55 protein-coding genes (2 of these 55 running past the window's edge) are annotated in these 57274 nt (G+C 60.0%); 25 read left to right on the forward strand and 30 right to left on the reverse strand.

The genetic code is table 11. The annotated features are described in order from the left end of the window. Positions 1-226 carry the beginning of a LysM peptidoglycan-binding domain-containing protein gene (locus GDA65_11210; GenBank protein MBA5863262.1) on the reverse strand. Its footprint begins 542 nt before the window's first position, so 226 of the gene's 768 nt are visible here — the first part of the coding sequence; it begins with the start codon at positions 224-226; its stop codon lies beyond the left edge, outside the window. Positions 227-391: 165 nt separating this feature from the next. Here GDA65_11210 and GDA65_11215 point away from each other — a divergent pair, with 165 nt between their 5' ends. Genes GDA65_11215 through ligA form a run of 3 tightly spaced genes read left to right on the forward strand, consistent with a single transcriptional unit; the run spans position 392 to position 5263 of the window. Beyond that, positions 392-1345 (forward strand): AAA domain-containing protein, encoded by a 954-nt coding sequence (locus tag GDA65_11215; GenBank protein MBA5863263.1) that lies wholly within the window; start codon positions 392-394, stop codon positions 1343-1345. Continuing rightward, positions 1345-3243, forward strand: a complete 1899-nt coding sequence (locus GDA65_11220) for a hypothetical protein (protein MBA5863264.1) — start codon at positions 1345-1347, stop codon at positions 3241-3243. The genes GDA65_11215 and GDA65_11220 overlap by 1 nt, the downstream gene beginning before the upstream one ends. Before the next feature lie 7 nt (positions 3244-3250). Further along, the gene (gene ligA, locus GDA65_11225) at positions 3251-5263 is read left to right on the forward strand and encodes an NAD-dependent DNA ligase LigA (protein MBA5863265.1); all 2013 of its coding nucleotides are present in this window, start codon (positions 3251-3253) and stop codon (positions 5261-5263) included. Here the strand turns inward: ligA and GDA65_11230 are convergent. From GDA65_11230 to GDA65_11245, 4 genes are all read right to left on the reverse strand, one after another. After that, positions 5238-6551: a DUF21 domain-containing protein gene (locus GDA65_11230; GenBank protein MBA5863266.1), complete on the reverse strand. Its 1314-nt coding sequence runs from the start codon at positions 6549-6551 to the stop codon at positions 5238-5240. The genes ligA and GDA65_11230 overlap by 26 nt on opposite strands. Positions 6552-6815: 264 nt before the next feature. Next, positions 6816-7523, reverse strand: a complete 708-nt coding sequence (locus GDA65_11235; GenBank protein ID MBA5863267.1) for a septal ring lytic transglycosylase RlpA family protein — start codon at positions 7521-7523, stop codon at positions 6816-6818. Positions 7524-7733: 210 nt separating this feature from the next. After that, the gene (locus GDA65_11240; protein MBA5863268.1) at positions 7734-8144 is read right to left on the reverse strand and encodes a hypothetical protein; all 411 of its coding nucleotides are present in this window, start codon (positions 8142-8144) and stop codon (positions 7734-7736) included. A gap of 30 nt (positions 8145-8174) precedes the next feature. After that, positions 8175-8462, reverse strand: coding sequence for a cupin domain-containing protein (locus tag GDA65_11245; protein ID MBA5863269.1), 288 nt, complete (start codon positions 8460-8462; stop codon positions 8175-8177). Positions 8463-8725: 263 nt separating this feature from the next. On the opposite strand from GDA65_11245, the gene GDA65_11250 reads away from it, so the two are divergent. Next, on the forward strand, positions 8726-8956 hold the full coding sequence (locus GDA65_11250; GenBank protein MBA5863270.1) for a hypothetical protein: 231 nt from the start codon (positions 8726-8728) through the stop codon (positions 8954-8956). A gap of 512 nt (positions 8957-9468) precedes the next feature. On the opposite strand, the gene GDA65_11255 is transcribed toward GDA65_11250, so the two are convergent. The 3 genes from GDA65_11255 to GDA65_11265 all read right to left on the reverse strand — a co-directional run bounded on the left by GDA65_11255 (position 9469) and on the right by GDA65_11265 (position 14325). Continuing rightward, on the reverse strand, positions 9469-9834 hold the full coding sequence (locus GDA65_11255; GenBank protein ID MBA5863271.1) for a hypothetical protein: 366 nt from the start codon (positions 9832-9834) through the stop codon (positions 9469-9471). Between the two features lie 236 nt (positions 9835-10070). After that, the gene (locus tag GDA65_11260) at positions 10071-13622 is read right to left on the reverse strand and encodes a vitamin B12-dependent ribonucleotide reductase (protein MBA5863272.1); all 3552 of its coding nucleotides are present in this window, start codon (positions 13620-13622) and stop codon (positions 10071-10073) included. A 328-nt stretch (positions 13623-13950) separates the two neighbouring features. Then, complete coding sequence (locus tag GDA65_11265) at positions 13951-14325, reverse strand: DUF4359 domain-containing protein (protein ID MBA5863273.1); 375 nt, start codon at positions 14323-14325, stop codon at positions 13951-13953. Positions 14326-14483: 158 nt separating this feature from the next. Here GDA65_11265 and GDA65_11270 point away from each other — a divergent pair, with 158 nt between their 5' ends. Next, entirely contained in the window at positions 14484-14774 is a 291-nt protein-coding gene (locus GDA65_11270) for a hypothetical protein (GenBank protein MBA5863274.1), read from the forward strand. Between the two features lie 102 nt (positions 14775-14876). Here GDA65_11270 and GDA65_11275 read toward each other — a convergent pair whose 3' ends face one another. The 3 genes from GDA65_11275 to GDA65_11285 all read right to left on the reverse strand — a co-directional run bounded on the left by GDA65_11275 (position 14877) and on the right by GDA65_11285 (position 16730). Beyond that, a complete protein-coding gene (locus GDA65_11275; protein ID MBA5863275.1) occupies positions 14877-15095 on the reverse strand; it encodes an antitoxin in 219 nt (72 codons plus the stop codon). Positions 15096-15098: 3 nt separating this feature from the next. Then, positions 15099-15380, reverse strand: a complete 282-nt coding sequence (locus GDA65_11280) for a BrnT family toxin (protein ID MBA5863276.1) — start codon at positions 15378-15380, stop codon at positions 15099-15101. An 84-nt stretch (positions 15381-15464) separates the two neighbouring features. After that, entirely contained in the window at positions 15465-16730 is a 1266-nt protein-coding gene (locus tag GDA65_11285) for an MFS transporter (protein MBA5863277.1), read from the reverse strand. A gap of 240 nt (positions 16731-16970) precedes the next feature. Between GDA65_11285 and GDA65_11290 the strand changes: the two genes are divergently transcribed. Further along, on the forward strand, positions 16971-17375 hold the full coding sequence (locus tag GDA65_11290; protein MBA5863278.1) for a hypothetical protein: 405 nt from the start codon (positions 16971-16973) through the stop codon (positions 17373-17375). Positions 17376-17423: 48 nt separating this feature from the next. Here GDA65_11290 and GDA65_11295 read toward each other — a convergent pair whose 3' ends face one another. From GDA65_11295 to GDA65_11335, 9 genes are read right to left on the reverse strand one after another with little or no spacing between them, the layout of a single operon-like run. Further along, complete coding sequence (locus GDA65_11295) at positions 17424-18269, reverse strand: formate transporter FocA (protein MBA5863279.1); 846 nt, start codon at positions 18267-18269, stop codon at positions 17424-17426. Continuing rightward, on the reverse strand, positions 18266-21058 hold the full coding sequence (locus GDA65_11300; GenBank protein ID MBA5863280.1) for a formate dehydrogenase subunit alpha: 2793 nt from the start codon (positions 21056-21058) through the stop codon (positions 18266-18268). Before GDA65_11300 ends, GDA65_11295 begins: the two co-directional genes overlap by 4 nt. Positions 21059-21075: 17 nt before the next feature. After that, positions 21076-22572: a formate dehydrogenase gene (locus tag GDA65_11305; protein ID MBA5863281.1), complete on the reverse strand. Its 1497-nt coding sequence runs from the start codon at positions 22570-22572 to the stop codon at positions 21076-21078. A gap of 1 nt (position 22573) precedes the next feature. Further along, the gene (locus GDA65_11310; protein MBA5863282.1) at positions 22574-23062 is read right to left on the reverse strand and encodes a formate dehydrogenase; all 489 of its coding nucleotides are present in this window, start codon (positions 23060-23062) and stop codon (positions 22574-22576) included. Positions 23063-23077: 15 nt separating this feature from the next. Beyond that, entirely contained in the window at positions 23078-24448 is a 1371-nt protein-coding gene (locus tag GDA65_11315; GenBank protein MBA5863283.1) for a hypothetical protein, read from the reverse strand. Further along, positions 24432-24656, reverse strand: coding sequence for a DUF2934 domain-containing protein (locus tag GDA65_11320; GenBank protein MBA5863284.1), 225 nt, complete (start codon positions 24654-24656; stop codon positions 24432-24434). Before GDA65_11320 ends, GDA65_11315 begins: the two co-directional genes overlap by 17 nt. Positions 24657-24686: 30 nt before the next feature. Next, positions 24687-25625: a hypothetical protein gene (locus tag GDA65_11325; protein ID MBA5863285.1), complete on the reverse strand. Its 939-nt coding sequence runs from the start codon at positions 25623-25625 to the stop codon at positions 24687-24689. A 3-nt stretch (positions 25626-25628) separates the two neighbouring features. Beyond that, positions 25629-26057 (reverse strand): hypothetical protein, encoded by a 429-nt coding sequence (locus GDA65_11330; protein MBA5863286.1) that lies wholly within the window; start codon positions 26055-26057, stop codon positions 25629-25631. Positions 26058-26081: 24 nt separating this feature from the next. Continuing rightward, positions 26082-26666, reverse strand: a complete 585-nt coding sequence (locus GDA65_11335) for a universal stress protein (protein MBA5863287.1) — start codon at positions 26664-26666, stop codon at positions 26082-26084. Positions 26667-27077: 411 nt separating this feature from the next. Here GDA65_11335 and GDA65_11340 point away from each other — a divergent pair, with 411 nt between their 5' ends. After that, a complete protein-coding gene (locus tag GDA65_11340; GenBank protein ID MBA5863288.1) occupies positions 27078-27743 on the forward strand; it encodes an alpha/beta hydrolase in 666 nt (221 codons plus the stop codon). After that, positions 27743-28606 (forward strand): hypothetical protein, encoded by an 864-nt coding sequence (locus GDA65_11345; protein ID MBA5863289.1) that lies wholly within the window; start codon positions 27743-27745, stop codon positions 28604-28606. The genes GDA65_11340 and GDA65_11345 overlap by 1 nt, the downstream gene beginning before the upstream one ends. A gap of 198 nt (positions 28607-28804) precedes the next feature. Here the strand turns inward: GDA65_11345 and GDA65_11350 are convergent, their stop codons facing one another. Beyond that, entirely contained in the window at positions 28805-29212 is a 408-nt protein-coding gene (locus GDA65_11350) for a hypothetical protein (GenBank protein MBA5863290.1), read from the reverse strand. A 147-nt stretch (positions 29213-29359) separates the two neighbouring features. Here GDA65_11350 and mtaB point away from each other — a divergent pair, with 147 nt between their 5' ends. The 3 genes from mtaB to GDA65_11365 all read left to right on the forward strand — a co-directional run bounded on the left by mtaB (position 29360) and on the right by GDA65_11365 (position 33793). Beyond that, entirely contained in the window at positions 29360-30703 is a 1344-nt protein-coding gene (mtaB, locus tag GDA65_11355; GenBank protein MBA5863291.1) for a tRNA (N(6)-L-threonylcarbamoyladenosine(37)-C(2))-methylthiotransferase MtaB, read from the forward strand. Continuing rightward, positions 30700-32058 (forward strand): tRNA (N6-isopentenyl adenosine(37)-C2)-methylthiotransferase MiaB, encoded by a 1359-nt coding sequence (miaB, locus tag GDA65_11360; protein MBA5863292.1) that lies wholly within the window; start codon positions 30700-30702, stop codon positions 32056-32058. The genes mtaB and miaB overlap by 4 nt, the downstream gene beginning before the upstream one ends. A gap of 694 nt (positions 32059-32752) precedes the next feature. Continuing rightward, positions 32753-33793, forward strand: a complete 1041-nt coding sequence (locus GDA65_11365; GenBank protein MBA5863293.1) for a hypothetical protein — start codon at positions 32753-32755, stop codon at positions 33791-33793. Positions 33794-33808: 15 nt separating this feature from the next. Here the strand turns inward: GDA65_11365 and GDA65_11370 are convergent, their stop codons facing one another. From GDA65_11370 to GDA65_11385, 4 genes are all read right to left on the reverse strand, one after another. After that, entirely contained in the window at positions 33809-34525 is a 717-nt protein-coding gene (locus GDA65_11370; GenBank protein ID MBA5863294.1) for a hypothetical protein, read from the reverse strand. A 6-nt stretch (positions 34526-34531) separates the two neighbouring features. Next, positions 34532-34924 (reverse strand): 8-oxo-dGTP diphosphatase MutT, encoded by a 393-nt coding sequence (mutT, locus tag GDA65_11375; protein MBA5863295.1) that lies wholly within the window; start codon positions 34922-34924, stop codon positions 34532-34534. Between the two features lie 85 nt (positions 34925-35009). Then, positions 35010-35729, reverse strand: coding sequence for an A/G-specific adenine glycosylase (locus GDA65_11380; GenBank protein MBA5863296.1), 720 nt, complete (start codon positions 35727-35729; stop codon positions 35010-35012). Between the two features lie 153 nt (positions 35730-35882). Further along, on the reverse strand, positions 35883-36248 hold the full coding sequence (locus tag GDA65_11385) for a hypothetical protein (protein ID MBA5863297.1): 366 nt from the start codon (positions 36246-36248) through the stop codon (positions 35883-35885). Positions 36249-36741: 493 nt separating this feature from the next. Here GDA65_11385 and GDA65_11390 point away from each other — a divergent pair, with 493 nt between their 5' ends. Beyond that, complete coding sequence (locus GDA65_11390) at positions 36742-37065, forward strand: hypothetical protein (GenBank protein MBA5863298.1); 324 nt, start codon at positions 36742-36744, stop codon at positions 37063-37065. Between the two features lie 136 nt (positions 37066-37201). Next, on the forward strand, positions 37202-37819 hold the full coding sequence (locus GDA65_11395; GenBank protein MBA5863299.1) for a hypothetical protein: 618 nt from the start codon (positions 37202-37204) through the stop codon (positions 37817-37819). Positions 37820-37826: 7 nt separating this feature from the next. Here GDA65_11395 and GDA65_11400 read toward each other — a convergent pair whose 3' ends face one another. The 3 genes from GDA65_11400 to GDA65_11410 form a co-directional block, all read right to left on the reverse strand. Continuing rightward, positions 37827-38546: an SDR family NAD(P)-dependent oxidoreductase gene (locus GDA65_11400; protein ID MBA5863300.1), complete on the reverse strand. Its 720-nt coding sequence runs from the start codon at positions 38544-38546 to the stop codon at positions 37827-37829. Positions 38547-38626: 80 nt separating this feature from the next. Next, entirely contained in the window at positions 38627-42157 is a 3531-nt protein-coding gene (locus GDA65_11405; GenBank protein ID MBA5863301.1) for an AAA family ATPase, read from the reverse strand. Next, on the reverse strand, positions 42154-43413 hold the full coding sequence (locus tag GDA65_11410; GenBank protein MBA5863302.1) for a DNA repair exonuclease: 1260 nt from the start codon (positions 43411-43413) through the stop codon (positions 42154-42156). Before GDA65_11410 ends, GDA65_11405 begins: the two co-directional genes overlap by 4 nt. 463 nt (positions 43414-43876) lie before the next feature. Between GDA65_11410 and GDA65_11415 the strand changes: the two genes are divergently transcribed. From GDA65_11415 to GDA65_11430, 4 genes are all read left to right on the forward strand, one after another. Next, positions 43877-44464 (forward strand): sigma-70 family RNA polymerase sigma factor, encoded by a 588-nt coding sequence (locus GDA65_11415; GenBank protein MBA5863303.1) that lies wholly within the window; start codon positions 43877-43879, stop codon positions 44462-44464. Between the two features lie 73 nt (positions 44465-44537). Continuing rightward, complete coding sequence (locus tag GDA65_11420) at positions 44538-44756, forward strand: hypothetical protein (protein MBA5863304.1); 219 nt, start codon at positions 44538-44540, stop codon at positions 44754-44756. A 1-nt stretch (position 44757) separates the two neighbouring features. Then, on the forward strand, positions 44758-45033 hold the full coding sequence (locus tag GDA65_11425; GenBank protein MBA5863305.1) for a hypothetical protein: 276 nt from the start codon (positions 44758-44760) through the stop codon (positions 45031-45033). 5 nt (positions 45034-45038) lie between these two features. Then, a complete protein-coding gene (locus GDA65_11430) occupies positions 45039-45344 on the forward strand; it encodes a hypothetical protein (protein MBA5863306.1) in 306 nt (101 codons plus the stop codon). 107 nt (positions 45345-45451) lie between these two features. Here GDA65_11430 and GDA65_11435 read toward each other — a convergent pair whose 3' ends face one another. Beyond that, positions 45452-45994 (reverse strand): NUDIX domain-containing protein, encoded by a 543-nt coding sequence (locus GDA65_11435; protein MBA5863307.1) that lies wholly within the window; start codon positions 45992-45994, stop codon positions 45452-45454. Between the two features lie 34 nt (positions 45995-46028). On the opposite strand from GDA65_11435, the gene GDA65_11440 reads away from it, so the two are divergent. The 8 genes from GDA65_11440 (at position 46029) to GDA65_11475 (ending at position 56595) form a co-directional block, all read left to right on the forward strand. After that, the gene (locus GDA65_11440) at positions 46029-47222 is read left to right on the forward strand and encodes a methyltransferase (protein MBA5863308.1); all 1194 of its coding nucleotides are present in this window, start codon (positions 46029-46031) and stop codon (positions 47220-47222) included. 114 nt (positions 47223-47336) lie between these two features. Beyond that, a complete protein-coding gene (locus tag GDA65_11445; protein ID MBA5863309.1) occupies positions 47337-48863 on the forward strand; it encodes a trehalose-6-phosphate synthase in 1527 nt (508 codons plus the stop codon). Further along, on the forward strand, positions 48856-50913 hold the full coding sequence (locus GDA65_11450) for a hypothetical protein (protein MBA5863310.1): 2058 nt from the start codon (positions 48856-48858) through the stop codon (positions 50911-50913). The genes GDA65_11445 and GDA65_11450 overlap by 8 nt, the downstream gene beginning before the upstream one ends. A 404-nt stretch (positions 50914-51317) precedes the next feature. Continuing rightward, complete coding sequence (lon, locus tag GDA65_11455; GenBank protein ID MBA5863311.1) at positions 51318-53714, forward strand: endopeptidase La; 2397 nt, start codon at positions 51318-51320, stop codon at positions 53712-53714. Between the two features lie 188 nt (positions 53715-53902). Next, positions 53903-54322 carry a peptide-methionine (R)-S-oxide reductase MsrB gene (gene msrB / locus GDA65_11460; protein ID MBA5863312.1) on the forward strand — a complete coding sequence of 140 codons (420 nt, stop codon included), beginning with the start codon at positions 53903-53905 and terminating at the stop codon, positions 54320-54322. 127 nt (positions 54323-54449) lie between these two features. Further along, complete coding sequence (locus GDA65_11465; protein MBA5863313.1) at positions 54450-55616, forward strand: hypothetical protein; 1167 nt, start codon at positions 54450-54452, stop codon at positions 55614-55616. An 82-nt stretch (positions 55617-55698) separates the two neighbouring features. Continuing rightward, positions 55699-56106: a hypothetical protein gene (locus GDA65_11470; protein ID MBA5863314.1), complete on the forward strand. Its 408-nt coding sequence runs from the start codon at positions 55699-55701 to the stop codon at positions 56104-56106. A 309-nt stretch (positions 56107-56415) separates the two neighbouring features. Further along, positions 56416-56595 (forward strand): hypothetical protein, encoded by a 180-nt coding sequence (locus GDA65_11475; protein MBA5863315.1) that lies wholly within the window; start codon positions 56416-56418, stop codon positions 56593-56595. A gap of 411 nt (positions 56596-57006) precedes the next feature. Here GDA65_11475 and clpX read toward each other — a convergent pair whose 3' ends face one another. Further along, positions 57007-57274, reverse strand: partial view of an ATP-dependent Clp protease ATP-binding subunit ClpX gene (gene clpX / locus GDA65_11480; GenBank protein MBA5863316.1) — the final stretch only. It continues 1016 nt past the right edge of the window; 268 of the gene's 1284 nt are visible here — the last part of the coding sequence; its start codon lies off the right edge, out of view; the stop codon is at positions 57007-57009.

The following is a 57274-nucleotide window of genomic DNA, read 5'->3' on the forward strand; positions in this document are numbered from 1 at the left end:
GTCGCTGGAAGTTCAGGCTGCGCGCCTTCTCCGCCTCATATTTCTCCGACATGACACAGCCGCTCAACCCCAGGCTGCCCAGTATCAGCAGACCGATGGGAACTATGATCCCGTGTCTCATCTGTCCCTGTCCTTCAGTCATCATATGACTCCTTCTCTGACTCTCTCGTTCAGCCCCCACAGTGGAAGGCAATCCGTGTCTCCCTGGGAGACTTCCATGGCGCATACGCTGCCCAATCACAACCTGAGAAAGTGGGTAGGATACGGTCCAAGGCAGCGAAAGTCAAAGTGAAATGGGCAGGCACGGCGTTTGACCCGTTCCCCGCGCCTATGCTACGGTTCGAAGAGTTTCCGTTCCGACCATTCTATCCAATCACCGGCACGAAAGACCATGGCATCAGGCACACAACCGGCCTCATCGCGTGTACTGACGATCGACGGCATCACGCTGCACCTGGCACAGCCCATGACCATGGGCCAGGAATGGATCGGGAACCGGGAAATTCTCAAACAGTTACTGGCCTGCTGGCTGGTCATCGACGAACGCGACCTGCCCCTGTCACCTCGCATCACCGGTCAGCCGGGGATCGGAAAGACCACCCTGGCGATGGCCGGGGCCCGTGAGCGCAAACAGGACCTCTACGTGTTCCAGTGCACGGCGGACACGCGCCCGGAAGATCTGTTGATTACGCCCGTGCTGGCGGAATCCGGCATGATCAGCTATCACGCCTCGCCGCTCGTCACCGCCGTGCTCACCGGCAGCATCTGCGTGCTCGACGAGGGCAACCGGATGAATGAAAAGAGCTGGGCCTCTTTGGCTCCGCTGCTGGACCACCGGCGCTGTGTGGAGTCGATCATCGCGGGCATTCTGATCAAGGCCCATGCGGACTTCCGCTGCTGCGTCACCATGAACGAGGACGCCTCGACCTATGAGGTCCCCGACTACATCCTATCCCGCTTGCAACCGACCCTGGGCATGGGCTTTCCGACTCGGGAAGACGAACTGGCAATCTTGCAATACCACCTCCCCTTTGCGCCGCCGGAGATGCTCGCCCTCACCGTCGAATTTCTCCAGGAAGCGCATCAGCTCAGTCTCGAATACTCCGTGCGCGACGGCATCCATCTCCTGCAGTATGCCCTGAAACGGCGCGCGCAGGATCCGACCCATCCGCTTTCGGTGGATGCGGCCTGGCGGGAATCCCTCATCAAGGTCCTCGGTGAGGAAGCGCTCGACCTGCCGATGCAATCACGGAAGCGAAAACGCGCGCTGGGCGATCAGTCCCTGCCGCAAGGACTCGGAGATTTTTTCTTCGGAAGTGATGACCCTCTACATCCCGGCCGATAATGGCAGCATCAACTTCCACCGCCGACGATGTCTTTCGCCTCTCGCCCCGCATCGAACTGTTTCCGGTCCTCCACGGCAGCGGTGATGTCGCCCAAGAAGTGCGCGATCGGCTGACCGGTCGTCGGTATGATTGCCTGGCCGTTCCATTGCCGCCCTCCTTCGAACATCCGCTCGAGGAAGCGGTCGTCGATCTGCCAATCATCAGCGTGGTCGTTCAGCAGGAGCGTGATTCCGAGACCGGCGCAACGGTCAACTATGTGCCCGTAGATCCCTGCCAAGCCGTGGTCATGGGAATTCGCGTCGCCATCGGAGAAGGAATCTATCGGGCCTATATCGATCGGGAAACGTCGGTGGTCGAACCGCTCTCGTTCGTGTCGCCCGACGCCTACGCGCTCAAGCGCCTGCCCTATGCGACTTTCTCGGCGGCTCTGGTGCCCACGCTCGCCCGGCCTGCGGAACAATCACAGCAGCAAGCCCGCATTGCCTGGATGGCCTTTCAGCTCCATCAGCTGGAACTCGAATATGAGCGCATCCTCTGTTTGTGCCACCTCGCCGACTGGCCCTGGATTCGCCAGGCCTATCAGCAGCGGGCCGACTATCAAGAACCGGACGCCGATATACGGCGGCCCGAGCAATACCTCGTCGATCCGGCGTCGCTGTATTTCGTCCTGGGCGAATTGCCGTTTCTGACGGAACTCTATGAACGTCGCCGCGCCACGGTTCATTCGGACCGGCACCTCTCCATCGACGGAATCAAAGAACTGCTGATCGAGACCCGCGCGCGCTGGCAGACTGCGCATGATGAGGATGGACGCAGCGTGCCGAATTGGGTCACGCCGCAGCTCCTGCAACTGTATCTACAATACGTGCGAAACCATGCGCTGCTCGACCGCCGCCTCACGCCTGATCTGTATACGCTGGTGCTCGCCGCCAAACAAATGGCCGGCGACGACTTCGCGATCCGCCTGCTCGAAACGGCCAAGAGTTACGTCTATCAGGACATTGAGGGAAAACATGTGCCGCAGCTCGCTGCAGGCCTTGGGCAATTCGCCTTGCCGGATGAGCAGATCGTACGCGCTACGAACCGCCTCCAGGGCGCGCCCGTCACCTGGCGTTCGCTGTCACTTCGTCCCCGTCCGCCGCGCAGGACGAGTCAGCGCTGGTCGTATCTCTGGAATCCCCATCGACAATGTTCCTGGCCGCCGGAAGATTCCAAGATCGAAAGTTTCCACACCCACGTCCGTGAGCAGGCGAAAGCCATCGTCGGCGCGGACCTGGCTAGGAGCGAAAAGTTTACGACCTCCATGAAAGACGGCATCGACATCCGGGAAAGTCTGCGCCACTGGCATCAACGCGCGAAACCAGGGCGCCCGAAACGGCTGGAGCTCTACGTCAAAGAAATTCCGCCGGCCCGCGGGAATGTCGATACGGTGATTTTTCTCTTCGATACGCCGGCCGATACCGAACAGTACAGTTGGCAGGCCACCTGGTACGCCGAACATGCGCAGGAATCCACGCTGTGTTTTTATGCCACCCCGTTCCTGAACAATATGATCGCCCCCGGCATCGGCCAATCGCTGTATGGTGGCGCGCTGTTCATCTTTCCGCCCCGCCCGATTCCCGACATTTGGACCGATGAGTCCCTAGGATATGCCAAGACGCTCGAAGAACGCTTGATTGCCGCCGGAGCCGCCCATTCCCGTGAAACGCACGTGGCCCTGGTGACACCGGTGCCTCCCAAGGCACGATGGCGGCAGATCGCCGCACATTCAGGCCGGCGGCTGGTGCCGATTCCGTTGAGTCGCTTTTCGGGCCAGTTGATCGACCGGTTACGGCGCTTCCATGTGCTGAACGGACAAGACATCCGGAGCTTCGCCGCGCAGTTCATTCGTGAGTAATCCACCCATGGCCGACCATAGCCTTGAACAACGGATCGCGGCGCTCCGCCGGGAAATCCGGCATCACGACCATCTCTACTACACGAAAGATTGTCCGGCGATTTCCGATGCCGAGTACGACCGGCTTTTTAGAGAACTGGTCGATCTCGAGACCGCGCATCCCGATCTGATCACCGGTGATTCGCCCACCCAGCGCGTCGGCGCGCCGCCGCTCGACGAGCTCACGAAGGTGTCTCACGAGAAACCGATGCTGAGCCTGGATTCGATTGTCGATCCGGAGGATGTCCGGGCGTTCGACCAGCGCATGAAACGCGAATTGGAAACCGAATACCCCGTCTACACGGCGGAACCCAAGTTCGACGGGCTGTCGGTTGAACTGGTCTACGATCATGGCCGCTTTGTACGCGGCGCGACCCGTGGAGACGGGATGATCGGCGAAGACGTCACGGTCAATCTCCGCACGATCCGCGCCCTGCCGTTGCAGCTCCATGCCGAGGCCTCCCCCCCGGTGCACCTGGTCGTCCGCGGTGAGGTCTACATGCGGTTGGATGAGTTTCAGGCGCTGAATCGACGGATGACGGAGCGGGGCGAAGAAGGCTTTGCCAATCCCCGCAACGCGGCGGCTGGATCATTGCGGCAATTGGACAGCCGCATTACCGCCTCCCGTCCCTTGACCCTGACCTGTTACGACATCATGGCCCTCGCCGGCCCGACTCCCGCCACACATTGGGACGAGTTGGACGCGCTCGCCGACTGGGGCTTGCCCGTCCCGGAACATCGGCAGCGTTGCCGGTCCATCGACGAGGTCCTCACATTCCACCGGACCACCGACGCGATGCGGAACGAGCTGCCGTTTGAGATCGACGGCGTCGTGGTCAAACTGGACCGGCGTGATTGGCAGGATCAACTCGGCAGCAAGTCGCGTAGTCCACGTTGGGCCATCGCCTATAAGTTTGCCCCGCGAAAGGAAATTACGGTCATCCAGGATATCGCCGTCTCCGTCGGCAGAACCGGCACCCTGACACCGCTCGCGCTGCTCAAACCAGTGGAGGTAGGCGGTGTCACGATCAGCCGCGCAACCTTGCACAATGCCGACGAGGTGGCGCGGAAAGACGTGCGCGTCGGGGATACGGTGAAGGTCGAGCGGGCGGGCGATGTAATTCCGGCGATCGCCGAACGGGTGCCTGTTCCCGGAGAGGACCGGCAGGCGCCGTTCGTGATGCCGGACCATTGCCCGGTCTGCGGGTCGGCCGTCGCGCGCGAAGGCGCCTACTTCTACTGCACCGGACAGACCGTCTGTGTGGCGCAGCTGAAAGGCGCCATCGAACACTTTGCGTCGAAGAGCGCGCTGAATATCGACGGCCTGGGGAAAAAGACGGTAGCCCAGTTGGTCGATGTGGGAATGGTGAAAGACCTGGCCAGTCTATACAGTCTGACAAAGGAGCAGCTGTTGACGCTGGAGGGTTTCGCCGATCGATCGGCCACCCTGCTCATGGAATCGATCGACCGGAGCAAGGCCGTCTCGCTGGAGCGGTTGTTGATGGGATTAGGAATCCGGCAGGTGGGACAGCATATTGCCCGCGTGCTGGCAAAACACTTCGGAACTCTGTCCCGTGTGATGGCGGCAACGCAGGAGGAGCTGCTGCAGGTTCGAGAAATCGGTCCGGAGATTTCCGCCAGCCTGGCTTCGTTCTTCAGCGAAGCGAGAAATCGCGGCGTGATCGAGCGCCTCGTCGAACGAGGCCTCACGGTTGCGCCGCCGCCGGCAGAAACCGGTCCAGGTGGCCGCGCACTGGCGGGCAAAACATTCGTCTTCACGGGTGGGCTGGCCGGTTACAGCCGCGATCGCGCCAAAGAGTTGGTGGAACGGCAGGGAGGACAGGTGTCGTCGAGTGTGAGCAAGAAAACAGCGTATGTCGTGGCAGGAGCCGATCCGGGATCGAAACTCGATCAGGCCCAGAAGCTCGGCGTGAAAATTCTCACGGAAGCAGAGTTTACCGATCTGGTGACGCCTGCGTGACCGGCACATGCTCCTCGACCGGTTGATCATGCTGGGCTGGGTGCTTGTCTTCCTTGTAGATTTGTACGCTTTTGATGACCCGCGGGTCCGCTTCATGAATCACCAGGCGGCAGTTGGCGATATGAATTTCTTCGCCGACCTTTGGAATCCGGCCCAGTTCGTGCTGAATCAGGCCGCTGATGGTCACCGCATCGTCGCCCAAATCCACCTTCAAGAAATCGTTGACCTTCCGGACTTCGGTGCGTCCATGCACGAGGATCTGGTTCTTGCCGATACGTTTGATGAGCTCTTCGGTGATATCCGTCTCATCGACGATTTCTCCGACCACTTCTTCCAGCAAATCTTCCAAAGTAACTAATCCCATCACCCCGCCGAACTCGTTCACGACGATCGCCATATGGCGCTTGTCCAACTGGAACTGTTTCATCAAATCGTCGGCGGATTTTGTGTGCGGGATGAACAGGGCCGGCTGCGCAATATCCCGCAGCTTCATTTCCGTATGGCCCTGGGCCAGCGCAGTCAACGCTTTGGTCTTGTAGAGAATGCCGATGATGTTATCCAGCGTGCCCTCGTACAGCGGAATGCGCGAGTATTTCGACTTGAACAGCAACTCTTTCGCTTCGCGCAGGTATTGATTGCAGTCGAGCGAGAACATGTAAATGCGCGGGGTCATGCAGTCTTCTGCCGTGATGTCCTTCAGCTGAAAGACATTCTTGATCATTTTCACTTCCTGAGCCTCGATCGCGCCGCTCTTGCTGCTCTGATCCAGCATGATCTTGAGCTCTTCCTCCGTGACGAAGGGGACATTGAGCCCCTTGCCGCCGGTAAGTTTATAGATCAGCGGCACGACGAAGAACATGATCGGGGTGAGCACCTGCTGAGCCGCATAGGCCAGATAGGCCATGTTCAGGACGACGGGCACCGAATATTTCGCCGCCAGGGTCTTAGGCACGAGATCGGCAAACACCAACAACACGAACGTCAGGATGCCGACGAGAACCGCGAAGGCCTCGCCCAGCACACCCTCGAGCCCCTGCCCTCCGAACCGGTTCAAGGCGATGATCGTCGCCAGTGACGCGGTTGCCGTGTCGACCAGGCGGTCGCCCACCAGGATGGTCAACAACAGGCGTTGGGGATCGGTCCGCAGGTGCAGCGCCATCTCCGCCCGTTTGCTGCCGGTATCAGCCAACGCCCGAAGTTTGGTGTCGTTAACGGAATAGAATCCTACTTCGACGACGGAGATGACCGCCGACAACAGAATAAGGAAGATCAATACGATAATGTCCATACGACCTATCGAGGCTACAGGTGCGGAACCGATGTGTGTGTGTGAAAAATGGATCCTTGGATCAGCTCGAAGCCTAGGGTCCGAACTGCAAGACTTGCCCGATGTCGTGAGAAGACGACGGGAACGGGTCCTCTCGGGTCACTATCATCCATTGCCCAATACACTTAGCATAGGCAGAGAGACGCATCAAGCCTTGAGACAATTTCAGGCTGTGCGGCAACGCATCAAGATATCAAACGCTTATCGTCTTACAGCTCCATACGTTCATGGATTTCCCGTAGACGCCGGGGGGCTGTCGTCCCGCACGATAAACGGATCCGTATCGAGCGCTCGTTTCAGATGTGTCACGGCCCGCTCGGCTTCCGCCTCCGTTTGAAATTGACCGGCAAAGACCCGATAACGGCGCCCATCCGGCAGATCGACCGCCACCGCTCGCGAACCGGGATAGGCACTTTGTAGCCGTTGCACCAGCGCCTGCGCATTGGCGGGGTCGGCAAAGGAGCCGACCTGCACGCGCAATACGCCCATGTCTCCGGCTCTCCCCTGGTAGCTGATGACACGCAATTCGATGTCATCCGTGCCACGTCCGACCATGCCTACGGCCTGAGCGCCCGCGAGCGAGAGGTCCAGAATTCTTCCCCGCGCAAATGGCCCCCGATCATTGATGCGCACCGTTACCTGCCGTCCCGTCGTTAACGAGCGGACGACCGCCACCGAGCCCAGCGGCAACGTGCGGTGCGCCGCTGTCAGTTTATGCATGTCATAGACTTCCCCGTTGGCCGTGCGGCTGCCGTGAAAACCAGGCCCGTACCAGGACGCGCTCCCCCGCTCTACGAACCCCAAGGGATAGCCGGGCGGATAGGAGGGGCGCGCCGGACTCCAGCCGGAGCAACCATGGAGCCATGTCGTCAGGAGGAGAACAAAGAGGGGGAAAAGAAGACGGCTCGTGCTGGTCCTCTTCTCCCCCGTCATGAGGCGGATTCGCAGGATGCTGAAAAAGCCCACCAGCGGCGTTGTCGCGTCGCAATGAGCCTTCACGTACGACTCAGGTACGCATCGCCTCTTTGCTTGCTGCGGCCTTGCTGGAGAGCCATTTTGAGGATCCTGTAATGTGTATGGACGCGAGACGCTATAGAGCAGCGCGCGCTTCTTACGCAAACAAGTGACTGTTGACGCGCCCTGCTAGAATTCGTCGAGTGAATGGGTGCGCAGCACCCCGAGGGCTTTGGTGGTATTCGAGACGGTCAGCACCACAATGGCGCGTTTGCCCTCCCGCGACGGCGTGCAATAACCGCACTTCACATTGATGCGGGCCCGGGTGAGCGAATCGGCCACTTGCTTCAAGGCGCCGGGCTTGTTCTCGAGGCTTAAAATCAGGGCAGTCTCTTCGCGGAATTTGATCTTGGATTTTCTCAGCGCGATCCGCGCGGCATCGACATCGGCTACGATCAGCCGCAATTTTCCCGGCCCTGTCACTTCCGGCGCGGAAAAGGCTTTGATGTTGACCCCTGCGGCGCCCAGGACCGCCGCCACTGAGGCCAGCACGCCGGGCTTGCTCTGTCCACTCACCACAAATTGCGTCGTTGTCGGCATCGGCTCTTCTCCCTCTGCTGAGTCAGTCCATCAGCCTATATGAATCCGCTTGTACCCGTAGAGCCATTGAGCAGTCGTCTCACCGATGTTTCTGACCGAGTGAGACACCCCGGCCGGAATGAGGATTTCTTCACCCGGAGCGGGCCTGATACAGCGCTCCCCGAACTCCAGTTCTAACCGGCCCGCGACCAGCATGAGCAGCTCATCGGTCGCGTGGCGGTAATCCTCCCATACTTGCCCTGGCGGATCAACCCAAAGATCACAACTGAAGCCCCGCGCCAGCCATTCCGTCGCTACCAATTGTTGATTGACCGTCACCACTCGGCGCGCCTTCGCTCCGCCATGGAGGAGCCCACGGCTCGATGATTCCCATCACACTCGACAAGAAGCCTCTCTGGCTCGATCAGTCTTAATATGCGTCCGTGTCGGACGAGTGAATTCTGATTGCTCATGAATCGGTGTGCGCCATTCAGTGAACACAGGTCGCCTTTTACCTGTACCATGTTCTTTTTCCTTCTCCAAATCAGGGGAAAACGCCTTTTAACAAGGCGTTTTGAATCAGCATTCCCATCACCCGCCACGTGCTGAGAGAGGGATTTGTCACCGGGCTGTTACGCCTGCGTCCGCGCAACCTGATCCTGGCTCGGATTATTCAGCAGCTCCACGATGCCGCCGATGACCGGTTCGAACACTGTTTTCGTCCACGCCTTCTCAGTCTCTTTGTCTGGGGCCTAGACGTCGACACCCTTGAATATCGGTTTAAGGTAACCCGTGACCGGTTTATGTCGGATGGAGAGTTTGCTGAAGAGTGAGAGGTTGCCCGGATGGACATCGAAGTCGGCGTAGGCCTGCAGCAGGTCGTTGAACGCCTTCAGATCAGTTTTGAGGAGGTGGACTCCGGCATCGACATCAGGGGTGGGTGTTTCAGGCCGAGACGTGCGGACAATGACGTCGAGATGTGTATGGCAAGCCCTCCTGCCGTGGCGAGTGCGCTGCGCCACGTGCAACGTCTGGCCTTCGCCGATGCCATGATCGGGATCCGAGTCATTGCGAAATCGGAAATGACAGCCTCGTCACGTTCGGGAAAATCATCATCCGATGCTTCGCCGCGGCGTGAAAGTCGCGGAGGTGGACGAGAGCGAAGCGGAGGGGTTCTAGCAAGGAAAGCGGAGGCACATCAAATGCGGCTGTGACACGGCTTCTGAAAGGTGCTTCAAAGGCTCTAGGAAACCGCTGCCTCGTCAAAGGAATGGTGGGCGGTGAACGGGCAACAATGTTCTGCTGCCCGTTCATAGATCACGCCCCTCTTCTCTCCCGGGGAGGTTCAGGCGTGAACAGCACTCAGACAGACCACAGGCTCACTCCAGCTGGCTTGAGGTTTGCGCTGCTCGACATGTCCGGCCAGCCAGCGCAATCGCGTCTGATCGGCCTCGGACATCCGGATAAACTCGAGGCCCACCTGCCCTTCGCCAACCCAACGCACAGCCGCCAGCTTGATCTGCATGGGCGCAGGGCTGGTAAGGAACATGAGCCGCAGATCCACATATTGGCCCACCTTGAGTTTCATACGCGTTGTGAGCAGGCAGCCTGGAACAGAGAGATTGACCAATTCGGCCTGTCCGACCAGGCCGTTACACGACAACACACAGGTGCTCTGGACTGACGCTCGTGTACCGTATCGCTTTTTCATCCGTCCTCCTCATGGTGTGGGCCGCCGGCTGCGTTGATACTTAAACTTAGCCGAGCAGAAGCTGGGGCACATTACCTGGTTTTGGTAACTCGGAAGAGGGGGAAGGGTCTGGTTTTGGACGGACTTATCAAGTCATAAAAAACCGCGACTCCCCTCATTACATAAGGAAGTCGCGGCTTTACCGTCAGGATGGCGGCGCGTTTCAGGTCAAATTCGGAACTGTCTGTCTCGTCTCTCTAGGAACACCCGCTGGTCTCGCCGCAGCTCATGCACTTCAGGCAGGTTCCGTTCCGCACCAGGGTGAACTGTTTGCAATTCTGGCACGGGTCGCCTTCGTAGCCCTTTTCCTTGGCTTCCTGCCGCACGGAGGTCACCGTCAAGGTCTCGCGCTTCAGTTCCAATTTGTGGGCGACGCTTCCGCTCCCCGCTCCCCCCGCTCTTTGGGAATGACCATTGCCGCCGTTCATGCCGTTCCGCCGCACTGGCAAATGCTCCGTCAGAATGGAGGCCTTCTTGAGCGCCGTCATGTCGACTTCTTCTTCCACACATTCGGGATCCTGCTCGTCCTTCTTCATCGAGTCCATTCGGAGATCATCTTCCTGGACCTGAGAGAGATCCTTCCGCTCGAGGTAGGTAATCGCCAGTTCCCGGAAGATGTAGTCGATGATCGATGTGGCCATCTTGATGCGGTCGTTCAATTTCACCGGCCCGTTCGGCTCGAAGCGGGTGAAGACAAAGGCTTCGACGAACTCCTCCAGCGGCACACCATGCTGCAGGCCGAGCGAAATCGCAATGGCGAAGTTATTCATCAAGCTGCGGAAGGCGGCGCCTTCCTTGTGCATGTCGAGGAAAATTTCACCGAGGGTGCCGTCTTCATACTCGCCGGTGCGCAGGTACAGCTTGTGTCCTCCGATAATGGCTTTCTGCGTGTATCCGCTGCGTCGCGCCGGGAGCGAGCGGCGTTTGTGGAGATACCGGACCAACACCCGTTCGGCGACTTTCTCCGCGACGGTAGCCACGCTGGGCGCCGCTTCTGCGCCCTTGCCGCTATCGGACGAGGCGTTCAACGGTTGGCTCAATTTCGACCCGTCGCGATAGAGCGCCACGGCCTTGACCATGCTCTTCCAGGCGAAGAGGTAGGCCGCCTTGACGTCTTCCAGCGTGGCATCGGCCGGCATGTTGATAGTCTTGCTGATCGCGCCGCTGATGAAGGGTTGCGCCGCCGCCATCATGCGGATATGCGCATCGACCGCGATGTAACGCTGACCGATTCTGCCGCAACGATTGGCGCAATCGAAAATCGGCAGGTGCTCAAGCTTGAGGTGTGGCGCGCCCTCGACCGTCATGGTGCCGCAGCAATAGTCATTCGCCGCCGCCACATCTTCCTGGGTGAAGCCCAGGGTCTTGAGCATGTTGAACGTCGGATCCGCCAACTGCGCGTCGGTGATGCCGAGTTTCTCGCGGCAAAACTGTTCGCCCAAGGTGTATTTGTTGAAGACGAACTGGATTTCGAACGCCTGCGCCAACGATCCTTCCAGCCGTTCCAGTGCCGCATCGTCGAAGCCCTTTTGACGTAGCACCTCATGGTTGATGAAGGGTGCGCCTTTCAACGTTTGATGGCCCGCGCAATAGGCGCCGATATCGCGGATCTGAGCGTCCGTATACCCGAGCGCTTGCAGCGCCGGCGGCAGACTCTGGTTGATGATCTTGAAGTAACCGCCGCCCGCCAGTTTCTTGAATTTGACCAGGGCGAAATCCGGCTCGATGCCGGTCGTGTCGCAGTCCATGACGAGGCCGATGGTGCCGGTCGGAGCGATCACGGTCACCTGCGCATTGCGGAATCCGTAGGCCGTGCCCAATTCCAATGCGCGATCCCAGGCGCGCCGCGCCGCCAGGAGCATGGCCGGCGGACACTGTTCTGGCTGAATTGACGTCGGCAGAATCGTGAGATCTTCATACTCCTCATTGGGCGCGCTATACGCCGCCCGCCGATGGTTCCGGATGACGCGCAACATCGCGTCACGGTTCTTGTTGTAGCCTGGAAACGGGCCGATCTCCGCCGCCATTTCCGCCGACGTCGCATAGGATTCGCCGGTCATGATCGCCGTGATCGCGCCGCAAATCGCCGTCGCTTTCGGCGAATCATAGGGAATGCTTTGTTTCATCAGAATGGTGCCGAGGTTGGCGTAGCCCAGCCCCAGCGTCCGGTACTCATAACTCTTCTGCGCAATCGCGCGGCTGGGGAACGAGGCCATCAAGACACTGATTTCCAGCGCCACAGTCCACAACCGCACCGCATGGCGGAAGGAATCCAGGTCGAACTCCCCTTCCGCGTTAAAAAACTTGGCGAGGTTCAACGAAGCCAGGTTGCAAGCCGTGTCGTCCAGGAACATGTATTCGGAACAGGGATTGGAGGCATTAATCCGCCCGTCTTCCGGACAGGTATGCCATTCATTGATCGTCGTATCGTACTGCGTGCCGGGATCGGCGCAAATCCAGGCCGCCCAGGCGATCTTGTCCCAGAGATCCCGGGCCTTGATGGTCTTGCTGATCTTACCGTCGATCCGGCGACGCAATTCCCAATCGCCGTCGCGCTCCAACGCATCGAAGAAGCCGTTCGGGATACGCACACTATTGTTGGAATTCTGCCCCGAGACGGTCTGGTAGGCCTTACCGTCCCAGTTGGTGTCATATTCATGAAACACGAAGTGGGTATAACCCTGCTTCGCATAGTCGAACATGCGATGGATATAGGCTTCCGGCACCATGTCGCGACGGGCGGCTGCCACGGCCTCGCGCAGTGCCTGATTGTGCTTCATATCCAATTCGAGGTGAGCCAGCCCCTGCGCATCGGCCAACTGGCAGGCCTTGAGCACGGCATTGAGCCGTTGTGCGCAAATCTTGGAGCCGGTGACCATGGCGGCCACCTTCTGCTCTTCGACGACTTTCCAGTCGATGAACTCTTCGATATCCGGGTGATCCAGATCCAGACAGACCATCTTGGCCGCGCGCCTGGTGGTTCCGCCCGACTTGATCGCTCCGGCGGCACGATCGCCGATCTTCAAGAACGACATGAGACCGGACGAGCGTCCGCCGCCAGACAGGGATTCGCCGTCGCCGCGCAACCGCGAGAAATTCGTGCCGGTGCCGGACCCGTACTTGAAGAGCCTCGCTTCACGAACCCAGAGGTCCATGATGCCGTTCTCATTAACCAGATCGTCTTCAATCGACTGAATGAAGCAGGCATGCGGCTGCGGATGCTCGAACGCATTCGTGGCCCGGACCACTTCGCCCAATTTGGGATCGACGTAAAAGTGGCCCTGCGCCGGCCCCGAAAGCCCGTAGGCATAATGCAGCCCCGTGTTGAACCATTGGGGGCTGTTGGGGGCGGCCATCTGGTAGGCCAGCATGTAGCACATTTCATCGTGGAAAGCGGTCGCATCTTCCGGCGTTTTGAAATAGCCGTGATTCTTGCCCCAGAAGGTCCAACAACCGGCCAGCCGGTTAAACACCTGGCGGGAGTCGCGCTCGCCGCCCAGCACAGGCTTGCCTGCGGCATCCACCACCGGCGTGCCATCCTCATGAACTTGCGGGACGCCGGCTTTCCGGAAATATTTTTGGGCCAGAATATCGATGGCCAATTGCGTCCAATGTTCAGGGATGTCGATATGCTCCAACTTAAACACGGTCGATCCGTCTGGATTCCGGATCTCCGAGGAACGTTGTACGAACGCAAGACCTTCATAGGGGCTCTGCCCACGCTTGGTGAATCTTCGTTCAATCCTCACTGGTTCCTCCTTAACAGATGCCTAACGTTCGGTGCAGATGCCGGCCGGCAAATGATGTATGGGTTGGGACGGAAAAGAGGCCTGTCCATCCAGAGGTGCATTCTCGTCGGTCACGGTTTCTCGGCTGCATGCATACTAGATATAGTGATCCATTTTTTTTGTCAAACAAAATGTTGTGGCACAACTGTGAGTAATGGGGATAAGCTGGTGATAGCGCCTCCGCTAGATTTGAGGCTGCGTTTCTCCACTTTTCGCTGGGTTATCCACAGCGTTCAAGAGGCTGTGGAAGAAGTTTTTCACAGGGAGCCGAGAAAATTCCTGGCACAGATCAAAATGCGAGCCGGCCGACCTTCACTGTCGCCTCCTCGACCCCTCGTAACGGGACAAATTGACCGCCGATACCCAGCACCAGCACCGGCTGGTCCAACACGTTGGTTTCGAACAGGCTGAGCAGGCCCCAGTTGTTCCGCCTGGTATTCGGCCGGACAACACCCTCGACGAGTTTGGGACCTTGCGCACGGAAAATCGATCGGATCAGGTCGCGGTCTCGACGAGGGCCAGATTGATCCATTTTCTCGATCTCGGCTGACAAACGCGCTTCGACGAACTGCAGATAGGCATCCATCGTCGGATTGGTCACCGCCAACCAGACTGCCAGCATCAAACTTCCGACCAATCCGGCCAAGGTCACAGTACTCATCATGTACTTTCTTCGAGCATCCGCGGCACATTCAGAAGCGGGTGGCAGGCGTCCGACGGTTTGACAAATGCACCCCGTCTGTTTAGCTTACGCCCGATTTCCACGGAATGGAATACGAAGGCGCGTGACCGTGCCGGTTCGAGAGATACGGAGGAGCCACTATGTTCGTTTGGAGTAAACGCCTCGTCGCCGGCCTGCTGGCGGGTTTCGTCCTGCTTATTGGAATATTCCTGGTTCAGGGAGAGCCTGAATCGATCAGCGGCTTGAAGATCCATACCACCCGCTGGATCACGGTGAACTATATCGGTCTGCTGATATGGCTGTTTGTGTGGATGTTCGATCAAGCGCGGGTGCGCGGAAAAAATGTGCTGTTGTGGCTGGTGCCATTCGCCTTGGCGCCGCTGCCGACCCTGATGCTGTTTATTTTGTTTTTACAGAAGAAGATGAAGTAGGCTACTGCAGAGCCCGCCGGAATATGGAGGGGATGGCGACCAGCCCGATGGTGGACGTTGCGTACTCATCAATCCGCCTAGCGAGCTCGCTTATCGTCTACGCTACGAAGCCCACCTCATATCAAGCTTCTTCTGATTGAGCGCGCAATCACGCAGGTACAAATTAATCAGATTCTGATACGGCATCCCGATTTCATCAGCCAACCCTTTGAAATAGGCCACGGTCGTTTTATCCAATCGAATCGTAATGGGTTGCTTCAACCGCCCGCGGTACGGATTGCGCTGCCCCTTCATCTTTGAGAAATCATATTCCGCCCTCATATGTCACCTCTCATAATGCTTCCCCTCCTGCCGTGTCGCTTTTCTGGCCGAGATGATGCGAATAACGTCGTCTCGTTCACGATAGCAGTGACACACGACCAGGATTCGTAGCGTGAAACTCAGGCCCAGCATAAGAAATCGATCCTCCTCCGAATGATCCGGATCGTAGAACCGCTTCGCGTGGTCGTCGAGAAATACCGACTGCGCCTCCTCGAACGAGACACCGTGCTTCCGAATATTTTGCCGATTCTTTTTTTCATCCCACTCAAACCGAATATCACCCATGCATACAGTGTACATATGTTAAGTCCCGGGTTCAATTGCACCCGGCGGACCATCGGATGTGGAGTGCCCGATATTCGCCAACATTTAGCAGGAAGTCTCGGCCTCTCCCCTTTCCGCATTCACCTCTGTATGCTCTGCGACAGGCTTGCGAAGAATCCACAGCAACCATAGACCCGGTAATGCAGCGAGGAAGGTCACAAAGAAAAACGGGCCCCACCCGGCCAACCCCACCAGTTTCGCCGCCGGCCAGCCGAGAAACACGCGGCCGAGCGCTTCAACGGACGAGAGCAGCGCAAACTGAGTCGCCGTGTAGCGGTGGTTGCAGAGCGACATGACCAGCGCCACGAAGGCAGCGGTGCCCATTCCTCCAGTAAGGTTTTCCACTCCGACCGCCAGGGCCATCACCGCATAACTCTTCCCGGCCCAGGCCAGCCACATGAATGTCAGGTTCGAGAGCGCCTGCAGTATCCCAAACACAAAGAGTGAACGGAACAGCCCCAGCCGCGGCATCAAGCTGCCGCCGATAAACGCGCCCAGAATGGTCGCTCCCATCCCGAACGCGCGAACCACGCCGATATCCTCCGACGAAAACTGCACGCCTCGCAGCAGAAACGACGTCGTTAAGGCGCCGGCAAAGGCGTCGCCCAGTTTATAGAGCACGATCAGTCCCAGTAACGCTAGCGCCATCGGGCGTGCAAGAAATTCCGTCAACGGACCCCACACCGCTTCCGCCATCGAGTGCGGCGCCGCCTGCGCGTTCTCCGGTTCGGGACTCATGAAGATGGTGAGGATGCCCAAGGCCATCAAGCCTGCCATGCAGAGATAGGCCGCCGGCCAGTTCAAGCGAGACGCCAGAATCAGCGCCAAGGATCCGGACGCGATCATGGCGATGCGATATCCCATCACCCAGGTCGCCGCCCCCAGGCCTCGTTCCTCCGGTTTCAGGACATCGGTCCGATAGGCATCAAAGACAATGTCTTGCGAGGCGGAAAGGAAGGCGACCGCCAGAGCCAAGGCCGCGAACACCTGCGCGCCTTCTGCGGGTCCGATCAAGGCCATAAGCGTCAGCGCGACTGCGAGACCGGTTTGAGTCACGATCATCCAGCCGCGCCTGCGCCCGAGCCAGGGGGGAACGATCCGATCCATCACCGGAGCCCAGAGAAATTTCAGCGTATAGGGCAGACCGACGTAGGCGAACAATCCAATCGTCGTCAGGTCCAGCCCCGCTTCGGTCAGCCAGGCTTGCAACGTCCCGCCCGTGAGGGCCAGCGGCAACCCGGAAGCAAAACCCAGGGGCAGCATGATGCCGAGGCGTGGAGTCAGATAGGCGCGAATGGATGAATGATTCATGCGGTCAAAAAGCCGGGTCGTTTACGAGGTGCAGCATACCATTGCCCAATGCGTTGACGGCATCAGAATCGTGAATCTCTCTGTGCCGGTCGGGAACATTCCGGTGTGCCGCTGTCCTGAGCGGAGGCTGGAATCGCGCGGCGCATAACTGTCCTTCACCGGCGAACTTCCATCAGCATGAATCAGGGGAGGCTTTTGTAAAGCTGACCTGGTATAAGTAGCCAAAGGGAGAGGGATCAGATGAACGTGACAAACCTAGGCCTCACGTGGAATTCCCGGTACCTCGAACTGTCGCCGACGGAAATGGGGATAGCCATCGTGGCGGCACTCCTGGTGGGTGGAGCGGCCCTGTATATTCTCCTCAAGGTATTGCGCAGCAAACCGGTCAAGCTGCTCGGCATGACGTTATTGGTAGCCGGGATCGCATTGGTCGGCTGGCTGGCGCTCGATCAGCATCAGCAGGATGAACGCACGCGCGTCTCCGAGATCTGGAGCCGTACCTTCGAAAACAGCGCTATCAAGGACTTCGAATCCTGCGTCGCCAACAGGGCGCCACGGAGCCCCGGCCCGCAATACCGCGTCGAAGTCGTGACGGAATGCGGTGACGTCGCAAAGGCCATCAAAGAAGGATTGGACGCCCGTTGAGCTATCGCGGCCTGCGCAAATACTGCGCCGGTTATCCCAGTACTCCAGTCATTGAGATTGGGAACCGGTCCTCAGGTAGATGAACCAGTAGACAAGCGCCACCAGGACCGTCCCGCCGATGATATTGCCCAGGGTGACCAGCAGGAGATTGCCCGCCGCGCCGGCCAGTGACAGCGGCGCCGCGCTTCCAGCCGCCAAGGCCATTCCTAGCGGTAGAAAGAACATATTCGCCACGGAATGTTCGAAGCCACAGGCGACGAAGGCGCTGATGGGAAACACAATCGCAAGAATTTTGTCCGCCACGCTCCTCGCGCCCATACACAACCAGACCGCGAGACACACGAGGACATTGCACAAAATGCCGCGGGCAAACGCGGACAGCGGATCGAGGGCAATCTTGCCGCGCGCGATGCGCACCATTGTCTCGCCGACCACCCCATCCCCCAGCGTGTGTACTCCGGCGAGGAGCACCAATACCGCCGTTCCGCCGGCCCCGAGCAGGTTCCCGAGATAGACCCAGATCCAATTCCTCACCACCTGGCGCGTCTGCACACAGCCGGCAGCCCAGGCCATCGCAATCAAATTGTTTCCGGTGAAGAGTTCCGCCCCGCCGACGACCACCAAGACCAGTCCCAAACTAAACGTCATCCCCCCGGCCAGGCGTGACAATCCGAACGGCAATGTGGGGCCATCTTTTCCCTCCGTGATCGTGACGGTGTAAAACAAGGCGCCCAACGAAATAAACGCGCCGGCCAACACGGCCAAGGCCACCAGCGTCGGCACTGCCGTGTTCACCTTGGCCAAGCCAACCTTGCACACACGCGCCGCGATCTCCGGCGGCGGATAGGCATCGGCAACGGAAGCGGTTGCAGGATTGGACGGATCGGCCGTCATGTGATCAACATCACGTGCATGGAGGGACTCGGCGTCGCGGTTGTCAGCACTTTTTCAATCCGCACCGTTGAAACCTTATACTCAGGGCACTTGGAACTTTCATCGGCACTGGAGGACAGCAACACGTTCAGGTCCGTATCGGGGAAGTGAAAACTTGTGAACAACTCTCCCGGTTGGACACGCTCGCTGATCATCACGGGAAGCCTGGCCTCCCCGCGCGCGCTGATCAGCTTCACCAAGTCGCCATCACGAAGCTCCAGCCTGCCCGCATCAATGGCATGGATTTCCAAGACATCGGTATCAACCACCTGCATGATCTCCGTTCGCCTGGTCTGCGCGCCACAATTGTAATGCTGCAAGACACGGCCGGTGATCAACACCAGCGGGTAGGCCTCGCTCGGCGCCTCGCCCGGGGGCAAATAATCCACCGCCACAAACCTCGCCTTTCCTTTTGGAAACGACTCTGCGTGCATCAACGATGTGCCCGGGTGTTCATGGGAAGGCACCGGCCACTGCAAACCCTCCGGCGCATCCAGTCGATCAAACGACACTCCGGCAAATAGCGGCGCCAGCTGGGCAATCTCATCCATGATCGCCGAGGGGTGGGAATACTGCATCGGGTAGCCCATCCGCGCTGACACCTCACACACCACCTGCCAATCCGGCAATACTCCGTCGGGCGGTTCCACCGCCTTTCTGATGCGTTGGAGGCGGCGCTCGAGGTTCGTGAACGTCCCGTCCTTTTCCAGAAATGAAGCCCCGGGAATGACGAGACGCGCCAGCTTGGCCGTTTCGCTGAGGAAGAGATCCTGGACGATGAGGAAATCCAGACTCTTGAGCGCCGCGCGGACTTTTTTCAGGTTGGGATCGGTCTGGGCCACGTCATACCCGATGATCCACAGACTCTTGAGCGTTCCCGCCAGTGCGGCCTCCCACATGTCCGGCGTCTTCATGCCCCGTGCCGTCGGTAAAGGCCGCCCTGTGACCGCCAAGTGCGCCGCGGCAAGTCCCGGATCGGTGAGGGGCTGATATCCGGCAAAGAAGGTGGGCAGGCAGCCGACATCGGACGCACCTTGTACATTGTTCTGCCCGCGCAGGGGATTGATACCGGCGCCCGGTTTGCCGATGTTGCCGGTCGCCAACGCCAGATTCACCAGCGCCATCACCCCGTGACTGCCCCAACGATGTTCGGTCATGCCCAGACCATGCACCGCCATAGAACCGCCGCTGGTAGCATACCGGCGCGCGGCTTCAGCAATAAGATGAGCCGGCACGCCGGTCAGCTTGGACGTCCTCGCGGGAGTACAATCCTCGACCACGTTCAGCCATTCCTCGAAGCCTTCCGTCCGGTCACGCACGAAGGCCGCATCGGTCAGATGTTCCTTGGCGATGACATGCCCCATGCCATTCAACAGGGCCACGTTGGTCCCCGGGTGCAGCTGGAGATGAAGGTCGGCCAGGCGGGCAAGTTCGGTACGCCGCGGATCAACCACGATCAACGGCACCCCGCGACGCACGGCCTGCTTAATACGCGCGCCGAGCACCGGATGGGATTCGGTGGGATTGGCTCCAACCACCAGGATCAGCTTTGCCAGGGCCAAATCACGAATCGAGTTGGTCGCCGCCGATGCGCCGAGTGTCTCCATCATGCCGGTCACGGTGGCGCTGTGGCACACCCGCGCGCAGTTGTCGATATGGTTGCTGCCGATCACGCAACGCATGAATTTGCCGAAGAGGTAATTTTCTTCATTGGTGCCGCGGCTGGAGGAGATCGTCGCCAGGGCATCCGGTCCGTGAGTCTCCTTGACCCGGCTCCATTCCTCGGCAACCCGATCGAGGGCTCTGGACCAGGAGATTTCCACCCACCTGTCGCCCTGCCTGAGCAACGGCGCGCGGAGCCGATCCGGCGCATAGTTGTATGTCCACCCGAAGCGTCCCTTCATGCAGGCGTGGCCGTGATTCGAAGGCCCATCGTCAGACGGCAGCATCCGGACCACCCGCCCGTTCCGCACACCGGCGTCAAAGGTGCAACCGACGCCGCAATAGGCGCAGGTGGTACGGACAGCCTGAACCGGCGCCCCCTCTTCAAGCACCGTGTTTTCGATGAGGGCGCCCGTCGGACATTCCTTCACGCAGGCCCCGCAGGAGACACAGTTCGACGAGGCAAACCCCGCCGCCTCTCCGGTCAACGCCGCCGCCCCTGCCGTCGGCCGGCTGGCGAAGCCGCGATATACCATCGTCAGGGCATGCGTGCCTTGAATCTCATCGCAAGCCCGCACGCAACGGGCACATGAAATACAGCCGGCATTATCAAACACAAAAAACGGATTGGATCGATCGACGATGTTCGCTCTTCCGGCAGGCTGCGGATAACGGATCTGATTCAATCCCACCGACTCGGCCAAACGCTGCAAGGCCTCCGGTACTCGATCCCCTGCCGGCTGCTCGGATAGATACAGTTCAACAAGGTGTTTCCTCAAACGAGTGAGCCGCTCGCTCTCCGTGCGGACCACCATGCCCTCCCGCACCGGAGTCGTGCAGGACGCAGGCAAGCCATTCTGGCCATCAACCTCGCAGAGGCAGAGGCGACAGGCGCCGAACGGAGCCAAATGGTCCGACGAACAGAGCCCGGGAATGGCAATCCCGGCCTTTTTCGCCGCGCCGTAAATCGTGTCGCCCGGCGACGCCAGCACCAGACGCCCATTAATTTCCAGCTTCACCTGGGTAGCTCCATATCTCGTTGTTCGTCTCTCGTATCTCTTGCGCAGCGATTCACAGATACGTTTCACATTTCACGAACAACGCCTCACATCCTCAGCTTGTTTCGAAACTCGCCAGAGAAATGTTCGATCGCCGTGAGCACCGGATAGGGTGCGCGCCCGCCGAGGGCGCAGAGGCTGGTGAGTTTCATGGTTTCGCCCAAGTCATCCAGCAGCCGGAGGTCATCCATCGTGCCACTGCCCGCCTGGATTCGTTCGAGAATCTCGCGCCCCCGCACCGACCCGATACGGCAGGGCGTGCACTTGCCGCAGGATTCATCGGCGGTGAAGGCCATGAAGTGCCGCGCCAGGTCCACCATGTCGGTTTCATGGTCGTAGACCACAATCCCGCCATGCCCCAGGACCGCGCCAGCCTTGGCAAATGCGTCGTAACAAATCGGCAGATCCAGCCCGGTGGCGGGAAAAAGACTGCCGAGCGGCCCGCCGACCTGCACCGCCTTGAACCGCGAACCTGGTGCCATCCCGCCGCCGAACTGGTCCAACACCTGACGCAGACTCAGCCCGAACGGCACCTCCACCAATCCCGGATGTTTCACCCGCCCGCCCAACTGCAAGGCGATCGTGCCGCGCGACTGTTCCGTGCCGAGTGAGGCATGCCAGGCACCGCCACGAGACACAATATTCGGAATCGTTGCAAAGGTCAGCACATTGCTCACGATAGTCGGCCGCCCGTACAACCCGGCCTGTGCCGGATACGGAGGCCTGGCGCGTACGACGCCCCGCTTGCCCTCCAGAGATTCCAGGAGCGCCGTCTCTTCTCCGCAAACATAGGACCCGGCCCCCTCCACCACCTCGATCGGAAACGGTTCGCCGTCCAATTCCAATAACTCCGCTTCATCGGCTTTTTGGATAGCGGCGCGCAAAGTGGCCGCTGCCGCCGGATATTCCTGCCGGCAATACACATAGCCGCGGCTCGCGCCGATGGCTCGGGCGCAGATCAACATGCCTTCCAGCAGTCGAAACGGATCCCCTTCCAGAATCATCCGGTCGCAGTAGGTTCCGGCATCGCCTTCATCGGCGTTGGCCACGACATATTTTTCTAGGGCCTTAGTCTGTTGCGCCACCTTCCATTTGTTCCAGACGGGAAAAGCCGCCCCGCCGCGGCCTCGCAACTGCGAGACGCGCAGCTCTTCGATAATCGCATCGGGAGTAAGCCGGAACGCCGCCTCCAGCCCGGCCAGGCCGCCGTGCGCCTGGTATTCATCTAGGGCCAAGGGCTCTGTCTCCCCGAAATTGGCAAAGGTATAGCGGGTCTGATTGGCGAGGAAGGGAATGGACCTGACCGGTACGCCGCCGATACCGGAGAGGATGGACGGCAGATCGTCCGGCGTGACATTGAACCAGGCCATCCGCCCATCGGGACCGTCGCGTTCCACCATCGGTTCGAGAAAAAACGCTCCTCGCGAGGAGAGGCGGATGAGTTGTACCTCGGGACGGTCGGCCCAAGCGTCCGCTAGCAAGCCGGCTCCGGCTGCCCTGGCGGACGTGTCGTTGGAAAGATACAATCGCGTCGCGCTGCTCATGTTACCGGTATCGTTCCAGCATGCTCTCCACCTGGGACGGCAACACACGACCGTAGAGGTCCCGGCCGATCAGCACCGTCGGAGAGACGGCGCAGTTCCCGGCGCATGACATGGTAGCGAGCGTAAATTTCGCTCCCGGCGTCGTTTCGCCCACGTCGGCGCGAAGATAATTCTGTAGTTCCCGCAAGACACGGCTACACCCGTTCGCATAACAGGATTCTCCCATGCAGATGCGGATGAGATGGCGGCCCGGAGCGCTCACCCGCAACTCGGGATAATAGGACAGCACTCCGGCGATCTGTGCGGTGCTTGTGCGCAGACTGTGCGCGATGTCGGGAATGGCGTCTACGGGCACATGTCCGACCTGGTCCTGAATGGCTAGCAGGGTCTTCAGAATATTGGGCGGCTCATTCCTGACCTGCCGGAGAATCTGCTCGACCTGCTCATGCAGAGCAAGATCGTCTTCCGTCTCTCGTTGATCGTCGCTCATCGTTCACGCCTGACATCAGCAGAGGCCGACATGCGCTCGCAAGGTGTTGTACTCGAAGGCGGCCAGGCCGCCGCGCAGGAGGCCGAAATCACACCGTTCCATCTCATCGATGAGACCGGCCACCCGATCGCGTCCGGCCGGAGTCCTGGCGGCATGCCGTGGAGTTTCCCCGCCCAGAGCCGGAGACTCCCGGTCTGCCCATTCCAGATAGACGGTTTGCAGGAACGCCTTCAGCAAGGCTCGATCTTCTTCACCGGTCACCACCACCGTCAGCGGTTCGCTCCCGGACAACTGGTCCTTCGTGACCTGCCGTGCCGGCGGCTGTACGATTTCTCCCCGAAAATGCAGCGAATACCCGAAGGTTGCCGCCAGGCTATGCTTGATCCCGTCCAATCGCGCCTGAGAATCACACTCCAGGAACAGTTCCGTCGCCGTCACCGTCACCCGTGCCCGGGCTTCATCTGCCGATGTCTCCGTTTTCGCGCGTTGGATGAAGCGACGACGTTTCCCCGATCCGGTGGTTCCCTCCGGTTGCGGCAGCACATCCTCCGTCCAGCCTTCCAACTCCGTCATTCCCCCGGCAATGAAGGTGAATTCGTGATGTTCGTACAGGGCCATGACGTAGAAATACGGCGCACCCGCTGCGGTCCGATAGCGAATTTCGCTCACCGCCTCCAACAGAGCGCCCAACCGCATACGTGCAAAATTCTTCAGCAGGAGATGCCCGAACCGCTTGGCAAATTCCGGCCAGTCGCCGAGTTCAAACGATCCTCCGACCACTTCCATCTCGCGCCGTTCTTCAGCAGTCGTCTCATAAAGCGCCTGCGCATCCCGGCTCGTCAGCACCAACATCGGCCCTGCCGGTACCGCCAGGGTGCTTTCCGGATCGCCCGGTTCGCGCACCAGACGCGTGAACAGCACCTGCCCGGTTTCAGCGTCCAGGTCCAGACTCTCCGCCGGTATGTCGTACAACCGGCCGTTGCCCATCGACCGCAGCCTTCGCCGCGCCGCCCCGGACTGAAGCGGGAGGACCTCAACCAGATCCAGATAGGAATGTTTGAGCGGATCAAGCCACGCCCGCTCCTCTTCCGAGATGTGTTCCGTGATCACGTCGCGCAATTGTTCGATGAGGGTCAGTTGCCCGTCTTCCGGATAAAAGTCGGCATAGAGCAGGAGATCCGCCAATTCGACCTCTTCCCGCAAGGGGGGCAACGGCGACTGGCTTCCCAGTTCGGCATACACTTGCAACGCCCGTTCGAAGGCGATCCGGCGCTGCAGCGCGAAGCCCGGCGAGACGGACAACCGATCGAGCCGCGACAGGAGATGAGCAAGATCCTTGTTGACCAACGCCGAACGCCCGGCGACCCGTTCATTCGCGAGCTTCATGAACCTCCTCCATGACGGCCACTTCCGCATCCAGCCAATCCTGCAACGCGTACCCGTCGCGTGATCCCCGCTCCTTCCACAGCTCGTACGCCTTCTGTGAAATGCGGTCCCACATCCCGTCAGGCAGCTCGATCGCATTGGCGGGAGGCCGGCCTGTTCTCGGGGAAGTCGCGGTGACAGCCGACGATAGCTTCATCTTGGGCTTCATAGGAGGACTCCTTCCGGAAAGGTGGACGTATCACGCGTTTCCCAGCGGCACGACACGCTCATGGGTCGCGCCGAAATTGAACTGGCGGACCGTCAGGACCGGACAGGGCGCATGCCGCAACATGGCGCCGGCAATACTGCCGAGCAGCACGTGGGAGATGCCCCGCCGTCCATGCGTGCCCATGATCATCAAATCGAACCCCTGCTGTGTGGCATAGGAGGCGATCGAATCCGCCGGCAGCCCCGGTTTGAGCACATGATCGGCCTGGATACCGTGGGCTGTCACGCAGGCGGACAACAAATTCAAACGCTTCTCCAGATAGTCCCGCTGCTCCTTCCACTCCTTCGCGTGGCTTAAGCTGAAATCCAACCCGTAGGCAACTGGTTCCATCGCATGGAGAATGGTCAGCGCCGCCCCGAGCGGTTTCGCAAATTGCACGGCATACTCCAACGCGTCCAGCGAACAGGTCGAGAGATCAATCGGAACCACGATCCGCTTGATGGCCGTCGTCGCCACCGCCCCGGCCCCGTCCTTGTCTGCCTTGACCGCCAAGACCGGACAGGGGGACACGCGTACGACCCGCTCCGCAGTGCTGCCGATCAACACATGGTCCAATCCCGTGCGGCCGTGGGTGCCTACCACCAGGAGGTCCGCGTTGATGGTCTGGGCGACGGTTTGAAGCGCCTGGCTGGGAATGCCGACTTCGATCCGCGTCGTGATCGGTTGACCGGCCGCCTTGGCTCGCGCCTGGACGGCGACCAGGTGACGATTCGCCTCGGCCCGCAAATGGTCCAGATACATTTTATTGACCGTGTAGTCCGGATCCATCCCCGGATAAAGTTCCAGCACGGTCACCACCGCGAGTTCGGCCTTCCAAGCCCCGGCCAGGGCCAGGGCATAACCCATGGCTCGATCGGCGCAGGCCGAAAAATCGGTGGCGAATAGCACCTGCTTCATCAGAGGCGCCATGGCTTACGCCGCCTCCACATTCAAGAGCAACAATTCTCCCTTCATGTTCTGATGGATCGAACAACGGAATTCGTGCCGCCCCGGCCGCTCCATGACAAATCGAATGACCGCCGATTTTTTTCCGTCCAGAAACAGCCCGCCGATGCCCCTGCCATAGGACACAATGCCGCCGGACTCGACCCGCGTCGGGAGGCCTTCGAACATGGTCGAACCGAAATCATGGCGTTCCTGATCCTCATTGGTGATGGTAATCACTGTGGCCACCCCCAGCCGGAGGGGCAGCTGTTTCGTGACAAAGGCAAAATCCTTGATCGCCACCTCAATTCGTTGCTCCGCCTGAGCTCCCCCCTGCGAACACAGCGCCAGAACAAAACAGCATGCCAACCAGACCCGCCCTCCGCTCAGAACCGCCGGCCTCTGCTTCAAACCCATAACGATGCCTCCTTATGAAGAACATTATGATGAACTTTTCCCTGTTCGTGCCTTCACCCGCTTGACAGGCAGCGGAACCGTCAAGACCGGACAACCGGCCGTCCGGACGACCTTCTCCGCCGTTGTGCCGAAAAAAATCTTTTCGACACCGCCCACCGCTCCTCCATAACTGCCCATGACGACCAAATCAACTCCCTCCACCCGCGCCATCCTCGCAATTTCCTCAAAGGGACAGCCGTCGGCCAGCAGCCGTTTGATCGTCACTCCCTTCGCCTCATCCCAAGCTAGTAATTGGCGGGCTTTCAATCGAGCATAGTGGTGCAGCTGCTTTTTCTGCTTCGCGGCCTCGATGGCAGGCGCCAACCCGAGACGGTTCAGGGCATCCAGACTCTTAGTATCGACGACATGGAGCAACAGCACCTCCGCCTGATACGACCGCGCGAATGACAAGGCAATCCGGAAGGCTTCTTCGGAGCAGGCTGAGAAATCCACCGGGACAAGAATTTTTGTGAATAACCGGTCGGCCATCAACCCTCTACCATCCCTTCCTGCCAGGACATCAGCAAGCCCGATGCCATCAACAAGAACGCGCAAGCTTAGCGAAATCATCAAGATTACCCGTGAATTCTGCGCCCTCAGGGGAACCCCATCAGTGCCGGTACCCGCGCGGTGGTGTCCTGCTACAGGCTCCCCCTCCTCCCTGTAGCGGAACGCCACAGATTACAGAATGGTGATCTTTGATGAAAGATCGGCCGGGAATCAACGCTCGCCGTTTCCGCCCTGGACAGGACGACGCCAGGTCCGCCGGTACGCAGAACCGACACGCCTGCGCCACTGCAATGGCATTCCTCTTGCTCAACCACTCTTCGAAAGGAAGGCATCATGTCGCGCGCGTCGTGGCTGTTGGTTGGGGCGTTGCTTCTCGGCACGGCCGTCGCAGTGTATTTGATTTTCTTCTGTCCGACGGAATGCCATTGACCCTTCGAAAGAACCTGAGAACGTCATTCGACACGTGTGAGGATGGAGCACATTTTTCAGATCACGATCACCGGGGATGGAGTCGCACTCGACGGGCTCCTTGGACTCCCCGAACAGCCGAAGGGTGTCATTGCCTTTGCCCATGGCAGCGGCAGCGGACGCTTCAGCCCGCGCAACCAATTCGTGGCTCGCGTCTTGGAAACAGGCGGCTTTGCAACATTGCTGTTAGATCTGCTGTCGCCCGACGAGGCGGACGACCGGCGGAAGGTCTTCGACATCGATCTCCTGGCGGATCGGTTGCTCCTTGCCCGGAGCTGGTTACAGACGCATGCCCGCACCAAGGGACTCCCCGGAGGATATTTCGGCGCCAGCACCGGAGCCGGGGCCGCCTTGCAAGCGGCGGCTCGTCAACCTCAGGCGGTCGGGGCCGTCGTGTCGCGCGGCGGTCGTCCCGATCTCGCCGGCCCCTACCTGAGCCGCGTCACGGCGCCGACCCTGTTGCTCGTCGGCGGCGACGATGGCCCGGTCGTCGGCATGAACGAAGAGGCGCTCGCAAAGCTCACCTGTCCGAAACAACTCACGATCATCCCCGGAGCCACGCATCTCTTCGAGGAACCGGGCGCCCTGGAGCACGTCGCTCAAGCAGCGCTCGACTGGTTTCTTCGGTATCTCCATCCGACACCGCACCGAACAAAGGAGTTTCTGTAATGAACACGCTCCTCGCAGTCGATGGGTCCGATCAATCCTATGAAGCCGTGCGGGCGCTCAAGTATCTCCGCCGTGCGGATGAGCTGACACTCCTCCATGTGGTTGATGCGCCGCGCCCGGCCTACCCCATGATGATTCCCGAGGTGGCCCAAGAACTGTACGCACAATTGGAACGCAGCATGAAAGAAGACGGCGAGCAGCTGCTGACGCGGATTCAATCGCTCCTCCCTCTTCACAGCGGGCCCGTCACCAAGCTGCTGAAAGTGGGGTCACCGGCGGAGCATATTGTGGCTGCGGCTCACACGTGCCATGCGGATCTGATCATCATGGGAGCCAGAGGCCTGGGACCGGTAAAGGAACGGCTGCTCGGCAGCGTCTCCCATCGCGTGTTGAGCATGGCTCCCTGCGCCAAATTAGTCCTCCACGGGTCGCTCCGCCAGTTGAAGCATATCCTTCTGCCGCTGCAGGGGCCGTCCGACGCCGAGGCGGCGCTGCGTTTTCTCGCAAAACAACCCTTTCAGGAGCCGGTGAATGTGAACCTCCTCGCCGTGCTCCCGCCCACGCGTCCACCCTGGCCTGTGGACGATTCCGCCGCCGAAAAACTGGAGGCGCAAGCGCTTCGTCATGCCAGGGAATTCGTGGAGGATGTGGGGGGCACCCTGCGCACACAGGGTTATACGACCCGCTGTGCGAGTGTGCTAGGGACGCCCCTCACTATGATTCTGCATGAAGCGGAAAAATTGGGTGTGGATCTGATCATGGTCGGGTCGCGTGCCAGGCAGGGCGTGACTCGGTTCGTCCTGGGAAGTGTCTCCCATGCCGTACTCCACCGCGCGCCATGCCAAGTGCTGGTGTTTGAATGATCGGACGAGACTTGAGACACGTGGAGTACTTACAAGGCGAGCAAGAATCGGAAAATGAAAGTCATCAGCGCGCCAGGCGGTTCAGAAAAGCCGTCCAGCAAGGCCGCAGCGAGTGGAGGGCCTAGGCGTACCCCTGTGGTACGTTGAGGATCTGCACGTAGCGAGAACGCCGTTGGCGGGTTTTCTGAACCGTCTGGGCTAGCAGGGTTGGCCGTTGAACACACAGGGCTTATACCGCGCAATGTCGAACTCGACGTCTTCCTGGTAGACCCGCTCGTTCCCGTTCACCCCGTCCTGATCCGGGTCGTTGAACATCGTGTGGTTCCACCAATAAAACAGGGGAAATTGCTCGGTATAATACACCGGATTGCCGTAATTGCTCCGCGTATATTCCTGCACCAAGCGCCCCGTCACGTAGTCGACCTTTCCGTCACCATGCAATGAATAGAGCATGATGAACATTCTCGACTCATGATCGTAGAGTTCATCGAGACGGCTGTTCAGATCCGGCTCAAGCGGAAGGGGTTCCATGGACCAACCGGGAGCAGTCGGAAGCAGAACAGACAGGAGCACAATCACACTCGCGGCTATGCGGAAGTTCGTCATAGTCCATAAAATCCGATTGACACCACAGCCTACACAACGGGTGAGTTATGCTACCACCCGTGTCCAGACCGTTCAAGCGCTCGCCTGACTTTTTCGCGCCACTGTCACCTTGCTGATCTCATGCGCCTCCTCTTATAATCGCGGACGATGTCTTCCACCATGCCGCGCGCATCACTCCATACATTGGGCTGCCGCCTGAGCCAGTCGGAAACCGCCATGTTGGGCGATCGCCTGACACGCCAAGGGTACCGGTTGGTCGAGTATGGCGAGGAAACAGACCTGCTCGTGCTCAATACGTGCTCAGTGACGGAAAATGCCGAAAAAGATTGCCGCTACGCCGTCCGTAAAACGTTGCGCCACTCGCCCCACGCCTTTGTGGCGGTCACGGGCTGCTATGCCCAGACTGGCGCTGCGCAATTACAGACGGTGCCAGGCATCGACCTGATCGTCGGCACACAGTTCAAGATGAACCTGCCGGACTACCTCCCGTCCCCGACTCAACTGCGAAAACAGCCGGAGCCGGAACTCCGCCATAGCCGCACCATCGACCGTGAAGACTTCGTCCTGCCTGGTACCGCCTATTCCGACTCCACCAGGGCGCTGCTCAAGGTTCAGGATGGATGCGACTTCATGTGCAGCTTCTGTCTCATTCCCTTTGCCCGCGGGCGCGAGCGAAGCCGGGTCGCCACGGATGTCTTACGGGAAGCGCGCGAACTTGCCGCCCGCGGTTATCGCGAACTGGTGCTCACCGGCGTGAACATCGGCCAGTATTCCCATCAAGGGATGGACCTGGTTGATCTGCTACAAGAGCTTGAAACTATTCCCGAGGTCGTCCGGATCAGGATTTCCTCTATTGAACCGACCACGCTGCCCATCCGGCTCTTGCAGCACATGACCGCCTCGACCAAGCTCTGCCATTACCTGCACCTCCCGCTACAGAGCGGCGACGACGGAATCCTACAGGCCATGAACCGGCGGTATGGCGCGCAGGAGTATGAGACATTGGTCGAGCAGGCGATGGCGCTTATGCCGGATCTCGGCTTGGGAACCGATCTCATGGTCGGGTTTCCCGGCGAGGATGAGCAGGCATTCACGAACACGATGCGTATTGCCGGGCGGCTCCCCTTCTCCTATTTCCATGTGTTCAGTTATTCGTCCCGTCCGGGGACAGCGGCGGCTCGCCTCGAATCCCACATCCCGCCTGCTGTGATCCGGGAACGGAGCAAGGTCCTCGCGGAGTTGTCTCGAATCAAGACGCTCGCGTTTTATCAACGGCACATCGGCCGCACCGTCCCGGTGCTGTTCGAACAGGGAGAACGCAACGGCTTCCGTACGGGCACAACGGCGAACTTCACCCGAGTAGCTGTCCAGGCCGATACGGTCGCAGCCGGCTCTATTCACCCTGTCACCATTACCGGCATTATGGACGGGTTGGCCTATGGTCACCTGGACTCTCCTCCCGTCGCGCCCGCACGTAAGCCACTGCTATGACACAACCCAACAAGCCCCATACCGTACATATCGAAACCTTCGGCTGCCAGATGAACGAGTACGATTCCGAACTCGTCAGGACCTTGCTCCGCAAAGCGGGGTTCGAATTCACCGAAGATCGCGAGCGCGCCGACGTCATGCTGATGAACACCTGCGCCATTCGCGAAAACGCCCACAATAAGGTCTATGGGCATCTGGCGGAACTCAAGGCGGTGAAGGAACAACGGCCGCTGGTCGTCGGTGTGCTGGGGTGCATGGCGCAAAATCTCAAAGAAGAACTGACGGAGAAACAGCCGCTCGTGGACGTGCTGGTAGGACCGGACGGATACCGGCAGTTGCCGGGGCTCCTGACCAACGCGTTGAATGCCGAAGAACAGGGATTGACGCGCCGGGGGCTGGCCGTCGACCTGTCGGAATACGAAACCTACGACGACATTCTTCCCGAACGCGACGGCGGCTGCAATGCCTGGATCGCCATCATGCGGGGCTGCGACAATTTCTGCAGTTTTTGCGTGGTCCCCTACACGCGCGGCCGCGAGCGCTCACGGGATCCCGAGGGTATCCTGCGCGAAGTGGAGGTATCGGTGGACGCCGGCCATACCCAGATCACGCTGCTCGGCCAAAACGTGAACTCCTACCGGTATGACGGCTGGGACTTCGCCCGCCTGATCCTTGCGGTGGCCGAAGTGCCGGGCGTTCAGCGGGTCCGGTTCACATCCCCGCATCCCAAAGATTTTCCCGCAGCCCTCCTGGATGCCGTGGCCGGCCATCCGCATATCTGCAAGCACATTCACCTGCCCTTGCAGTCCGGCAACGACCGCATTCTGGAACTGATGAATCGGACCTACAGCCGGAAAGAATACCTCGACCTGGCCGCAACCATCCGCCGCCGGCATCCCGGAATCGCCCTCACCACCGATATTATCTGCGGCTTCTGTTCTGAAAGCGAAGAAGAGTTTCTGGACACCTATCGTGTCGTCGAGGAAGTGCAGTATCACTCCGCCTACGTCTTCAAATATTCGGAGCGCAAAAATACCATCGCGGCGCGAAAGTTCCCGGACGATGTGCCGGAGACCGTCAAAGGTGAACGAGTCAGCCGCCTCGTGGACCTGCAACGCCCGGTGACGGCGCGTCTCAATCGGGAATTGATCGGCGAGACCCTCCCTGTCATGGTGGAAGGCGACTCCAAACGCTCCGCAGATCAATGGATGGGGCGAACTGATACAGGGATCTACGTCATTTGGAACAAAAGCGACGCGCCAGCCTTGCTGGGAAGCATTCAACCGGTCGCCATTCTCGATGGAAGCGCCGCCGTGCTCATAGGACGGCGCGAGCCCGGTGCCACCCTCCCGTGAATCGTTTCCGAGTCGTTCACCATCGAATGGCAGGTTTCGTTTGGCCGCCACGCGCGACGACGGGCGCTCGTCGCAGAGAAGAAAGACCGCCTTTTGCCGAGTGGAGCGAACATTGTTGCCCGCTCCTGAACATTCGTTGCCAAATTTTAGACGCTCGCCTTCGTCAGACTGACAAAAGCAAGAAGCTTTTGCAGCTATCGAATGTGCGTGCCTTTCAGTCCCTCTCATCGGCACACCACCTCGTGCCTTTCAACGGAGCCTATTCACTGCCTTGAAACATCAATAGCTTAGGCTTTCCTATTCGGCGCGTGGCGCCACACCGCCCGACAACATCGGTCGCACGCAGCGATTGAATGGAAGCGGGACAACCGGCTTCCGAAGTCTATGGAAACAGGGCATAGCCTTTGCTTGGTCCACTCTGGCAACCACAAACACCCGGGATCATCCACCACCGACCGCGCCAGAGGACGTCGCATCATGAAGAAAGACATCAGCCAGACCCACGTAGAAGAAGCCCCTAAGGGGATCAGCCTGGAAACCATCATCGCGGTCGGAGTCTTCGGATGGATGGCTCTCGGGGTGGTGATGATGGGCCTGGGCCTCTGGTAATCCCGATCTGTCGCTTCGCGTTCTCTCTGAAAAGCCGCGCCGCCCCGTTCGTGACCGCCTCGACCAGCCGAGAAGGAAGACCGCCATGCTGATTCACGGCTCCCGCTTCTCCCTGACACAAACCCTGAACTCCGGACTCCTCGGATTAACCCTGATGGGATCTTTGGCCGCCGGTTGTTCTACGACCGCCGCCTCCGTTCAGCAACAAGCCGCCGCGCAGCTGCAAGGCTCGGTCCGGCTCGAAGAAGTTGCCGATTGGGAATTTGAAGCCTCCCATCCGAGCTCCATAGATGTCGCCACGCTCGACAGCCTGTTGCGGGCCGTCGTGATCGCGGAGGCGCAGACAGATTTGTCGAATCTGCCCGTGGATGGCAGCAAGCCGATGACAGTGTTCAGCGATGAGGACGTGCGTTATCTTGCTCCCCTGCTAGCCCAAGCGTTGTCCCAAGCGCAACCCGAATACGTGGTCGCTTTCCGGCTCTCCTCATCGGCAGGGTCAGGCTCTGAACCCACCGCGGGCACCCTTTATGTCAAGAACGACCGGATGTATCTCACGCTCACCGAGCATAAGGGCTCGCTGGCCAAAACCGGGCCGACGTGGTTTGGGAGCGGCCGGCCGGCTCGTATCGTGAGCATCAATCCGGCCTCCGCCGGGCAGATTGAACAGGCGTTGCCCGCCGTTGTCCAGGGCCGGCAGCAGATGAAGTCTCTTGCGGTCGACTATAGCCAGTTTGCCAAAAATCCTGGACCGGCCCCGATGACGGCAACAACCGCTGCCCAGGCTCCTCAGCCGGTCCAGGCCACGGGCGCGCGACCTGTGACGGCCGTCACACCCGAACCATCGATCAAGATCCAGCCGGCCGCGCCGGCATCATCCATGGAAAAGGTGGCGGCAAACCTGTCTCCCGCGGAAGACGAACGATTGAACGACACGCTTCAGGAATTGCAGGACACGAAGGACGCCATGGCCCGCAAGGACGCCAAGATCAGCGCGCTGCGAAGAGATTTAGAATCTATGCGGATGCAGTTGGAAACGAAGGATAAGGAACTCCGGGCAGTGAAAAGCACTCAGCAGACACAACCCAAACGCGAGACCCGCAACAAGGCTGAGCTCACGGTCCGCTGACCGCGCGGACCCAACTCAGCCCACATCAATCAGCTCCGGTTTCAGCAACACAATCTCTCTCGATATCGGCGGCCGGAAATTCATCCGGCAGTAACACCCATAGGTCACATAGGTATCCTGCAGGCAATAGAGGGCGATCTCCCGCCCCTGCCCGTCCGCCCACATTTGCGCCACCTGCGACCCGCTCCCCGATTTGCTCTCCACATTCAGCGCCCGCGCGAGCACATCCAGCTTGACCCATCCGCGATTGTCCCAATTGCTCCAGATGGCCATGGTGTCGTAGACCGGTTCCACCCGAAACTTGGCCAGATTGATCTCCATGGTGGGCTTGACCTGATGGATGATCGAGCGTTTCTTGATGAAGGGCAGGTCGAAATTGAGTCCGTTGTGGGTGATGAACAGCGACGGACGCGACTGGGCAAGATGGCTCCAGAACGCGCGCAGGAGCGCCTGTTCATTCGCGCCATACCAGGAGGTGGCGCCGCGGGGTTCCAAGGTATCCGTGAACTCCAGCAGGCCGATGCAGACGATTTTGCTGAATGTGCCGTCGAAGGAAGACTTTTCGTACAGTTCCTCATCCAGCCGATGCTGTGCCTGTGCTTCCCCGACTGCGAATAAATCGCCGCCGCTTTCGTCGAAGGTGGCGGCTCCCGACGCGAGCTGCCGTCCTGCGATGCGCGCCCACTCTTCCCTGGGAGCCTGCACCGTTTCGATATCCAGCACGACTTTCATACGCCGTTACACCGTCCCCTGCTGAAGCGCCGCGATAACGGGCTGGTCGGCCGGAGGAAACTCGAAGGAGGCCATTTCATGAGGATAGACCCATCGAAGTTCCGCACAGTCCAAGGCGATCGCAATCCCCGCCTCGATCCGACAGCAAAAGAAATGCAATTCCACAATCTTCTCGGGATATTCATGCCGTACGATCTGAAACGGAGTCGGGGCGCCGATTCGAACACGCAATTCCTCCCACAACTCCCGATGCAGACACTCCTCCAACGTTTCGCCCGGTTCACGTTTTCCACCCGGAAACTCCCACAATCCGCCCAGGTGGGCGCCGGTTTTTCGGCGCGCGATCAGATACCGTCCTTCGTGGGTGATGATTCCTGCCGCAACCTCGATCACCTGCATTGCGACCTTCCTGGCATCGAATCATGACACCATCAGCTCTCTTCGCACTCTGCGATCCATGGTGCAACCACCCGTTCGTCGATAATTACTTCGCCTCGAAGGGATAGGTTTTGCACAGCGGCTTCATCGGACAGAGGAGACAATACGGATTCCTCGCCGTGCAAATCGTGGCGCCGAAATCCATGATCGCTTGATTGAAATCATACCCCTTCCCGCGCGGGATCAGGGCTTCGGAGAGTTCCCACAACGCCCCCTTTTGCGATTTCGGATCACCCTCGGCGATGAACACGCGGTGCAACACACGGATCACGTTCGTATCCAGAATCGGCGCATCCTCGTTGAATGCAAATGAACGAATCGCCCCCGCGGTGTACCGCCCGATACCTTTGAAGGATAATAATTCTTCCGCGTCATTCGGCAACTGCCCGCCATATCGGGTGACGGTCTCACGAGCGATGCTGTGTAATCGCTCGGGGCGAATGTTGTATCCCAGCGGGTACCAGGTCTGCTTGACCTCCGCGACCGGAGCCTCGGCCAAGTCAGAGAACGACGGATAGCGCTCCAAAAACTCATGGTATTTGGGAATCACCCGATCCACCTGAGTCTGTTGGAGCATGACCTCCGAAACCAGGATGTGGTAGGGGTCCGAGGTTTTGCGCCAAGGCAGGTCGCGGCCATGCTCCTTGTACCACTTCAACAGCCGATTCTGAAAACGCTGCTTCTGCCCGCGCGCAAGCGGGATGGCGGACGCCGGCGACTGCTTCTTCCGCCGGGGAGATTTCTGATCGCGAGACTTTCTAGGCATAACGGTCCGTGAGGCGTGGCGGCATTCTAAAAGGCGGGGGGTCGAAAATCAAACCAGCCCGTAAGGAAGCGGAGACGGCCGCAGGACAGGGTCTCCCGCCCGGAGTACTCCCCGCCCTGCGGCGGTTCATGCCGGGTAGCCCGGCCGATTGTACTACTGCGGCGAGGCCTGCACCCTCGTGCCTTCCTTCACCGGCGGATCGATCACAATCTGCGGCCCTTGCACCTTCGGCAAAATCCCGGCCCCCGGTTTTTCAAGGAGCCGTTTATTCTGCTCATTGATCGAAAGCTGTTGAGACACATGACCATTATCGAAAGCCGCCGCGTTGTTGAGCGCGGACGCCCCGACCGCATTGTCACGGCCCGGATCGTTGGCAAGGGACTGGCCACGGACGGGATCAACCGACTTACCCATGGGATACCCGGGATGCTGCGGCAACATTGAAGGATTACCGAACGCCATGGCAGTCACCAGGACTCCGCTCATCGCAAGTGGATATATGAGTAATGAGGCTTTCATAGCAACCTCCGTTTCAGGGGGTGAAATGAAAACGCCCTCCTGACAGGGCGATCAGGAGGGCGCAGGAAGAGATCGATGAAACGACCGGGAACGGACGAGCATCGGTGGATCGAGGTTACCCCGGCTTCATGGTCGCCTCCAAGGCTACTATATTCAGCTTGCACCCGTTAAGGCCAACAATCAAGCCCGCCCAACCTCGTAACAACATCCACAATGCGGGGGCCAATCCAAGTAGGGGAGCCCCTCCATGCCCTAGGGTTTTTCCCAACTCCAAATGGTCGGAGACATTATCCTGATCGCGCCCACCATGAGGGACATGCTATGTCCTTCTGAGGAAACACGTGATCCGCGATCGTCGCTCGCCTCCCATTATAGAGATCACGAGGCCGGTTTCCGATGCTGGAGGCGCGGCTCTACACATCGCCTCCCCCGGACGACTGAGATTCCACAGGTCGGGCGGTAGTTCAAGTCACCTGAGGATGCAGACCGGCACGTGACCATGAAAGTCCACTATCAAGTGTCTCTCTCAGCGGAATCGGCCATGAGCGGAGAGGGACGGCTACTGGATCTTTCGGTGGAAGGGTGCCGTATGGAGGGTGCGCACCATTTGCCCATCAACACCTATCTATCGCTCCGGCTGACCATTTCACCGAAGGAAGCGCCCGTCCTCATAGATCTTGCCGCCGTACGATGGACCCGTGGAACCGTCTGCGGCATACACTTTCTCTTCCTCCGGCCCTCCCAAACCGCCAGGCTGCAGACCTTTCTCGCCTCCGCCGCGCCGCCTAAGCAATCGAACACACCCGACCAAGGCTAACTCGCCGGTCTTCTTCCCCTATCTACCATGGGATATTCCCTTGCCTTTTTTCTTCCGCTCTTGCATCCTTGCGGCGACCCTAGGGATATACCCAGGTCCCGAGAAGACTCATGGGTCACACAAGAGGGACAATGTCATGAACGAAGAGAATCAAACCCGGCGCATAGACGTGCTGGCAATCGGCCTATTCGGTCTGGCGGTGGGCGCACTCACCCTGGGAGTCGCCCAACTCGGATGGATTCAGCATAAGAACATGGTGGGAGCCCTGGTGATTGCCCTGATCTTCGGCGGAATCGTTCAACTGCTGGCCGGCATCACCGATATTCGCTATAACGAGCAGCTAGGCGGAACCGCTCTGACAATGTACGGGTTCCTTTGGATCACCCTCTGCACCGTGAAACTCGTGAGCACAAGCACCACGTTTCAGTTCGATGCGGTGCTGTACGCCCCCATCAACCTGGTCTATGCGGTCTTTTCCGGCGTCATGATTTTTCTCACGGCCTACCGGAACCTGACCCTCAGTGCGCTGCATGTGGTGATTACCCTGACATTTCTGGCCACCACCTTTGCCCGGCTTGACTTCATCAGCGAATTGCTGCCCGGCTGGGGGCACCTCATTGTCGGCCTCATGGCCTTTTACCATGCGGTCGGCAGTCTGACGCAGGCCTTCACTGGGAAATCCATCCTCCCGCTCGGCCCGCCGCTCCTGTTTCACACACAGAAACACGTACACTCGATTGCCAAGGTGGTGTAGTGCCTCTTTACCAGTCCGCGCCGATGCGGTCCACGACAACCTGATGCACGACGGCCTGCGGGCCAAGGCACGTTAGATACACCGCGGTCTCGGCAATATCAAAGGGATCGATTTTTTCGCTCTGGGCGCGTTCCTCCGCCGTTCCATCCACCAGTTCATCGGCGACACCGCCAGGACAGATGGCGCTGACTTTGATCCGGTACGCCCGGCCTTCGTCCGCCAGCGACTTCGTCAGCGCCATGATGGCATGTTTGGAGGCGCTGTACGTGCCCGTTCCGCTCCAGGCCTGCACGCCCGCCACGCTGGACATGTTGATTATCGTGCCGCCCCCCTGCCGCTTCATACGCACAAACGCCGCGCGACAACAGAAGAACGTCCCGCGCACGTTGGTGTTCATCACATGGTCGAAGGTGTCGGTTCCGGTCTCGGCGATCTGTCCTCCGCCAAACACCCCGGCATTATTCACCAGAATGTCGAGGCGCTGGAAACGAGTGAGGGTCTCGGCCATCAATCGCTCCACCTGCGACTCATCCGCCACATCGGTCTGCCACGGCAGCGCAGTTCCACCCGCCGAACGAATCCGCGCGACGGTGAGTTCGCATTGCGGCAGGCGTCGGGCCGCAACCACAACGGTTGCGCCTTCCTCTGCGAACCGGATAGCAATCGCTTTGCCGATCCCGCTGCTGCTGCCGGTGACAATCGCAATCTTGTCCTTCAACCGTTGCATCCTCGCTCCTCCCTCATCGGCAACAATTCATGCGGGTCTCGCGGTCGTACTCAACCCGGCCCGCCAACGGCCATTCACCGTTACAACGTATGAGCCACAAACGCGTGCGCTCCGATGGCTTCACGGGCGACCTCCAGCAGATGGCGATGGTGGGTAAAGATCAGCACCTGGTTGCTTTCGGCGAACGTCGCCAAGGCCCGCAGGATGTGGGCGGCCCGTCGGTCATCCGAGGTGATGAGCGCATCATCGAGCACCAGCGGGATCTGTGGGTGCGCCGAACGCCGCACATCGAGAGCCGCCAGCCTGAGCGAGAGGTACAACTGGTCTGCTGTCCCCTCGCTCATCTCATCGATCGTGACGCGCGCGCCGCCAGCCCGCACCGCGCACAACAGCGGGTGGGCCTCGCTCTCGTCGGTCATGACCCGTTCATAGTCGCCACCGGTGACCAGTGAAAAGTACGCGGAGGCCTTCGTCATCATGGGGGCCTGCGCCCGTTCACGGAAACGCCGCACCGCCTGCTGAAGTAATGCGCGAGCCAGTTTCAGCCTCGCCCAAGGCCTGATGGCTGAACGGTACCGCGCCGCGGCGGACTCCATGGCTTCCCGCGCCAATGCGGCGCGATCGGACGCATCGATGGCTTCCAGTGCCCGGCGAGTCTGCTCCTCGGTCCGCCGGGCAGCAGCCAGCTCTTCTTCGCTCGTGTTGATGTCAGTGCGACAACGCTCTCGCTCGCTCTCGATGGTCACGGCATCACGATCGGCCAGGCATCGACGCAGTTCCTCTTCTGAGCGGGAAGAGGCTTGCGCCAACTGCTGCCGCGCCTGAGCCAGCAACCTGGCCGCCTCACGTTTGCGCCACGCCGCCTCCTCAATCTGTGACAAGAATTCGGCGGATGTGACGCCGGCGGCGGCGCAGAGTCTCGTTAACGTGGCCCGCTGTGCAGCCTGCTCCGATGCCGCGCGCCGACGCAGATCCTGTGCCTTTCGCTGATCGCGCGCGAGCGTCACGCGCTCCTGTTCTGCGGCCCGGGCCGCAATGATCCTGGTCCGTAAACGATCTGCAAAGTCATCGACCATCTGAGGCGCCGGTTCCCCCAACAAGACAGCAACCTGATTGGCTTGAGCCGCCACATCATCGAGGAGAACCTGCGCTTGCGCCTGCCGCTGCCGCGCCTCACCCAACGCCGCCGCCTGACGCGCCAGGCTATCCAACTCATCAAGCCGTACCTTGAAGGCATCTGGTACCGTCTCAGGCGAGAGACAGAGCCGCGTATGCCACTGCCGCAGCGCCGCTTGATGACGCTGTACGGCAGTCTCTGTCTCGGCAATCGACCGGATCACCTGTTCACGCTCGACTCTTTGAGCCTCCGCCGCCTGCTTCTTGGCACTTCTCGCCGCATCCGCTTCGACGGCCTGCCGTTCCCATCGCGACGCCTCTTCGATCAGCGAGGGGAGGGCTTGTACGGCTGACCCATTCACCTCGGCAAACGCATGGCCAAGCGCAGAGAACGCGCTCGTGAGTTTCGACACAGCGGCGCTCGTCTCTTCTCGCACTCGCTCGCGATCAGCCTGTAACAAGCTCACCCGCTCCGCCAGGCGCAGGGCATCGATCCTCCGCCCTTGCCATTCTCGTAACGGCTCGGGAGCGAGGTCGGGAAGCCCCGCGTTTTTCAAGCGGCTGGCCCATGCCATCAGGATGGTTCCACGATCGGCCAACAACCCGGCGATCCGGCGTTCGATTTCCGCGCCACGCGCTTCCATCAACTCGATCCGCCCCGAACATTCTTCAAGACCGGCTGCGCGTTTCGCGTCAACGCGCAGCAGATCGGCCTGCCGGTCCGCCTCACCCACCGCCGCCTCGAAGGCCTCTGGAGCAACCCTGGTGGTATCGAAGCCCAGCGCCAGTTGATCCCGCTCCCGCGCCTGGTCGATGTAGGCCCGTCGGATTGCCGCCCAACTGTCGTCACGTCTGGTGCGGGCCTGGCGCAGGGTTTCGGCTGTCACCACTTCCCCCTCGGCAGCCAGTTGCCTGAGTCGCACGCGTTGCCCTTCCAGATCACGCTCCAGCAACTTCCGCTCTTCCTGCAGCTTGCTGACGGCCTCATCCGCGTCCGCTAGGTCCTTCCTCGTCTCGGCAATCTGCGCATCCAGAAGCGGCTGGGTCGCCCGCAACGCCCGGTCGGAGGCGAGGCCGACATCAGCCAGCGCCTGTTCCAGCGTCGGCTCCAGTTCACGGAGCTGTCGGTCCACCTCACTCTGCCGCCGGACCACATCGCCTAGCGACTGCGCCTCTCGAAGGGCAGAGGCAAGGCGCTGTCTGGCAGCAGAATCACCGACTGGGGCGATGATCTCCCGATCGGCTTGCATCGCTTCATCAAGCCCAGCGGCACGCTCTCGATACTGTTCAAGTCGGTCGGTCAATCGACTCATCTGGGCCATATGCTCGTCCAGCGCAAGCCGATCAGCGGCAGCCGGCACGGCTTCCAGCACCTGCCGTAACTCGCGTCCTGGCGCCATCCGCGCGAGGGACAAGGCAAGCTCGGTTTCAAGCTTCGTCATCACCGCACGCCCCTGGTGCATCTCGGTCCGATGACCAGCCACGGCAGCCGCCGCCGTCACCACACGTTCGATGGCGCCCGCATGTTCAATCAGCAATGGCTCCACCACCAGGTCCTTGAGCGCAGCCGTGCACCGTTCCTCCTCGCTCTCCGCTTCTCTGAGATTCCGTTGCGCATGATCGAGCGCCTGCAACGCCGCCAACCGTTCTTCCCTGGCCTGCTCGGGCAAATCAGGAACCTCGGCCAGTGAGACCAACAAGGTCGACACCGCAGCAGCCTCCCGCAACAGGGGCTCGACCGTTCGCAGTTCGGTCAACTCATGCTCCCGCCGACGCAGCGTCTCCAACGCTCGACTGACCTCGGCCACCGCCGCCACAGCGGCTTCGTGCGCGCGATTCACGGACTGCCATTCCGCCGGTTTCGTCTGTGCGTCACGCCAGACCTGCCGTTGCTCATCCAGGCGGCGGCGCGCGTCATTGATCACCGCGTTCTGCGCCCGGCCATGCGAGCTATAGAGTTTTTTCGCGTCGACCTCCAACGATTCCAACAAGGCTGCGATTCCGCTCGTTCCTGCGCTGGCTTCGAACAGAGCCACTCCCACGTCCCCCTCGCCGCGCAGCAGGATTTTCCCCCCTTCGCGCAACCGGGCGTGGTTGAGTCCGAACATGGCTTCGAATTCACCCCGCTCCATCCCGCCGGTCAACTCCTGTTCAAGCCCGGCTGCGAGGGGAAGCGCCGCGTCCGGCTGCTCCGTTTCGACGTTGAGCCGCGAGAGTGTGACCCCCTTGCCCTTGCGCCGCACGCACCCGATCTGTTCCCCTGCATGCGTGAGGAAGATCCCGCCGATGCGTAGTTCGTTCGCCGCGTGGAGAAAATCATCGGGGCTGCGCAAAGGAATGCCGAATCGCAGGTCCATCATGGCGCGTAATGCCGACGACTTGCCCGCTTCGTTGGAACCGTAAATCAGATGCAGATCGGCGCCACCGCCAGACAAGTCCAGCGTCTTCCCGGTGAAGGGGCCGAAGGCCTGGAGCAGGAGCTTGAGCAGCTTCATGGCCCTGCTCCGGAATCGGTCAGGCGCGCCAAGACGGTCGCTTCGGCGTCCATGACAAGGGCCTTCAACTCGGTCAGGTCGTCGAGCCTCGCCACATCGCCAGCCGCTACCTCCTGCGGAACAGAACCCAGCAAATCCCCGATTTCATCCTGTGCCAGCCGAAGCAACTCCGCCTCGTCCCCGACGATCGAATCCACGAGGCGGACGAGTTCACCCACAGCATCCTGGCGTTCCGCGGTTCTGGCGCGATCCAGCGGCGCCGCCAGTTCCAGCCGCACTTGCTCAATCCATATCTCCGCCTCACCGATATCCTGCGCCGCGCCATACATGGCCGCAGCCAGGGTACCGGGTTGGTTCGCTTCCACCCGGTGCAACTCCGTGGTGCCCGTCAGCGTCACACGCACCGCATGCAAACGATCTCCAGCACCAGCGAGCGCTGGTTCGAGCGCGCGCCGAAACACATCGCTTAACGCATCGAGCTTGTGAATGCCATCCAGCGGCACGACCACTTGACTCCAGCGCACAACATCCAGCGCCAGGAACTCGCTCTCGATCCGCCCCGCTTCAACCGTCACCAACTCACAGCCCTTCGCACCGGTTTCCTTCACATGCCGGCCTTGCAGGTTCCCCGGAAACAGGACACGCGGCCGTTCGCACACGAGTTCCCGCGCGTGCACATGTCCAAGGGCCCAATAGTCGTATTCCTTGTTCAGCAACGTCGGCAGATCCGTCGGCGCATAGGTATCATGGCCGGCCCGCCCGGTCAGACTCGTGTGCAGCAAGCCGATATTAAAGAAGCCCGGCACGGGAGCGGGATAGGACGGCACGAGATCCTCATCGACCGCCCGATCCGGGAAACTGCGCCCGTGAATTGCCGTTGAAAGGTGGTCGAGCCGGACCGTCTGGGCAGTGCGGCTGGAAAACACGGTGACATTCGGCGGCAGGATGAGCTGTTTGGAGATGACCCCCTGCGCATCATGATTGCCTTGAACGATGAAAACCCGAATCCCTTCTCGCTCCAACCGAACCATCTGCCCGCGAAAAAAGAGGCCGGTGTGGAAGTCCTGCCAATCGCAGTCGTAGATATCCCCGGCGAACAAGATGAAATCCACCCGTTCGGCCAGCGCCCGGTCCACCAACCGTTCGAACGCACTCCGTGTCGCGGTCCGCAGCCGCGCAACGGGCGCGCCGTCGTAGCGATCGAGCCCACGCAAGGGACTATCGATATGCAGGTCTGCGGCGTGGATGAAGCGCATGAAGCACTGGATTCCTGGATTGCCTGATCACCGTCACGTCGTGCGGCCCATGAGTCTCTCATGGGCCGCACGAGAGCGGCGCGATCACGCATGATACGCGAGTGGCGAAGTCCTCACAATGCCGGCGCAGATGGATGTGTCAGTGACAATCCGCGTCCCGGCCCGCCACAATCCGGCGGGCGAGGCACAACCGCCCTACCGACCGGCCGTTTGCTTGCGGCAACCACATTGGCAATTGGTTTGCTCGCAGCGACAGGCGTTGGCCTGGCATCCACAGGAACAGGATGCGCATTCGCAGGTTCCGCAACAGCTTGTCTTGGCAATCTTCTGCACGGGGGTTCTTTTCATGTCGGCCATGGCGGGTCTCCTTTGAGATGCCGACGCGTGATTGCGTCGTCACAAAGGCTGACGTATGCCTCCCGGAAACCTTACAGTTCTACACACAGTTTGGTAAGCTGCTCCCATGAGCCTCGAATCAAATACCTCGACAGCTCTCTCGCCGGAGGCCATTGCGCAACTGGTGAAGGGACACCGTGAGTTCCTGGCCTTCTTGGAACGGCGTGTGGAATCTCGCGCCGTGGCAGAAGATATTTTACAGACGGCCTTTACCCGTGGATTGGAGCGCGGGGCCGGCGTGCAGGACGAAAAGGTCGTCGCCTGGTTCTATCGGGTGCTCCGCAACGCCGTAATCGATCACTACCGGCAGCGCTCCACCACCGCGCGAGCGATGGAAGCCTGGGGGCGAGAATTTCCGGATGTGCAGGAGCCGGAAGCGGAGCTGCGGCAGGAGATCTGCCGGTGCGTCTCGGGCCTGTTGGAGACGCTCAAGCCGGAATATCGCGAGGCCCTGCGGATCGTGGATCTGGAAGAAGGCAAGCTGAAAGATCTCGCTCAACAGTCAGGCATCACCGCCGAAAATGCGGCGGTTCGCGTGCATCGAGCCAGGGCGGCGCTGCGTCGCCAAATCGAAAAGGCCTGCGGTACCTGTTCCATTCACGGCTGTTTGGATTGTTCCTGTGAGTCATCCGGCGGATCGACTTGCGGAACATGAGGGACACGCAGCAGCTGACACCCGGACGCTATTCTTGCATTTGGCGCGACTGGCCCCGTATGCTCGAAACATCATGACCCAACCGACTATCACCATATCCAATTTAAGCCTGACGGAACTCAAGAACCTGGTCGAAGGGATCGTGGACGACCGATTACGCACGCTGCTGGGTGACCCGGATCTCGGCGCGCCCCTCGGCGAGTCGGTTCGCGATCGCCTCAAGCAATCCCTGGCTTCGACGGAACGCATCACCGGTGACGAAGTAGCCGACAAACTCGGCCTGCGGTGGTGATATGCCCTGGTTTCGCTTAGCCTTCCGGCCTGATGTGATTACCGACTTGAGCGCTGCCGACCCAACCATGGCGCAACGGTTGTTCGACAAGACGAAGTGGCTGGCCTCCAATGTGGATAATCTGCGCCATGAGCCGGTCGCTGCCGACCTGCCCGGGATCCATAAATATGCGGTGGGCGACTGGCGGATTTTCTATTCGATCGACCGGACCGAACAACTTGTAGACATTCACCACATCCAGCACGCGGCGTCGACTCAACGGGCTAGACCAGCCTGACCACGATGAATCTCACCTGGACCGCCATCGAACGGTTGCGCAAGTTGATCGAGGAACATCCGGACGATCCGGTCGTACGGATTACGTTACGCGACGTGGATGCGCAACGCCTGTCCCTCTCGATTACTCTGGAACCTGCAGCGCAGGAAGAGGATGAGGTGCAGCACATTGAAGGCCTCACCGTGGCGCTGGATCGGGCGAGCGTGCACCGCACAAACGGAATGACCGTGGACTTTCAGACGGACAAGGGATTCACCTTCGTGCATCCGCCGGCTGAGGAATTAGGGCTCATCATGCCCAGCCGCAACTAAAGGCGTGAGACGTGAAAGGTGAAACGTAATAGGCGCCGGATGGGGAAAGCAGGAAACGCGAAACGTAAGGAGTCGTTTCACGTTTTACTTTTCACGTTTCACGCCTCTTACGATTTCATTCGAGGGAAGACGCTGCCGAAATGCATGGTGAAGGCGCCACGGGCCACGTCGGCGACGTAGCGTTCGAGGGCTTCGGTGATCACGGGAAAGGCCAGATCGTCCCACGGGATGGCGTCCAGCGAGAACAGTTGCACATCGAGACTTTCCGTGCCGGGTTTGAATTCCGGCTTGCGCATGGAGCCGCGAAAGATCATGTGCACCTGGCTGATACGGGGCAGGCTCAGGACGGCATACAAGGACGTGATGTCCACTTCGGCATGGGCTTCTTCAAACGTTTCGCGAACCGCGGCCTGCTCAGTGCTTTCCCCGATTTCCATGAAACCGGCCGGGAACGTCCAGTGACCGATGCGAGGCTCGATCGCCCGGCGGCAGAGCAGAATTTTATCTTCCCACTCAGGAATACAGCCGGCGACGATTTTTGGATTGATGTAATGGACGACCTGGCAGGTTTCGCAGACGAACCGCGGCAGGTTATCGCCGGGAGGAATTTTTTTCGACAGCCCGGCCCCACACTCGCTGCAGAATTTCATTGCGGCTCCCGATCACGACGAGAAAACGACAGAAATGGATAGCACAATTCACGACTTTTTTGCACCCTGCCCCCGCGGACTCGAAACGGTCCTCGCCGACGAACTCACCGACCTGGGCGCCGCCGGCGTCAAGGCCACGGCCGGAGGCGTGGCCTTTCGCGGCGCCCTCGCCCTTTGTTATCGGGTGAATCTGCAGAGCCGCATCGCCAGCCGCATCCTCCTGCGGATTGCGGAAGGAGCCTATCGCGATGAACACGATGTGTACGGCGCGGCGCACGCCATCCGCTGGCAGGATTGGTTTACCCCGCAACAACGCATCAAAGTGAAGGTGAGCGCGCACCGATGCCCGCTGAAGAGCCTGGATTTTGTGACGCTCCAGGTCAAGGATGCGGTCTGCGATCGCTTTCAGTATGCCAGAGGGAAACGCCCTTCCGTGGATACCCATGCACCGGACATCCTGATCGCCGTCTACTTAGACGGGACCACTTGCACATTGTATCTGGATACCTCCGGTGATCCGCTGTTCAAGCGGGGTTGGCGAAAGTCCGCCGGCGAAGCGCCCATCAGGGAAAATCTCGCAGCCGGCATCCTGCGTCTGTCCAAGTGGACGCCGGACATCCTGCTGTACGACCCCATGTGCGGCAGCGGAACCTTTGTCGTCGAGGCGGCCTTGATGGCCCGCCGTATCGCGCCGGGCATCGGCCGACATTTTGCGTTCGAAAAACTGCTCTCGTTCGATCCCCAGACCTTGAACGACCTCCGCGGACAACTCCAGGCCGCGGAGATCGGCGCGAAGCCTGGTTTGATCCACGCTGCCGACCAGAGCGCGCAGGCTCTCACCTCGATCAAGGCCAATCTCGCTCTTGCCGGGCTCACGGAGGCGGTGACGCTGCAACAGGGCGATGTGCTGCAGCTGCCCGCTCCGGCGGAAGCCGGCCTCCTGATCACCAATCCTCCCTATGGTCACCGCATGGGGGAAGGTGAGGCCCTGAAGACCTTTTATCCGCAATTCGGCGACCATCTCAAACAGCACTTCTGCGGGTGGACCATCCAGATTGTAACCGCCGACATGAAACTGCCCGGCCTGTTGCGTCTGGCGCCCTCCCGGAGGATACCCTTGTTTAACGGGGCCATCGAGTGCCGCCTGTTCGAATTCCGCATGGTGGCCGGCAGTCTCAGAAAACCAAAACCGCAAGGCCAGCCTTCTCACGGCCACGGTCACCATTGACCATTCGCCCCGGCAGCCAACGTGCCGCTTGACAGAAGAGCCTAAGCCTCCTATTTTCAATCTAACTCATTCTGAATCGCCGCCGTTTCTGTCGCACACAAGCTGCGGAACTCTATGAACGCGTCTCACGCGCCCCTCGAAACCCCGCAACAGGAACAGGAGCTGTCCCTCTCACGCCTGATCGTGGTTTCGAACCGCGAGCCCTACGAACATCGGCTGGTGAAGAATCACCTGATCTGGGAACGCACCTCGGGTGGGCTCATTTCGGCGCTCGACCCGATGATGCGGCGGCTCGGCGGGACCTGGATCGCCTGGGGAAGCGGCAAGGCGGATCGCGATGTGGTGAACGAGGATATGGTCGTCGAAGTGCCCCCCGACGCCCCGACCTACCGCCTGCGCCGCGTGTGGCTGGAGAACGGCGAGGTGAAAGGCGGGTACCAGGGGTATGCCAACCAGGTGCTCTGGCCTCTCTGCCACCTCACCCTCGACCGCGTTTCCTACCGGAAGGCCTTTTGGTATGCCTACCAGGCCATGAACGCGCGCTTCGCAGAGGTGGTCCTTCAGGAATTAGGTGAAAAACCGGGGTTCGTCTGGATTCACGATTTTCATCTCGCCCTGCTCCCCGGCCTGATCAAAGCCTCCCTCCCCGCCCAGCCGGTCGCAATCTTCTGGCACACTCCCTGGCCCGGGCCCGATGCCTTTCGCATTCTGCCCGAACGCCGCGAACTGCTCGAATCCCTGCTGGGCGCCGATCTGGTGATGTTCCAGACTCAAAGCTTTCTTCACTGCTTTCTTGAGTGCGTCAAGGAATTCCTGGGACCCGATGCCCTGACCGGCGACCGCCACATCGAATACAAAGGCCGTCACACCAAGCTGGCTGCCCACCCCATCAGCATCAGTTACCGGTCGTGGGCCGAACGGGCGCAATCGCCACACGTCACGCGAGCCATGGACGTCCTGCGCAATCTGCACATTTTTCAGCCGGCGGTGCGCATCGGGCTCGGTGTCGATCGACTTGATTACACGAAAGGACTCCTCAAACGGTTGTGGGCCATCGATGCCTTCTTCCAGCAATTTCCCCAGTACCGCGGCCATTTCACCTTTATTCAGATTGCGGTGCCGACGCGAGGCGACGTCGAAACCTATCGCAGCTATCGGGAACTGATCCGCGAAACCGTCAATGAGATCAACCTGCAATACGGCACGATCTCTCACCCGGGCAGCCCGCAAGCCTCGCGCTGGCGGCCGATCGAGTTCCGCGAAGGGCGCATCGGGATGGATACCCTGGCGGCCTATTACCGCATGGCCGACCTGGCGTTGGTCAGTTCAGTCTATGACGGCATGAACCTGGTAGCGAAGGAATATGTCGCCAGCCAGGTCGAAGAAAAAGGCGTGTTGCTCGTCAGCCATCTGGCCGGCGCGGCAGAAGAAATGACCGATGCGTTGGTCATCAATCCCTACGATCCGGAAGGTGTCGCCGACGCCATTCGCCAGGCCTTGGAAATGCCGTTCGGAGAACGCCGGGATCGTATGCGACGCATGCGCAGCTATTTGGAGGCGCACGACATTCGCGCCTGGTCCGATGAGTGCCTGCGCGACGCAGGCATTCTCCCACCTCAAGACAGTCCCGCCCTTGGATAATCGACGCCGGCTCGCCATCATCGATCCGCAGTGCGCATTACGCCGGCGGCTCCCGCTCTTCGTCATCCTCAGCCTCTGGACCTTCCTTGGCGGCTGCGCACCGCTGTCCAAACTGTTCGCGGTCACCCCGTCACCGGACCAGCAGGTGGACCGTCAACAGCAGGCGATGGTGGCCCGGCTCGCTCCGCTCATCGAGGCTGAACTGCACGACAATCTCAACGCGATGCTCCCGGCGGTGCGCAAGAATCTAGCCGACCAGACGAACAAGGCGGCAAAGTTCAAGCGCGATCTGGTGATACGCACGCTGGCTGATCCCTGGACAGGCCTCAGCACGATTGAACAGACCAGCCTGTTGGCGGCGACCGCTGCCGAATCGGGAATTGAGGAACTGCCGGCCATCATCGAAATCCTCGAAGAAGGGATGGATCGAACCGGCGCCCCTTTTGCGCCGCTCACCTTCCCGGTGACGTTGGCCCCGGAGGATCTTCTGACCTTTCTGACCGACGTCCTCGAACATGCCTATCAAGACCGGGAACATGCCCTTCGGCACCTGTCTCCTCAGGATCGGGACTTTCTCTTCACCCAGGCCCGTCCGCTGGCCGAACAATTCATCCCGCAAATTACCCCGCCGGCCAGGCTTGCGGAAGCCGACTCCGCCGCCCGCTACGCCACGTTACTCATGCAGCAGGTGGATTATGCGTCGCTCATTGCCGCTGCGCAGCGTTTGACTCGGCTCGGCAACCGAAAATTTTTGCAACAATTGGACATCGCGCTCCACCACCGGAAACCTGTCACCCAGGCGATTCCCGGCATTACCGGTGATCTGCTCCTGGTTCAGCAGACCTCCTACGGCTTGCTAGTCATAGGCGGTCATGGCCCGAATACGTATGACCTGGACAAGGGCGCCGCGCTCATCATCGACCTGGGGGGCAACGACACCTATCGCGGGCTCATCGGCGCGAGCCCGAACAGCGACCTGGGCAACAGCGTGGTGATCGACCTCAGCGGCAACGATCTGTATCAGCCCGCGGCGCTCGGCCTGGCCACGGGGCGCGCCGGCATCGGGATTGTCATCGACCTTAGCGGAGACGATACCTACCGGCTCGCGCCGGGGTCGGGAGGGGCCGGCTTCGCGGGGCTGGGGATCCTATATGATGGCGAAGGACAGGACGTGTATGAAGGAAGCCGGTTTACCCAAGGCGCGGCCTTCGGCGGATTCGGCCTCCTGGTGGATCGCGCCGGCAACGATCGTTATACGAGTTTCGGGTATGCGCTGGGCTTCGGCGGACCGTTGGGCGTAGGCGCCCTCATCGATGTCTCCGGAAATGATTCCTACGAATGCGGTGGAAAATACCCGAGCGCCTACAATGAAACGGACGCGCCGAATGCCAGCCCGCACGATCCCGGCTTTCAATACGATTGTTTCGGGCTCGGCGCCGGCGCGGGGCTGCGCATCTTCAGCAAGCAGCCGGCACAGCGCGCGCAGAGTCTCGCCGGGGGGTGGGGCTTGCTCATCGATCTGTCCGGGCGGGACCGCTATCGCAGCGCAAACTTTTCACAAGGTCACGGCTATTTTTTCGGCCTGGGCGTGAAGCTCGATGTTTCCGGCGACGATGAACATCAGGCGGCTCGCTACGGACTGGGGACCGCCGCCCATTTTGGCGTGGGCCTGAGCCTCGATTATCAGGGCAAGGACCGGTACGGTTCGAAAGGACCGTTCTATGCCGGCGGCACGGCCTGGGATGGCAGCGTCGCGCTGGCTGTAGACGGCGGCCCGGAGAGTGATTTTTATGACCTGCCAACCTCGACCGGCTTAGGCATGGCCGATCTCGGCGGCTGGGGCCTCTTCATCGAAGAAGGCGGGGCTGATCAGTATTTTGTCGGTCGCGGACTGGGACAGGGAGCCGACACGAGTATCGGCGCATTTTTTGACCTGGAAGGCAGGGACGACTATTCTTCCGTTCCGCTCCCTCACGGAGCAGCGCGACCGGAACGGCTGAATCGAAAAACGTATATCGAAAATGCGGGCAGCCTCTTCATCGACCGGTAACAGGGTGGTGAAAATTTCCGCCAGTTTTGTTCTCGCATCGTCAAGAGTCTCAACGTATTCTGAGGGTACGTCTCGCCTCAAGACACCGCCGGCTCACCAACTCGCCGGCGTCCACAAACGTGGCGCTCAGTATTCATCGCGCCGTGGACCTCGCTGCGGCCTGCTGGACGGCCATTTTGACCATCCTGCAAGCCTACGCATCGTTGACTTGGACTCTTACTTCTCGAATTAACCCCATCTCCGAACGCCATGGCGCTCAAGCATTCGAACTCCCGTCCCGACCGGCGCTTGACTCCCCCGCCCCCGTGGCTATCTCAAAGAACGGCGATCAACAGGAACGAACAACATTCCTCGTAGCCGATTCATCTTTCTTGTGAGGACACCTCAGAACCTGGAGGGACGATATGACCGATTCGAACGGCCCCATACTCACCAACCTGCCGATACTCCCGTTGAAACGGACGGTGTTGTTCCCCGGCACGATGATGCCGTTGACGGTCGGCCGCGACCGTTCCATCGCCGCCGTCGAAGCCGCCCTCAAGACAGAAGAGAAGACCCTGCTTGTCGTGGCGCAACGGGATGCCCAGATCGATCAGCCAACGCTCGAAGACCTCTACACCATCGGAACCAAAGCCGTCATCAAGCAGACGGCCCGATCCCCGGAAGGTCACTATAATATTTTGATCCAGGGATTGGAGCGGTTCGTGCTGTTGAAGCTCGACCAGGTTGATCCCTATCTACAGGCGCGGGTGAAGCAGTTGCCGGCACCGAGCGAACGGAGTACGGAGGTCGAAGCGCTGCATCGGGCGATCCTCGACATTATCACCGAGCTGCCGAAGCTGATCCAGACTCCGGGCGTGCATGAAGCCGTCACGGCGCTGGGAACTGAAGAAGACCCTGTTGTGCTGGCCTACCGCATCGCCTCATTGTTGAACCTCACGCTGGACGGCGAACAACAGTTGCTGGAAACCTCCACCCGCGCGGATCTCTTGCGTGGACTCTACGCGGCGCTGTCGCGGGAGGTTCAGATTCTTCAATTGCGTGACAAGATCACCAGCGAAGCTAGGGAGAAGCTCGGCAAAACCCAGCGGGAATATCTCCTGCGCGAACAATTGAAGACGATTCAGCAGGAGTTAGGCGAGACCAACGGCGAAGAAGACGAGGTGGCCGCACTGAGAAAGAAGGTGCAGGAGGCCGATCTTCCCGAGCCTGTGAGAAAAGAGACCGATCGAGAACTGACCAGGCTGGCGAAAACGCCCAGCGCCTCGCCGGAGCATCAAGTCATCCGCAGTTATCTGGAACTGGTGCTCGAATTGCCGTGGAACACATCTTCGGAAGAAGGCCTGGACCTCGCACAGGTGCGGAAGGTCTTGAACGAGGATCACTACGGCATCAAGGAAGTAAAAGAACGGATTGTGGAACACCTGGCCGTCTTGAAATTGAACCCTTCGGCCAAGGCGCCGATTCTCTGCCTCGTCGGCCCTCCCGGCGTGGGCAAAACCAGTTTGGGGCAATCCATTGCCAAGTCCATGGGGCGGACCTTCGAGCGCTTCAGCCTCGGCGGGTTGCATGACGAAGGCGAACTGCGCGGCCACCGCCGGACCTATGTCGGCGCCCTGCCAGGACGCATTATCCAGGCGGTACGGCGGGCCGGAGTGAACAATCCCGTCATCATGCTGGACGAGGTCGATAAGCTGGGACGCGACTTCCGCGGGGACCCGGCGGCGGCATTGCTGGAGATTCTGGATCCCGCGCAGAACCACACGTTCCGCGACCATTATCTCGATCTGCCGTTCGATCTGTCGAAGGTGTTTTTCATCACGACGGCCAATACGCTGGAGACCCTTTCGCAGCCGTTGCTGGATCGCATGGAAATCATCCGGGTGAACGGGTATAGCGAGCGGGAGAAGCGGGAAATCGCCCTGCGCTACCTCTGGCCGAGACGGCTGACGGAAGCCGGCCTGCGGGCTGAAGAGGTGAAGTTGCCCGATACCGTGCTCGACCATATTATCGGCCGGTACACCAGGGAATCCGGCGTGCGGCAATTGGAGCAGATGTTGGGCCGCATTACGCGAAAAGTGGCGGTGACCTTTGCCGATCGGCCTGCCGATTCTCCGGCCGCGCCGGTCGAGATCACACAACCGCTTCTGGACGAATGGCTCGGGCAGGAACGATTCCAGCCGGAAGAGGCGCGAAAGAATCTGCCGGCGGGTGTCGCCACAGGTATGGCCTGGACGCCGACGGGCGGTGACGTGCTCTATATCGAAACGACCCTGCTGCCCGGCAGTCACGAGTTGACGCTCACCGGGCAATTGGGAGACGTGATGCAGGAATCGGCTCGCGCGGCGCGCAGCTACCTGTGGTCGCACGCCGAAAGCATGGGGCTGGACATTTCGCGTTTTAAACGTAACGGCGTGCATATTCATGTGCCTTCAGGCGCCATTCCCAAAGACGGCCCCTCGGCCGGTATTACGATGGCGACCGCGCTGGCCTCGGCCTATGTCGGCAAACCGGTGCGAAGCGACACGGCCATGACCGGCGAGATCAGCCTGACCGGTCTGGTGCTGCCGGTCGGCGGCATCAAGGAGAAGGTGCTGGCCGCCCATCGCGCCGGCATCAGGCGGATCATTCTGCCGAAGGCCAATGAAAAGGACCTAAAAGAAGTGCCGCAAGAAGTTCGCGATGAACTGACGGTCATTCCGGTCGAGCGCATCGAAGAGGTTCTGCCGGCGGCCTTCAATCAGGATGCGGCCTCGTCGGCGGAAAAACACGATCCCGTTGCGACGTCCACCGCATCGTAATCTGCGGGCCCCGGCTGAAAAGCCGGGGCCCGCTCACCAACCAGTCGCTCTCGCCCCACAGTTCCGCGCGGTTTCAAGGCCACGACTCACCCATCCAATCGCCTTGCCCTTCCGTAAAGACATATGTAAGGATGAAAAAGTCGTTTGTACGATGCGCGCCTCATACGAACCGGCAAAGGAGATGATCCATGCCATCGAATAAAGACATCGGACCGATCGTGAAGGTATCCAAGCCCGACGAGGAGTGGAAAAAGCTGCTGTCCTCCGCCGCGTATCGGGTGTTGCGGCACGAAGATACCGAACGGGCGTTTACCAGTCCGCTGCATGACAATCACCAGGCCGGCATCTATTATTGCGCCGGCTGTGACCTCCCGGCCTATGACTCGGAGCATAAGTTCGACAGCGGCACCGGCTGGCCCAGTTTCTGGCAGCCTATCGACGCAAAGGCCGTCGAGACGCGCACCGATACCAAATTTTTCATGACGCGGGTCGAAGTACACTGCGCTCGCTGCGGCGGCCATCAGGGACATATTTTTGAAGACGGCCCGAAACCGACGGGATTACGATACTGCATCAATGGCGTCTCATTGAAATTCATTCCTTCCTGAAGGGCACCGGTACGTCGGCGGGATACCGCGACGCCATCGCTGTTCCTCTGATGCTCGCACTTGTCCCACCGAGCGTCTAACGGCGCCTTGCAATTTGTCGCTCAACACTCCTAGACTGACATATTCCATGGCTGCTCTCCCCTTACTACGCCCTGCGTTCGCCGCCCTCTTGATTGGGGGCACGTTGCTCGGCTGTTCCCAATCCAACGACGTCATTTCGACCAATTTGAACGCCTGCCTCATCGTGACCGAAGCCGAGGTAGAATTCGCCATCGGTACGCCGGTCACCCCGGGTCTGCGCCAGAATGACCGGCAATGTCTCTATCAGGCAAAACGCAATCCGCAAGAGACGGTCATGGTAGAACTCAATGCGGGACCGGAGGGGGACCAGAAGACAGTCTTTCAAGATCAACGCTCAAAAGCCGGCCACCAGCCGGTCCCCGGCGTCGGGGATGGAGCCTTCACGATCCGTTCTCCCATCGGAGGTATCCAGCTGACATTTTTAAAGTCGGATGCGCTGGTGACGCTGTCACTCACATCGCCGAAACAAGCCAATCCACAGGCAGCGGTCACGAACCTGGCGAAGGTCGCTGCCACCAGACTCGGCGCGCCCATTCGTGCAACTCCCGCGACCGCGGCGGAACCTGGAATCACAGGAACACCTTCACTGTGGGCCGGCGAGTGGTACGGCTGTATGCCTGTCGGCATGATGTACGGCAAGGGCCATCTCACACTGAACGAACGCGGCACGTGGACCATGACGACCGCCGTAGTGATGCCGGGCACGATCATCGCGGACCGGGGCCGTTGGGAAGCGGAATCCTACCAAGAGATTCTGCATGGCACCTATCAAGTCGCCGGCAGCGACCGGTTTTCCACCACCGGCATTTTAAGCGTAACCTGGGACAAGCTCGCGAAGAATCAAGGGCCAAGTAAATTCGATCCGCTCCTCTGGCAATCGTTCACCGCCATTCCACGGAAAGTGGCCGTCAAACGCCTTCCGGCGGTGGAGCCAACCCTGGTGGGCACATGGGAGGCTTCTTCCAAATTTGTTGATCGGGAGGAAGCATTTGTTTGGACGATTACCGCGGCCAACGTCTCCGAATTCTTTAAAGCGACGACGCAGACCGGCCGCATCGAGCAGGAACAGGACCGGTTTCGACTGGTGGTCCCGCAAAGCAAAACGCCGCCGCTCTCCATTCGGGTCTTATCACGGGATACAATGGAACTTACGGATGCGAGCAGCACGGTGTCTCAATGGAACCGGAACGAGAAACTGCTGTCGCGCTGTTAGCCGAAACGGTCCGCTCATCTCATAGCGGACAGATCGTCTGCACAACTTGACCTGCTTTTCCCGCCTCCGATAGACTGACACCATGCGGACATGGATCATCATCACGATCTTCTCGGCTCTACCGCTCCTGCTGACGACGGAGGTCCGGGTCGCAGCGGCCGCAGACCGCCCCGCCCCTGAAGCGAACGAGTTACTCGAACAGGTCGTCCCGAACGGCCTCTTTCGCGACCTCTATAACCAAGCCCTCTCCACGTTGCAGGAGTACGTCGAATTGGAGGGTCACCTGCCCGGCGAGGGTTCGTCACGGCAACAGGCTGGAGAATTTCGACTTAAGCTTTTTCCGCAGGGCAAATCCCGGTCACAAGAACACGTGAGCGCCGAGGGCTCGTATCGTCTTGCACCGGAGGACGGTCAACGGGAGTTCACGCTACGATTCAAATCCTCCGGAAATTCCCGGCATCCCTCCCTCCCGAATGACGACGTGATCTGAAGCTCTCTCAGTCATCCGTTGATCTTTGTCGCTCTTGCCCTTGACCAGGTTTGCCGGGGGGCATAGAATATTTTTCTGGGCCACGATCCGCCTCAAGCTGGAGGTCGGAATCATGTTCTTCCTTCGGACACAGATCCAACGGGATGAACAGGTCGGGTGTGCCCCACTCCTCACACGAACCTCTCCTATCCAAACCGCCGAGTTGCAAGCATCCAATAATCGCATCCTTGCGCGCGCGCTCACCCTCACCGGTACGGCGGCGCGTGAACAAAAGGACCCGTGCAGCACACAGGCGCGGGAGCGTGGCCTATGTCAGGAGTCTATTGGGGAATCGTGACAGGACTCGTGGCGATGGTGGCGATCCTCTTCGTATGCATAGACATTCTGTACGGCGCACCAGAGGGATCGTCCAAGGCGCCAGCAGACGGGATCGGTGAGTCGAGCCAGGCGGTCGGATCCGCCTCGACCGGCTCACGCCAGGCAGCGTAGGACCGTTGTTGTCCGACAGCCTGACAGATGAGAGAGGCCAGGGAAGCCGCATCCAAGAGGCGGCTGGTATCGGCGTCCTGGCAAACAATCTGTTGCGCAATCAACGGAGGTGCAACATGGAGGTCGAGATCATCGGTGTCGGAACAATGATCGCGCTGGTCTGGCTGATTGCCTGGTCAATGGCAGGCGAGAGCGAGTCCGAGAGACGACGGATCGCCTCGTTGCCTGACAGCGGCCACTCCTTCGAAACCGCTTCCGGCGAAACACGGGTCAGGCACGCGGCCTGAGGCTGAATCCGCTGGCCACAGGAGATGCTGGGCGCGCCTTTCCGATCGGCGAAACGGCACAGAGGAGAGGTTTGTCGTCGTCTGGAGGGACACTCAACACCCGATGATGTTCTTCGTGTGTCTGTCAGGCGAGAATCTTCGGCTGCCCGATTCCGGCAATGACCTCTTCGGTAATCACGACGGACTTGACCCCGCTCAGTGCGGGCACGTCATACATCAAGTCCAGCATGACCTCCTCGAGAATCGTGCGAAGCGCGCGAGCGCCGGTTTTCATTACCGCTGCCCGACGAGCCACGGCTTTGACGGCGGCATCGGTAAATTGAAGGTCGATCCCTTCGATCTCGAACAGGGCCTGATATTGTTTAATCAACGCGTTTCTTGGTTCGCTGAGA

The sequence above is a fragment of the Nitrospira sp. CR1.1 genome, assembly GCA_014055465.1.
Classification (GTDB): domain Bacteria; phylum Nitrospirota; class Nitrospiria; order Nitrospirales; family Nitrospiraceae; genus Nitrospira_A.

What these genes read in the sequence shown, in the direction of transcription:
- GDA65_11475 (MBA5863315.1), top strand. Translation starts at nt 56,416, where the DNA reads ATGTCAGGAGTCTATTGGGGAATCGTGACAGGACTCGTGGCGATGGTG.
- GDA65_11405 (MBA5863301.1), bottom strand. Translation starts at nt 42,157, where the DNA reads ATGAAGCTGCTCAAGCTCCTGCTCCAGGCCTTCGGCCCCTTCACCGGG.
- ligA (MBA5863265.1), top strand. Translation starts at nt 3,251, where the DNA reads ATGGCCGACCATAGCCTTGAACAACGGATCGCGGCGCTCCGCCGGGAA.
- GDA65_11235 (MBA5863267.1), bottom strand. Translation starts at nt 7,523, where the DNA reads ATGACGGGGGAGAAGAGGACCAGCACGAGCCGTCTTCTTTTCCCCCTC.
- GDA65_11280 (MBA5863276.1), bottom strand. Translation starts at nt 15,380, where the DNA reads ATGGGTGATATTCGGTTTGAGTGGGATGAAAAAAAGAATCGGCAAAAT.
- msrB (MBA5863312.1), top strand. Translation starts at nt 53,903, where the DNA reads ATGCCATCGAATAAAGACATCGGACCGATCGTGAAGGTATCCAAGCCC.
- mutT (MBA5863295.1), bottom strand. Translation starts at nt 34,924, where the DNA reads ATGCAGGTGATCGAGGTTGCGGCAGGAATCATCACCCACGAAGGACGG.
- GDA65_11285 (MBA5863277.1), bottom strand. Translation starts at nt 16,730, where the DNA reads ATGAATCATTCATCCATTCGCGCCTATCTGACTCCACGCCTCGGCATC.
- GDA65_11240 (MBA5863268.1), bottom strand. Translation starts at nt 8,144, where the DNA reads ATGCCGACAACGACGCAATTTGTGGTGAGTGGACAGAGCAAGCCCGGC.
- GDA65_11255 (MBA5863271.1), bottom strand. Translation starts at nt 9,834, where the DNA reads ATGAAAAAGCGATACGGTACACGAGCGTCAGTCCAGAGCACCTGTGTG.
- GDA65_11440 (MBA5863308.1), top strand. Translation starts at nt 46,029, where the DNA reads ATGGATAGCACAATTCACGACTTTTTTGCACCCTGCCCCCGCGGACTC.
- GDA65_11430 (MBA5863306.1), top strand. Translation starts at nt 45,039, where the DNA reads ATGAATCTCACCTGGACCGCCATCGAACGGTTGCGCAAGTTGATCGAG.
- GDA65_11320 (MBA5863284.1), bottom strand. Translation starts at nt 24,656, where the DNA reads ATGAAGCCCAAGATGAAGCTATCGTCGGCTGTCACCGCGACTTCCCCG.
- GDA65_11435 (MBA5863307.1), bottom strand. Translation starts at nt 45,994, where the DNA reads ATGAAATTCTGCAGCGAGTGTGGGGCCGGGCTGTCGAAAAAAATTCCT.
- miaB (MBA5863292.1), top strand. Translation starts at nt 30,700, where the DNA reads ATGACACAACCCAACAAGCCCCATACCGTACATATCGAAACCTTCGGC.
- GDA65_11305 (MBA5863281.1), bottom strand. Translation starts at nt 22,572, where the DNA reads ATGAGCAGCGCGACGCGATTGTATCTTTCCAACGACACGTCCGCCAGG.
- mtaB (MBA5863291.1), top strand. Translation starts at nt 29,360, where the DNA reads ATGTCTTCCACCATGCCGCGCGCATCACTCCATACATTGGGCTGCCGC.
- GDA65_11395 (MBA5863299.1), top strand. Translation starts at nt 37,202, where the DNA reads ATGAACGAAGAGAATCAAACCCGGCGCATAGACGTGCTGGCAATCGGC.
- GDA65_11425 (MBA5863305.1), top strand. Translation starts at nt 44,758, where the DNA reads ATGCCCTGGTTTCGCTTAGCCTTCCGGCCTGATGTGATTACCGACTTG.
- GDA65_11445 (MBA5863309.1), top strand. Translation starts at nt 47,337, where the DNA reads ATGAACGCGTCTCACGCGCCCCTCGAAACCCCGCAACAGGAACAGGAG.
- GDA65_11415 (MBA5863303.1), top strand. Translation starts at nt 43,877, where the DNA reads ATGAGCCTCGAATCAAATACCTCGACAGCTCTCTCGCCGGAGGCCATT.
- GDA65_11340 (MBA5863288.1), top strand. Translation starts at nt 27,078, where the DNA reads ATGGAGCACATTTTTCAGATCACGATCACCGGGGATGGAGTCGCACTC.
- GDA65_11370 (MBA5863294.1), bottom strand. Translation starts at nt 34,525, where the DNA reads ATGAAAGTCGTGCTGGATATCGAAACGGTGCAGGCTCCCAGGGAAGAG.
- GDA65_11345 (MBA5863289.1), top strand. Translation starts at nt 27,743, where the DNA reads ATGAACACGCTCCTCGCAGTCGATGGGTCCGATCAATCCTATGAAGCC.
- lon (MBA5863311.1), top strand. Translation starts at nt 51,318, where the DNA reads ATGACCGATTCGAACGGCCCCATACTCACCAACCTGCCGATACTCCCG.
- GDA65_11335 (MBA5863287.1), bottom strand. Translation starts at nt 26,666, where the DNA reads ATGATTTCGCTAAGCTTGCGCGTTCTTGTTGATGGCATCGGGCTTGCT.
- GDA65_11275 (MBA5863275.1), bottom strand. Translation starts at nt 15,095, where the DNA reads ATGAGGGCGGAATATGATTTCTCAAAGATGAAGGGGCAGCGCAATCCG.
- GDA65_11325 (MBA5863285.1), bottom strand. Translation starts at nt 25,625, where the DNA reads ATGGCGCCTCTGATGAAGCAGGTGCTATTCGCCACCGATTTTTCGGCC.
- GDA65_11465 (MBA5863313.1), top strand. Translation starts at nt 54,450, where the DNA reads ATGGCTGCTCTCCCCTTACTACGCCCTGCGTTCGCCGCCCTCTTGATT.
- GDA65_11350 (MBA5863290.1), bottom strand. Translation starts at nt 29,212, where the DNA reads ATGACGAACTTCCGCATAGCCGCGAGTGTGATTGTGCTCCTGTCTGTT.
- GDA65_11265 (MBA5863273.1), bottom strand. Translation starts at nt 14,325, where the DNA reads ATGATGAGTACTGTGACCTTGGCCGGATTGGTCGGAAGTTTGATGCTG.
- GDA65_11365 (MBA5863293.1), top strand. Translation starts at nt 32,753, where the DNA reads ATGCTGATTCACGGCTCCCGCTTCTCCCTGACACAAACCCTGAACTCC.
- GDA65_11410 (MBA5863302.1), bottom strand. Translation starts at nt 43,413, where the DNA reads ATGCGCTTCATCCACGCCGCAGACCTGCATATCGATAGTCCCTTGCGT.
- GDA65_11270 (MBA5863274.1), top strand. Translation starts at nt 14,484, where the DNA reads ATGTTCGTTTGGAGTAAACGCCTCGTCGCCGGCCTGCTGGCGGGTTTC.
- GDA65_11420 (MBA5863304.1), top strand. Translation starts at nt 44,538, where the DNA reads ATGACCCAACCGACTATCACCATATCCAATTTAAGCCTGACGGAACTC.
- GDA65_11400 (MBA5863300.1), bottom strand. Translation starts at nt 38,546, where the DNA reads ATGCAACGGTTGAAGGACAAGATTGCGATTGTCACCGGCAGCAGCAGC.
- GDA65_11220 (MBA5863264.1), top strand. Translation starts at nt 1,345, where the DNA reads ATGGCAGCATCAACTTCCACCGCCGACGATGTCTTTCGCCTCTCGCCC.
- GDA65_11330 (MBA5863286.1), bottom strand. Translation starts at nt 26,057, where the DNA reads ATGGGTTTGAAGCAGAGGCCGGCGGTTCTGAGCGGAGGGCGGGTCTGG.
- GDA65_11295 (MBA5863279.1), bottom strand. Translation starts at nt 18,269, where the DNA reads ATGACGGCCGATCCGTCCAATCCTGCAACCGCTTCCGTTGCCGATGCC.
- GDA65_11385 (MBA5863297.1), bottom strand. Translation starts at nt 36,248, where the DNA reads ATGAAAGCCTCATTACTCATATATCCACTTGCGATGAGCGGAGTCCTG.
- GDA65_11380 (MBA5863296.1), bottom strand. Translation starts at nt 35,729, where the DNA reads ATGCCTAGAAAGTCTCGCGATCAGAAATCTCCCCGGCGGAAGAAGCAG.
- GDA65_11315 (MBA5863283.1), bottom strand. Translation starts at nt 24,448, where the DNA reads ATGAAGCTCGCGAATGAACGGGTCGCCGGGCGTTCGGCGTTGGTCAAC.
- GDA65_11215 (MBA5863263.1), top strand. Translation starts at nt 392, where the DNA reads ATGGCATCAGGCACACAACCGGCCTCATCGCGTGTACTGACGATCGAC.
- GDA65_11310 (MBA5863282.1), bottom strand. Translation starts at nt 23,062, where the DNA reads ATGAGCGACGATCAACGAGAGACGGAAGACGATCTTGCTCTGCATGAG.
- GDA65_11230 (MBA5863266.1), bottom strand. Translation starts at nt 6,551, where the DNA reads ATGGACATTATCGTATTGATCTTCCTTATTCTGTTGTCGGCGGTCATC.
- GDA65_11470 (MBA5863314.1), top strand. Translation starts at nt 55,699, where the DNA reads ATGCGGACATGGATCATCATCACGATCTTCTCGGCTCTACCGCTCCTG.
- GDA65_11290 (MBA5863278.1), top strand. Translation starts at nt 16,971, where the DNA reads ATGAACGTGACAAACCTAGGCCTCACGTGGAATTCCCGGTACCTCGAA.